Here is a 57671-nt window from a genome sequence, read left to right as displayed (position 1 = left end):
ATACAGTTTACCAGTTCGGCAGAAACCATTTACCTGCGTTTAGATACCATGAAATTTCTGCAGGTTATCAATAACCTCATCTCAAATGCATTAAAATTTACCGCCGACGATGGTTTTATTGGTTTACATGCCGAAGCCTATGAAAATACAGTGCTGATTAGTGTAACTGATAATGGTATCGGGATTCCGGAAGAACTTCAGGCAGGACTTTTTGATCATTTACCCCAAACCTTGCGGTCGGGTTTAAAGGGTGAAGAATCGGGTGGTTTTGGGATGGGCATAATTAAGGCCATCGTAGAATTACATCGGGGAAAAATCTGGTTTACCAGTAAAGTTGGTGTCGGAACCACCTTCTATATTGAGCTCCCGAAGTAGGCGTTTTTAATTTTAAAATACCGTAAGTTATATTTGAATTATGATTAACATTATTCTTGCGGATGATCACAATATTATCCGGGCTTCACTTAAAGCACTTATTGAAAAATATGAAGGCATCAAAGTTATAGCAGAAGTATCAGATGGTTCAGCCGTTTTGGATCTTCTTGAAAAGGGAATAAAAGCTGATATTATTTTATCAGATATTGTAATGCCAAAGCTCGACGGCATAGCACTAACCAGTACCATAAAAGAAAAAGGGTACCCGGTAAAAGTAGTGGTTTTGTCGATTTTAGATGATGAAAAATATGCTTCAAATGCCTTTATGTCAGGGGCTTTTGCTTACCTCTCCAAAGATATAGAGGAAGACGAACTTTTGTTTTGTTTACAACATGTAATGAAAGGAAAACGCTACCTTTCTTCTGATTTATGCATCTCTATTTTGGAACGTTTTAACAGTCAGTTAAACATGCTGGCTCAAAATATGAGCAACGGAATCAGCTTTTCTGAACGCGAAATTAACGTGTTAAAGCTCATTGCCGATGGGCTCACCAACCAGGAAATTGCTGATAAATTGTACTTGAGCAGGCGCACTGTAGAGAGCCAGAGAGAGGCGCTGATTAGTAAAACCGGCACCAAAAACTCGGCTTCACTGGTACGTTTTGCCATGCGAAACGGCTATGTTGCCTAGCAATTCCGGCCATTTTTGGGGCTGTTTTTTACCGTTTTAAATAAACCGTAAAAAATCGGGTATTTCTACAAATAACACAATGCTGCTGTATTTGTTCAGTACTTACACCATCCCAAAAAACAAGTATGGAAACCTTAAATTTCAATTGCGACATTTACCAATACAGGCAGCCACTTTTTGACCGTGCTTTGGCTTACACACGTGACGAAGATGATGCAGCAGATTTAGTTCAGGATACTTTTATGAAAGCTTTTCGCTTTTCGGAGAAGTTCGAACTGGGCAGTAATGTAAGAGCCTGGCTTTTTACCATTTTAAAAAATACTTTTCTTAATCACTATTATAAGGTGAAACGTAAAAATGAAATGATACAGCAGGAAGAAGATTTAACATCCGTACAACTTGCACCAAGTGCCTCAGCTAACGCTGGAAGTGCCAAGTTTATGATGGAAGATATTCAGCGATCGTTAAATGCCCTGCCCGAAGATTGCCGTTTCTGTTTTTGCAGGTATTTTGAAGGATATAAATACCATGAAATTGCTGCAGAACTGGATATACCTCTGGGTACCGTAAAAACCAAAATACATGTGGCCAGAGGACTCTTAAAAAAGATGCTCAAAAATTATAAGGCTGATATGGTTGCTTAAAGCGATTTGAGCGAAAAAAGCATGGTGAAGAAAAAAGGGACAGACTAATTAGTCTATCCCTATATCTAAACTCAAACATGCGCTCAAACATGAATGAATCAAACAACTAAACATTTCAGTTTAGTATTGGTTTTAAAATTCGGTTAAAATAAACCTCCTTTTTATTTTATTTTTTGTTTCAACTCTAATTTTAACTCCTTTACCTCTTCGCGGGCCTGTCTGTTTTCGAGATAAAAATATATAGCCCCGGCCAAAAATACCTTTCCTAAAATAAATACAGCAATAAAAATCCATTTCCAGGCTTTATTTACACGCATCTGATTCGACTCAGCTTCTACTTCAATGTATTTTTCTTCTTTGTCGGACCTGCCATTTTCTGATCCGGTGTTTGGAACTACAATCTTTTGCACCACCTGACTACGGCGCTGAATTTCGTTTATTTCGGTTTCAATTTTTTCAAGAGTACCTGGGGGAGGCATAATAGCCATTCCCTGTGCCAGAACTTCCATATCCATTTCCAGGTTTTCAAGTGCATCCTTAAACTCAGGATATTCTTTTTTCAGCAATAAAACTTGTTGAACCTCTTCTTCTGTGGCAATACCCATTACATAGGTTTCCATTAAACCACTTTCTATAATCCTTTTAATTTCCACGGCTCCTCCTCATTTTATCTATTGATCGCTTCAATTGATTGCGGATTTCATCCTCTTCGCTGCTAAAGGCGGTAGCCAGTTGCGAAATCGATTTTCCGTGATAATATACTGCACAAAAAATTTGTTTTTGTAAATCGTCTAACAAATCCAGGTTTCCATTGCTGTTTACATGAGCCGGAGTTAAGGAATGATGTTTTTCGGTAAGCACTGCCAGTTTGCTTTGTGCATATTGGCGCAGCTCCAGCCAAATACTCAGCTGGCTTTTTTCGGTTGTGCCAAATTCTGCTGTAAAAGCGGTGAGAATGGAAACCAGGTAATCTTCCGATTTTCGGTGATCCTGAACGATGCCATTAATATAACCAAGCAGCATGGCGGCATACTTGTCATAAAACCAACGGATATCCTTGGGTTCGGCAGACGGGACGTTTAAAACTGCTTTCGGCATAGGTATTGAGTGGTGTAATTTGAATTAACGCGCAAGATAAGCGCTAAAATTTAAATTACCTTTAATTATTTTAAATAAAAGTATTTAAAAAGGTTAAGGTTTTGAAACAAATTAAGCACACCGGTTCTATTTTTAAATTTTATTACAGAGATTTATAACATGAAGATAGCTACTTATAATGTAAACGGCGTAAATGGCCGTTTGCCTGTTTTATTGCGCTGGCTGGAAGAAACACAGCCTGATGTGGTTTGTTTGCAGGAATTAAAAGCACCTGAAGAAAAATTTCCGGAACAGGCCATTAAAGATGCAGGCTATAACGCCATCTGGCATGGGCAAAAAAGCTGGAATGGTGTAGCTATTTTGGCCAGGAATTTAGAAATAAAAGAATCAAGAAGAGGTTTAGATGGCGATCCGGAAGACTTACAAAGTCGCTATATCGAGGCTACTGTAAATGGCGTACTTATCGGTTGCCTTTATTTACCCAATGGCAACCCTGCACCAGGACCCAAGTTCGATTATAAATTACAGTGGTTTGAGCGTTTTGCAGCGCACGCAGCTAAGCTCTTAGCAAGTGGTACACCTGTAATTTTAGCAGGCGATTATAATGTGATCCCAACTGAGCTGGATGCCTATAAGCCTGAACGCTGGGTAGAAGACGCCTTATTCCGCCCGGAAACGCGCGAGGCTTTTAAGAATTTATTGGCTCAGGGTTGGACAGATGCGATCAGAAAGTTATATCCTGATGAAACCATTTATACCTTCTGGGATTATTTCCGTAATGCTTATGGCCGTAATGCAGGCTTAAGGATCGATCATTTTTTGCTGAGTCCAACGGCCAGCAATCGCTTAATTTCTGCAGGAGTTGACAGGGAGGTAAGAGGTTGGGAAAAAACCAGCGATCATGGCCCCGTTTGGATCACCTTAAAAGCAGAATAATTGATAAGAGAAGCACTATTTCTTCAGATCGGTTATATCTAATGTAGTGCCTACCAATTTTAAAGATTCGCCGTCGGGTTGCGACATGATCGCGTCTGCCCTGAGCCACCTGATTTCTCCATCCGGACGGCGGATTCTGTATATCGAATGAAAAATACCCTGCTCATTAGATACGGTAAGTTCGATATCATCCTGCACACGATCCAGGTCTTCGGGCAGGATTAAGCCCAATATGGTTTCGTAAGTTAAGACCCTATCAACAGGATAGCCAAAAATTTTTTTAAATGATGTGCTCGAGCGGAGTGTACATGTTGGCAAACTTAGCTCCCAAAAACCCAGTTCAAGCTGATTAAAAACCACATCCCAATGCCCGTCGCAAATCAGGGAAAGATCCAGTGTCCTATGGTTTAATCTCATAAAATTGAATAAACTATCTGATAAATATAATTAAAACAATGTAGAGATAATTTGGGCAATAATATAAAAAAGTGTAATCCTGTAAGTTTTAAGTCAATTGCCCTTAAAAGTTAGTTCAATTTCTTACTGCACAAAAAAAGGAGTTAAGTTTAAAACCTAACTCCTTGTAAATTTATTTCTTGAATCTGTTATTTAAATTCCCTGAAATCCTGACCATCGCTTATGTTTAATAAACTTTGGTAAATTAAGCTGATCACATTATCTACATCTTCCTTGTGCACCATTTCTACGGTTGTATGCATGTAGCGCAACGGTAAAGAGATTAATGCCGAAGGTACGCCACCATTCGAGTAGGCAAATGCATCGGTATCCGTTCCGGTTGAGCGTGATGAAGCCTGGCGCTGAAATGGGATATCGTTTTTCTCTGCAGTTTTGATCAATAATTTGTTCAGGTTGGTTTGTACTGCCGGTGCATAAGAAACCACTGGTCCTTTTCCTGCGGATAAATCGCCCTGGGTATTTTTATTGATCATTGGCGTGGTAGTATCGTGTGTTACGTCGGTAACAATGGCCACATTGGGTTTAATGCGTTGTGCAATCATTTCTGCCCCGCGTAAGCCAATTTCTTCCTGTACCGAGTTTACAATGTATAAACCGAATGGCAGTTTTTTCTTGTTTTCTTTTAATAAACGCGCTACTTCGGCAATCATAAAACCACCTACACGGTTATCAAGCGCACGACCAACATAATAACGGTCATTTAGCACCATAAATTCGTCTTCGTAGGTAATTACACAACCCACATGGATGCCCAGTTTTTCTACTTCTTCTTTTGAGGTACAGCCACAATCTAAGAAAATGTTTTTAAGCTCAGGGGCTTGTTCTTTTTCGCCATGGCGGGTATGAATAGCCGGCCAGCCAAAAACAGCCTTAACCAAACCTTTTTCGGTGTGGATATTTACCCTTTTTGATGGCGCAATCTGATGATCTGAGCCACCGTTGCGGATTACGTAAATTAAACCGTCAGCAGTAATATAGTTTACATACCACGAAATTTCATCGGCATGTGCCTCAATTACCACTTTGTAAGCAGCTTTCGGATTGATTACGCCTACTGCAGTACCATAATTATCAATAAAATGCTCATCGATATATGGTTTTAAATAATTTAACCAGATTTTCTGGCCTTCCCACTCGTAACCGGTAGGAGCAGGGTTATTGATGTATTCTTCTAAAAACTGTAACGATTTTTTAGTGACTACACTTACATGTTTTTTCTTGTCGTCGTCTTTTTTCTTAGCCATAGGATATTTGTTTTATAGCAAACTGCAAAGCGCATGGCGATATGCGTTTTGCTGTCTTTGTCAATTAATACGTGAATTCTTTTTCCATTATCACAAAATCATTTCCATCTTTTGAAAAGACTTTATCGGTTTCGTGGAAGCCAAATTTAAAATAAAATTCCTTAGCCTGTACACGGGCATTGCACCATAGTTTTGTCGCTTTTTGAATTTTACAAAAATCAATCATATAGGTCATCAATTGCGAGCCATAACCTAGTTTTTGTGCAGAGGGCAGTACCGCTAATTTTCTGAACTGATAAACATCACCTTCATAAAACAGCGAAACCACACCAGTTAACTTATGGTCGGCATACAACCCGAAATGGATACCCTCAAAGTCATCTTTTAGTTTAACAATGTCAAAAGGCTGATCAGGATACATGGCTTCGTGACGGATACGCCAGGTTAGCGATGGGAATACTTGCTCAATTTGAACCATTGGTAAACTTTCTTTGCCCATAAAATTTATAAATCAGGATATTGATTATGGTAATACCTGTCATGCCGTAGCAGAATAAAACCCAGCCGCCTTGCCCCCAGAGCCATAAACCTAAGGCCGAACCACAACTGGCACCTATAAAACTTACAGACATAAATATGGTATTCAACCTGTTTCTGGCTTCGGGTATTAAGGTGTAAATGCGGGTTTGGTTGGTTACGTGAATGGCCTGCTGCGCTATATCAATTAATATAATCCCGATGATAAATAAGTATAAATGACTGCCTGTGAAATAAAACAGGGCCATACTTACAAGCTGAAGGATAAAGCCAATCATCAGGTTTTTACGTGGATTGCCGCCATCACTTAATTTTCCTACCAGTGGAGCCGCTAAAGCACCTGCTGCCCCCGCAATACCGAACAAGCCAATTTGTAAGGTTTGAAAATTAAATGGTGGATTGGCCAGGAATAATACCATGGTGGTCCAAAAGGCGCTGATAATGGCGAAGGCTAAAAAGTTAATAGCGGAAGTTTCTCTTAAAGCAGGCTGGCTTTTAATGTAGCCAAACATAGAGCGCATTAATTCCCGGTAGGTACCTTTAAAGTTAGGGTAACTCTGAGGGAAACGCCTGGCCATAAGTATGATTAACAAAGCACAAATGGCTGCGGCAATGTAGTAAACTGCCCGCCAATCTAACCAATAGCCAATACTTCCGCTAACGGCCCTTGATGCCAGGATGCCCACCAGCAAACCGCTCATAATCATGCCAATGTTTGCGCCCCGGTTTTCGTCGCTACTCAGGTTTGCTGCCAAAGGTAAAATAAGCTGCGGTACAATAGAGCAGGCGCCGATGAGTACAGAAGCAATTTCCAACACAAAGAAAGTGTGCGAAACGGCAGCAAGTAACAGGGCAAAAATAGCAAGGCCAGTAATGAGGAGGATCTGTTTTTTTCGCTCAAACATATCGCCCAGCGGTACAAGTAGAAAAAGTCCTAAAGCGTAACCAATTTGGGTAAGATAAGTAATCCGGCCTGCCAGGGTTTCGCTAAGGTTAAAATCTTTGGCAATTAATACCACCAAAGGCTGGCAATAATAAATGTTAGCAACAATGAGGCCTGTACAAAAGGCCATCAGGATAATATCGGTTCTTGATAATTTTTGATTAATCTCCATTAGTCTTAAATCTTAAGCCCTGTGTCTTGAGCCTAAAGGATCTGTATGAATGTATTATCAGACGATGGACTTATGACTATGGACTATTTTACAAAGGTATATTTCCGTGTTTTTTCCTCGGATTATTGACTACCTTATTTTCTAACATTTTAAAAGCTTTTATCAACTTTATGCGGGTTTGGGCAGGTTCTATTACTTCATCAACAAAGCCACGCTCGGCCGCACGGTAAGGGTTGGCAAAAATATCGGAGTAAAGTTTTTCTTTCTCCAGCCATTTTTCTTCGGGGTTTTCTGCTGCGGTGATTTCTCTCTTGAAGATAATTTCTGCAGCACCTTTTGCACCCATTACAGCAATCTCGGCACTTGGCCATGCATAATTCATGTCTGCTCCAATATGTTTGCTGTTCATCACGTCGTAAGCACCTCCATAAGCTTTTCTGGTAATTACGGTAATGCGTGGAACGGTTGCTTCGCTAAAGGCGTACAATAACTTAGCTCCGTTGTTAATAATGCCATTCCATTCCTGATCGGTTCCCGGCAAAAAGCCTGGTACATCTTCAAATACCAGTAAGGGAATGTTAAAGCAATCGCAAAAGCGAACAAATCTGGCAGCTTTATTAGAAGAATTGCTATCCAATACCCCGGCTAAATAGGCGGGTTGATTGGCTACAATACCAATACTGCGACCAGCCAATCGGGCAAAACCCACTACAATATTTTCGGCATAGGCGGCATGTACTTCTAAAAAACTATCAGGATCAACCACGGTTGAAATGACTTCGCGCATATCATAAGGTTGCGAAGCATTCTCCGGCATAAAGTTATTGAGTTCCGGGCGGCTTTCATCAACAGGTTGATAGGGCATGTGACTGGCTATTTCCTCGCAGTTTTGAGGCATATAGCTGAGCAATTTTTTTACATGGTTAATGGCTTCAATTTCGTTGGCACAGGCAAAGTGCGTAACGCCTGATTTTGTTGCATGCGTACTTGCGCCGCCCAGTTCTTCAGAAGTTACTTCTTCATGTGTTACGGTTTTAACCACATTGGGGCCGGTAACAAACATGTAAGAGGTATTTTCGACCATCAAAATAAAATCGGTTATGGCAGGCGAATATACTGCACCACCTGCGCAGGGGCCCATAATGGCCGATAGTTGAGGAATTACCCCCGAGGCCTGAACATTTTTATAAAAAATATCGGCATAACCACCTAAAGAAACCACACCTTCCTGGATACGCGCACCACCACTATCATTTAAGCCGATTAAAGGCGCACCGTTTTTCATGGCCATATCCATCAGCTTGCAGATTTTCTCGGCATGCGTTTCAGATAAAGAACCGCCAAACACGGTGAAATCCTGAGAGAATACATAAGTTAAGCGTCCGTTTATAGTGCCATAGCCGGTAACCACACCGTCACCCAGGTATTTTTCGGCCTCCATACCAAAATCGGTACTTCGGTGGGTAACCAGCATACCAATTTCTTCAAAACTGCCTTCGTCTAATAAAAAGTGAATCCGCTCGCGGGCGGTAAGTTTACCTTTTTTATGCTGACTGTCTATTCTGGCTTGTCCGCCGCCAAGGTTTGCCTGTTTTATTTTATCCTGAAGTAATGCTATTTTTTTATCCATTGCCATACGATGAGATTTTAAATTTAAAAATTAACGCCGGTATTGCAAGGGTAGGAGTTTGTAATTTTATCGAAATGCCAGTGTTGTTTTGAACTGAAGAATAATTAAATCTTCAGGTTTTTAAAGTCTGTAAGGTTTAAGATTACGACAAAACAGCCGTCAATTTTTAGTATATTACATTTTTTTTACAGCTCAAAGCATTGAAAAACCAAATATCCGTTTATTTTTGTAACGTCACATTAGAATAAGATTAGAAATCAATCGATGTTTTTAAGGAAGTACAAATATTTAATCGTTGCCTCATTCATGTTTATCTTCATGGCGAAGATGGGCATTTCTGGCGCGCCGGTATTTTGTACAAGCATTGATAAGGAAATTATGAACGCAGTAATCATGCAAATTGAGTTAGAGCATGAGGGCGGAAAGGATTCCGCCAAAGACACTGCGAAATTTACCGATTTCAAACTTATCGAACTTAATCATCCTATTTTTGCTTACGAGTTCTCTTCAAGCCATTTCTTTTTGAAGAGCAGTTTTATAGAGCATTTTAAGCGGTATGTAGATCCATATCACCCTACTGTTCCTACACCTCCTCCTAACTTTATCTAGTTTTTCAGGATAAACCATTTTACATTATCTGATGCAGGCTGCATTTAGGTAGTGGTCAGGTTATGGCATTTTGGTTTTCCACACGATTTTATTCGTTAAAATTTACCAGATAATTTTATTGTTATGCAAAAGTTTAACCCGGCCTTTTCAGGTACGGATGTGAAGAAATATTTTCTTAAAAAGAATTTAAAGAAGGATTTACCCTCGAGTATTGTAGTTTTTTTGGTGGCTTTGCCGCTGTGTTTAGGTATTGCGCTTGCTTCAGGTGCGCCTTTGTTTGCCGGTTTAATTACCGGAATCATCGGCGGTATTGTGGTGGCATCCGTTAGTGGATCTCAATTAAGCGTAAGCGGACCTGCCGCAGGTTTAACCGTAATTGTTTTGGGGGCAATAACCTCTTTGGGCAGTTATCCAACCTTTTTACTGGCTGTTTTCCTTGCCGGGGCACTACAGGTTATTTTGGGTTTAATAAAAGCCGGAACAATTGGCAACTATTTCCCTTCGAGTGTTATTGAAGGGATGTTAGCTGCTATCGGTTTGATTCTGATCCTTAAACAATTACCACATGCTGTAGGTGTAGATTCTGACTTTAGTGGCGACGAGGGATTCTTACAGCAAGACCACGAAAATACTTTTTCGGCTATCACTGCTGCACTCAGCCATTTTAGTCTGGCCGCGGTAGTCATTAGTGTGGTATCTATTTCCATTCTGCTCTTTTGGCCAAAGTTTAAGAAACTTAGCATCATCCCTGCGCCTTTACTCGTGGTAGTTATGGGCGTAGTTGCAAGCCTTATTTTCTCTGGAACGGCCTATCAGTTAAGACCGGATCAGATTGTAAAAATCCCTGTAGTAAACGGTTTTTCTGAGTTCCTGGGTTTATTTACCACGCCCGATTTTTCTGCGCTGGCCAATAAGGAAGTTTACATTGTGGCTGTAACTATTGCAGTAGTGGCGAGTTTAGAAACTTTACTGAGTATAGAAGCGGTAGATAAGATCGATCCGATTAAACGTGTTTCGCCAACCAATCGCGAATTGGTTGCCCAGGGAGTGGGAAATATGACCAGCGGATTGCTGGGCGGTTTACCATTAACTGCAGTAATTGTAAGAAGTTCGGCCAATGTAAATGCGGGTGGAAGAACCAAAATGTCGGCGATATTCCATGGAACATGGTTGTTGCTTTCGGTATTGTTTATTCCGCAATTGATTAACATGATACCCTTATCTTGTTTGGCTGCGATTCTTTTAATGACCGGTTATAAATTAACCAGAATAAGCTTATTCAAGCACATGTACCACAAGGGATGGGATCAGTTCGTTCCGTTTGTAGTAACTATTTTAGCCGTGCTGTTTACCGATTTACTTAAAGGGGTGGCTATCGGTATGTTAATCTCGGTATTCTATTTATTACGTACCAATATGCGTAATCCGTTTTTCTACCGCGTTACCAACGAAGGCGACAAAAAGCATATCAGGATTAAACTGGCCGAAGAGGTTTCTTTTTTAAATAAAGCTGCCATACAGGTAGTTTTAACGAATATTCCGAAAGAAACAGATGTAATTATTGATGGGACCAATGCCCGTTTTATTGATCCGGATGTTTTGGAAACCATATTCAATTACAAGCATAATGCCTATACCAAAGGAATTATTGTAACCCTCGAAAACATAAAGAAGCATTACGCTGTTCCAAAATTAAATATTAAAGTAGAAGAAGATATAAATAAATTATAATTATGTGCGCTAAAACAATTGAAACACAAGATATAACATACGATAGCTTGTTACAGGGTAATAGAGACTGGGTTAAAGATATGATCGATAATGATCCTGCCTTTTTCGATAAACTTTCGGCAGGGCAGAGCCCACCGGTATTGTGGATTGGCTGCTCAGATAGCCGTGTGCCCGCAAACCAGATTACCAACACCAAACCGGGCGATGTTTTTGTACACCGCAATATTGCCAATGTGGTGGTGCATACCGACATGAATTTACTTTCGGTGCTGGATTATTCGATTAATGTTTTGAAGGTTAAACATGTAATTGTATGTGGCCATTATGGTTGTGGTGGCGTTAAAGCTGCCCTGGGCAACAAACAGGTAGGTATTATCGATAACTGGTTAAGAAACATCCGCGATGTTTACCGTACACACGAACGCGAAATGTCAACCATTAAAGATGAAGACCAACGTTTCGACCGTTTGGTAGAGTTAAATGCTATTGAGGGTGCATCAAACGTGATGAATACATCTATTGTACAAAGTGCATGGGCAAATGGTCAGGAATTGGCTGTTCATGCCTGGGTGTATAGCTTAAAAACAGGATTAATTAAAGATCTTAAAGTAACCAGCACAGGACTTGATGATGTGGCTGCTGCTTTTAAGGTAAGTTAAAACATCTTTTTGGATGTTATTTTTTAGTTGTTAGGAAAGCCCGGATTTTATCCGGGCTTTATTTTTTTGAAGTGTGAGGCATATTGCCGGCATCACCTTTATTGCCTTTTTCGGCATCAGTTCTGGCTTCTTCCGAACCAAAATCTCCCATTCCGAAATCGCGGCCCAGGTTACCTGCTTCGGTTTCTACCGTATTCTTTTTCTCCTTATCGTTGCTGCGATGGCGGGGTACCTGCTGATTGGGCATATTGCTTTTATCGGCCGTATTTTTGATATTTTTATCGCCGAGATTTTCGTTGTTTTCTTTTTGCTTTTCCATGATCTGTAGCTGAGGTGTTTATATAGAACAGTACAGCAGAAAGATTGGTTTTAGCTAAGTTGTTTACCCACACAAAAATTTATTGGCTTACTGGCATTATTTAAAACTGGTTGTAATTTGCTGGTTTGGCTTTAAATTATAAGTTAAAGTTTTGCCCTGGTATTTAAGCCGGCAATTTCCTCCTTTGTTTGCCTTAACAGTTGCTGATTCCAGTTGATGATTTTTCCATTTCAAGTCGATCACAAAACCACCCCGAGCTACCAGGCCTTTGATAGAGCCATCTTTCCATGCCCGAGGTAAAGCAGGCAATAAAGAGATGAAATCTTCATGGCTCTGCAAAAACATTTCGGCCATACCTGCTATGACGCCAAAATTTCCGTCTATCTGAAATGGAGGACAAGCATCAAAAAGATTGTAATAGCTACCAGCTCCATTATTGTATTTGGTGTCCATATCAAAAGTTGGTAAAAGCTGTTTGTTTAACAGGTCGAATGCTTTCTCACCGTCATTTAATCTGGCCCATAACGCAATTTTCCAGGCAACTGTCCAACCTACACCACCATCACCACGCGTTATTAATGATTTTTTTACTGCCTCTGCTAAATCCGGCGTTTTAGTTACCGTAATTTCATTTCCAGGATAAAATGCATATAAATGAGATAAATGGCGATGTTCAACTTCGAGTTCTTTAAACTCTTCTGCCCATTCCATTAATCTTCCATCCGAACCAATTTTAGGCCTGGCCAGGTTTTCTCTCGCATTGTTCAACTCTTTAATAAATGCTACATCATTTACCCCCAAAATGCTTGCTGCATTTAAGGTATTGCTAAACAATTCAAAAATCACTTCCTGATCGTGGGTAGGCCCCATACTAATCTGTACTTTGGAACCATCTGGTGCTAAAAACGAATTTTCAGGAGAAGGGGATGGGCCAGAGACCAGTTTGCCCGTTTTGGGATCTTTTACCAGCCAGTCTAAATAAAATTTACTGGCCTCTTTAAGGATGGGGAATACTTTGGCTAAATAGTTTTTATCTTTTGTAAACGCATAGTGTGCCCATAAATGCTGACAAATCCAACCGCCACCGCCAACATGCATCCCCCAGCTAGGGTGCTCGCCCGGTGAAGTGTAGCCCCAAACATTGGTGATGGGATGGAGTACCCAGCCATTCATCTGGTACTGTATTTTTGAAGTAAGTTTACCGGGTTCCTGAAGTGAAGTGACCAAATCAGTTAACTGATCATGACATTCTGAAAGATTGGTAACCTCTGCAGGCCAATAATTCATCTGAACATTGATGTCGGTATGATAGTCTCCATTCCATGGGGTTTGAATCTGATTGGCCCACATCCCTTGTAAATTGGCAGGTAAACTCCCTTTTCGTGATGATGATAATAATAAGTATCGGCCATATTGATAATAAAGGCTATACAACGCCGATTCATTTCGGGTTTTTACATTTTTTGCCATTAGCTCGTTAGTAGGCAAATTATTGCTGCTATGATTTAGTTGTAAACCTGATCTTTTCATAAATGATGAAAAATCGGCTACATGCCGTTGCCGCAAGACCTCATAATTTTTACTAATTGCTTTCTGTGTGATTGTTTTCAGTTCATTTTCGTAATTACTATTGAGATAGTCGGGATAATGTAACCGGTAGTTGGTAGCAGCCGTTAATACAATAGTAACCGAAGTTGCTTTGGAGATTTTTAACGAATTGCCACTTACTTTGATGCTCCCCCCTGTAAGTTGGGGCGTTGCATAAGTGAGGTATCGCATCCCATCGCCGTTTTTGCCGTTGTTTAAAACTCCGCTCATTACTAAACGGTTGTTCTGGGCTGCAGTATTAAATCTTTCGGGCCTATCCAGCGACATAGAAAATGAAATAGCATTTGCTTTATCTGCAGTTAGGCGAATAACTAAAGCCCGATCGGGAAAACTTGAAAAAACCTCCCGTTTAAATTTTATGCCATCTTGTTCATATCGTGTTAAGGCAATTCCTGTAATCAAATCGAGTTCCCGATAATAATTTTTAAAGTTCGATGTTTTACCAAAGTCTATTCTCAAATCGCCCAGGGTTTGATAACAACCAAAAGGCACATTGGCCCCATTTCCCTGCCCGCTTCCTTTGCCTTTACAAACCTGGGTTTTATTGGTTAACTCAGCAGCTTCTTTATACTTTCCTGCAAAAAGAAGCCCCCGTATTTGCGGAATATATTTAGCTGCATCAGGATTGTTGTTGTCATCTACACTGCCGCTCCATAACGATTTTTCATTGAGCTGTATGCGTTCCTGGTTTACATCGCCAAATACCATCGCCCCTAAAAAACCATTGCCGATGGGTAATGCTTTCAGCCATTCAGGATCACTTATCCAACCATTCGGATTATCTTTCGCGGTTGCATTTGCCGGCGAAGTATACCAGATTTTCTCGTTAACCGGCACTGATTGGGCGATGGCAACCTCGATTGTAATTATGGATATTAAGAAAGGTAGGATAAATTTTTTCATAATTGTTTTTTGTATTTCCATGTTGTAGTGCTATCCTTTTGCGTATATGGATAATGGTTAGATTATTGGCATTGCAAAAGCCGCTAAAATGGTGATTAAGACAACAAAGCTATGTGGTGGCACTTGTAATAATTGAGTTCCTGTTCACTAAAAATGGCAGTATATTAGCTTATTTTAACTAAACCTGGACATAAATTGCAAATGATATTCGAATGCAGCTGGTACAGCTGGTACAGAACTGCAGGTCTTTTTAATCCCCATAGTTAATTAACAAATGCATATAAGCCTTTTTGATTTGAAAAAGGATTCCCTAAACAACCACATTACCTGAACTTAAGGTAATGTGGTTAAGGTCTGATACTATTAATATCCTGTATTTTGTACCAGTTTTTTATTGATATCTAATTCTCCCTGAGCAAATGGAAGCACATTGTTTTTTTCTCCAAATTTTAATTGAACGCCGCCAGGGTTTTTTAGCGGAGCCAATTTAACCGCCATTAAATTCCTTCTTTTCAGGTCGTAATAGCGATTGCCTTCCAGTGCCAGTTCAATTCTTCTTTCATGCAGTATAAAGTCTCTCAATTTATCTTTAGTATTGTATACTGTCTGATCAACAGGAGGCATATTTACACTGGTTCTTAATCTGATATCATTTATGGCTTTATAAATAGTGGCATCTGGACCGCTTACTTCGTTTTTTGCTTCGGCATACATTAACAAAACGTCGGCATAGCGCATATGAATAATATTCTGATCTGTTAAAGGTGTTTTAGTCCTGTCGAAAGGTAATTTAGACAGATCGATGTACTTCTTTTGCGAATAGGTAGTTAACAGGGGATCTGATTCATTAAATACGGAGCCATCCGGATTGATGTATTTTTCGGTAGGCACCTTTATCGTGAATTTCAGTCGTGGGTCTCTATTGCTGTAAGGGTCTGCAGCATTATAACCAGATCCCGCCTCGCCAATTTGTTTCCCGTTGGTCATTTCGTACTCATCAACCAGATTTTGGTAGGGAGCAATAGCGCCGTACCAGCCCAGTTCTACCAGTACCCCCTCGCCATCCTGTGGGTTATTGGGCGATAAGAATTTTGTGGAAAAGATAATCTCCGGATTATTTTGTTGTGTTGCTGTGAAGAATAATTTATCGTAACCGCCCTGATACAATTGAAATTTACCACCAGTAATGATATCATTGGCTAATTTTGCGGCCTCTGCCCAATTTTGTTCAAAGAGATAAACTTTAGCTTTTAAGGCCTGCGCACTTCCTTTTACCGCATGTCCGGCGTAAGCAGCGTCGGGTAGATTGGCAATAGCAAAATCCAGTTCCTGATGCACAAATGCTAAAACCTCTTCTTTGGTACTTTTGGCAATTTTGCCTTCATCTACTGTTTTTGGCGCAGTTTTATACAATACCACCCCGCCATATGCCTGCACCAGATCGAAGTAAAACATGGCCCTTAAAAATCGAACTTCTGCTTTATATCCGTTTTTAGCGGTTTCGCTGGTGGGAACCTTATCTACATTATCTAAAAAGAAATTACATGATGCTATTCCACTGTAAGGTGTATTATAAAAAGCCGAAGGTATGTTGGTTGGGTTTACAATACCCTGAGTTAAATTACCAAAGCCAAAAAAACTATGTCTGTCTAAAGCATTATCAGAATAAGTATCTAACCACAATTTACCCCGCCCGTAAAAGCCTGCCTGCAGGCGTCGGTAAACGCCTGTAAGTGCCATTTGCGCATCGGCATCACTTTTCCAGAAAGTTTCACTTGAGATAGCTGCAGTAGGGTTTTTATCTAAAAAATCTTTTTTACAAGAGGTAAACATCCCCGTTATCAATAAGATAACAAAGGCTATATTGCTATATGTTGTTTTCATTTTTATATTTTTAAAACGACTTAATATTTAACTTTCAGGCCGATGGTGTAGATCTTAATTTGTGGGAATTGGGCAAATCTGCCTGAGCCGGCTCTCTCCGGGTCATTTCCTTCATATTTTGTCCAGGTGATTAAATTATCTCCTGAAGCATAAATGGTTATTCCTTTTGAAGCAATTTTATTCGATATATTTTCTGGTAAATTATAAGAAAGGTATAAGTTCTTTAAGCGCAGATAAGATGCATCCTGAAGAAAATAAGTCGAATTATAACCAGATACACCTTGATAACCTGTTAGGTATACCGCTGGAATAGTATTACTTGGATTGGTTGGTGTCCATGCATTTAAAAATTTGGTTGGTGGAGCCGAACCTTGCATAAAAGGCTCGTAACCCCACTGGCTTACACTTACTTTTTGGCCTTCTACCCCTTGAAAAAATGCACTTAGGTTAAAGCCTTTCCAGCCTGCATTTAAACTGAACGAATAAGTATAGCCCGGAAAACTACTAATTCTAATCCTATCTTCAGGGCCAACAGTACCATTGCCATCAACATCTCTTATTTTCAGGTCGCCAGGTTTTAAAACACCTGAACTTGGTTGTTTGGGTGAAGCATCAATCTCCGCCTGACTTTGAAAAATACCGATCCAATCGTATACAAAGAAGTTATTAATGGGTTGCCCAATTTCAAAGGTTCCCAGTGTTTCTGCCAAAGCACTTGTTAATTTATTCCTGTAACGGTGAAAGATAAAATTGGCGCCATAAGTAAACTCACCAATGCGATTTTGGTGCCTTAATTCTATTTCAATACCCTTATTAACCAATGATCCTGCATTTACAGTAGGTGCAGATAAACCTATACTTGCAGGCACATCTCTTCTTCCTTCTATGATATCGGTTGTGTTTTTGTAGTAATAACTCACAGTAGCACCAAAAAGGCCTTTAAATAGGTCAACGTCCAAACCAAAATCGGTAATGGCAGTTTTTTCCCAGCGTAAATCTTTTGCGGTTAGCCTGTTTAATTGTACTCCTGAATTTAAGCTGGTGCCATATGGGTAGGTGGTAAGTGAAAGAATATCCTGATAAGGATAATTTCCAATTTCCTGATTACCCAGTACACCGTAAGAAGTTCTTAATTTTAAGTTATCAATCCAGGTAAAGTTATCTTTAATGAAACTTTCTTCAGATACTTTCCAGGCTGCCGATCCACCGCCAAAAGTACCATACCTATAATCGGGGCTAACCCGCGAAGTACCATCGTACCTGATATTACCTTCTAAAATATACTTTTCTTTGAAGTTGTAACCTATTCTTCCAAATAGCGATCTTAAAGCCCACTCAGATGAGTTTCCGCCTAACGATTGGTTGAGGGGAGAACTTCCGTCTAATTCCATGATGGTATTATTTGGAAAATCATACCTGTTACCGCTCAGGTTGGTACTTCTATTATCTTGTTGTTCGTATCCAAACAGCGCACTAAAATTATGATCATTAGCAAACTTGGTATTATAATTAAGTGTACTGTAAAAAATTTTGGTAATGTTTCTGGCCGAACTTTGCTGTAAGCCTACAAAATTTGAATTACCGTTACCTACCTCCTGGTATACGCCACTGGCGTTAGGTTGATAGGCGAAAGACGGGGTTCTGAATTGACGGTTTCTAAAATCCTGGTTAAAAAAAGTAACTGCTGCTTTCGAATACCATTGCAGGCCTTTAACAATATTAACATCTATAAAGCCCTGTGCATTTACATTATAGTTTTTGGTAAACTGCGAACCTGTATTGTATACTTCTTCGGGGGTACGGTTTGTTCCGCCACTGCTTACATAATCTCTGGTAGCAATCCTGCCACTGCCATCAGGCAAATAAGGCATAAAAGTTGGCGCTGCAGCATAAGCCAGTAAGAGTAAATCGTCATTTACTAACCAGGGTGCCTTAAGATCCTGGTAAGAGAAATTAATGTTGGCACCTACTTTTACTCTTTTATTGAGCTGATTGGAAAAATCTAACAAACCATTGTATCGTTTATACAAATATCCTTTGGTAATGCTGTTCTGATCGAGGTAATTTAAAGAGATATTGTACGTACTTTTTGCTGTTCCGCCCGAAAAACCCAGGCTGTGGTTATGAATAGGGCCTGTACCTAAAATATAATCTAACCAGTTAAAATTAGGGTACTGATCGCTATTGGGATTGTTTTTATAAGCATCAATCTGTGCCTGTGTGTATTGTGCCGGCTGTCCACTTCTGGCTTTTGCCTGGTTGTACATTTCCATGTAGGTTACCGAGTTGGTAATCAATTCGGGTACTCTTGTGGCCTCACTAATCCCGTAGCTGCCATTGTATTCAATAATATCCGTACCGGCTTTACCTTTTTTGGTGGTAACTAAAATTACGCCATTTGCCGCTCTGGCGCCATATATAGAAGCTGAAGAAGCATCTTTCAAAACGGTTACATTTTCAATATCTTGCGGCGAAAGATTGTTTATGGAGCCAATAACCCCATCAACCAATATTAACGGAGCAGATGATGAACCGTACGATCCCTGTCCGCGCAGCCTGAAGCTACCATTGTCGCGGCCCGGTTCTCCGGTTGGCTGTACTACATCGAGGCCACTGATACGGCCCTGAAGTAAATTGGTAAGATTGGGTACCGGACGCTCGGTTATCGTTTTGCCCGAAACGGTTGATACTGAGCCAGAAAGATTTATTTTCTTTTGCGTGCCATAACCCACTACCACAAATTCATCCAGTTTAGCAGTCATTTCTTTAAGAACGATGTTAATTGTGGTACGGTTGTTTACCGCTATGGTTTGCGTTTCGAAACCTACAGCTGAGACAACAATCTCATTTTCTCCGCTGGCCAGCGTAATGGAAAAATTTCCCTGGGTATCTGTAGATACTCCTTTTTTGGTGCCTTTTATAGAAACGTTAACGTTAGGAATACCTTTTCCACTCTCATCCGACACTTTTCCCTTAAGGTCAATTTGCTGTATTTTTTCAGCAACCGGCTCAATATCAATCTTGTGCTTGCTTAAAATAATTGATTTTTGTTTGATTTCAAAATCAAGCTCCTGGTTTTGAAGAATGATTTTCAACGCTTCATTTAACGGAACTTTATCCAAAGCTACGGTTACCAGGGCGGTTCGATTTACGATAGAAGACTCGTAAAGAACCAGATAACCCGTTTGTTTCCTGATCTCTTTAAATATACTGCGTAAGTTCTTATTGTTCTCTTTAAGTGTTACATACTGCGCAAAGGTTGAAGCATGTATTTGCACAATAAATGCAACCATAATAACGGTAATCAATTTCATAATGCGCAACAGTTGTTTAAATGCGATGTTTGAGACATCACATTTAAATAGATGATTAAATTTCATAAATTTGGTTGTTTTGGTTGGTTTGCGAAGGCCTTCTCATCGTCGAAAATTTGCAGGTCAGCGCGCTTTAAACTATAAAATAATTCTATTGAGAATTGTTGATCAAAACATTCTGATCAATCCCGATGGCCATTGGGATTGATTTTTTTCTTTAAAGGTTTTCGTGTTCTGATCAGTCGGTTAAGGTTGTAGTTTATTTTAGTACCATAATTTTCCTCCCTTCAATTTTAAAATGAATGTTTTTTGTTGATTCCAGGATTTCTAAAACTGTCGATACATCGTCGTACCTGGAAACTCCGCCACCATATAATTTATGCTTATCTACGTCTTTTGCATAGTCTACTTCTACATCGTACCACCTGGAAACCCTGAGCATGATGTTCTCTAATGTTTCATCTTCAAAAATGAAATAGCCATCTTTCCAGGCAACAACATCATCGGTATTTACTTCCCTGATCTCAACATTCCCGTCTTTGCGTTGTAAGGCTTGCTGATTGGGTTTTAAGAGACGACTAAATTTTGCTGTGCTGATTTTAACGCTACCCTCAAGCAATGTGGTAGCAGTTACCGCTTCGTCTGCATAACTATTAATATTGAAATGGGTGCCCAATACCTCTACACGCTGATTATCGGTGTTTACTATAAACGGATGCCTTTTGTCTTTAAAGACTTCGAAATAAGCTTCTCCCTGTAGCTGTACCTGGCGTACACCTTTACTATCAACAAGATTTGTTGAATAGGTAATGCTGGAGGCTGCATTTAACCAAACTTTAGAATGATCAGGTAGAACCAGGATGTAAGTTTCGCCCCGGCCGGTGGAGAGTGTATTGACTGCGTTTTTTGTTGCCCCTTTTTTAGAAGATGATTTGAACTGGTACATTAACTGACCATTCTGCATCTTCGTTACACTTACGCCTACTTCATTGGCTATTTCACCATTCACCGCATCGCTTAGTTTTATCTTTTTTCCGTTGGCTAGTGTTAATGTTGCACCAACTTTTCCAGGGATAATGTTTTTTGCAATCGAAGCTTTTGGTACGTTCTTGTTGCTGGTTTGCGTATAATGCCATAAAGTTGCGCCAATAACTGCGATAGCCAGTGCAGCGGCGATACTGATGCGTTTCCATAAATGCGTTTCTTTGTGGAGCGGCAGCGCATTAGACAGGGAGCCGAGTTCTTCTTTTAACTCTTCCTCTGTGATCTCAAACTCAGGGAATTCGCCAAATGTGATCCAATTTTCAACCAGTTCTTGCTCATGAGGTTGACAAGTTCCAGATCTGTACTTTTTAAGCAGTTCTTTTGCGTATTGCTGATCCATCTACTAGATATTTGGTTATTTAGTAGTTAGTCAGTTATAGAGGGGATTAGGGTTAGTCGGTAATTAAATTTTTCTATAAAATAAAAAGTAGCGTCAGCATAGAGCCTAATCTTACTTTTAATTTCTTAAGGGCCTGATACATTTGTGCTTTAACCGTTTCTTCCGAAAGGTTAAGCAATTCGGCAATTTGCTTTCGGCTGTAGCCTGCTTTACGGCTTAACTCAAATACTTCCCGCATCTTTACCGGAAGTGCTTTTATTTCAGCTTCAATTAATTTTTCAAGCTCTTTTTGCCTTACAAGATGATCAGTATATTCGTGCTCAACAGCAAGATAAGTGCTAAAGCTATCCAAATAGCGCGCACAAATTTGTTTATGGCTAATGATGTTAGCCACCTTGTTTCTTACAGCGGTATGCAAATAGGTAGATAAGGTATACGTAATGGCTAAGTTTTCGTGATTTAACCATAACGAAAGAAACACTTCATGCACAGCATCCCAAACTTCTTCCTTTTCTCCAAGCCTTTTAAAAGCAAAGAGATATAATAAACGTTTATAACGGTTGTAGATCTCGGTATAGGCTATGCTATCTCCTTCAGTTAATAGCTGGATTAATTGTTGATCGGTATGTTTGTTATACTTGGTCATTAATCTATTTGAAGGATAGGGGATAGCTATTAGGTAGATTTGGGATTGTAATCGGTAATGGCACGTAAAAGCTTAACGAAACGCAGTTATTTTAAAGATATAAACCATAACCTCGGAATTTAAAATCCTGGTACGTTTAGCTTAAATTTCAGTTAAGTGTAAAGTATATTTGGTTACAAGTTGCTCTATTACAGTTAAGTGCCTCTAACTATGTTGTGGCTGTTTTGTAATGAGATTGTTGCAATAACGGAATAATAGCGCTATTGTAATTCATCTTAATTGGCAAATTATTATGCGATATCGGCATTAATGGATCCTGACCTCGCTTGTTTTGAACGCAATAAGTGATTCCAGGAGTTAAAGGATAAGTATAAGGTACAAAATAACGCCAGTGCATTTTTTAATACATTTTTCATGTTAGTTAAATATTTGATTAATGCTTAACTAATTTATGCAAGATGGGCTACAATGAATGAGTTGGTATTTGCTAAAATTGATGCAATTTTAGCGCATTTTATTGCTTTTGTTTTAAAATTGATCAGTAATTAACCAGGTGTGTTAATTATCAGAATTATCAATCAATAGCAATGCAGAGAAGAATGGATTTTAATGCTTGGTAATCGAGTAGATCAGTAATCCTAACAACAGCGTACAGCCTGTAAAAGTAATTACCCCTAAAAGATAACCACCCAATGCTTTCAGGTAATTGATGTATTTGCCCTTTTCGAAAAACTGCCCTACAGCCCATGAAAAGTAAACCATAAAAAGCATAGCCGAATATTGCAAAAGGTGAATATGAGTGAGCCCTTCAAGCACCGCAAAAATGGCAAATATGAGCATGCCCATTCCCTGTAAAAAGCACAAAAGAATCAGTAACTCGAAGAAATTATAGTCATATTTTCTGAAAAAGAGTTTCAGCCATAAGGCCATAAATATGCCCATAAGCATATTGGCATAACCATAATGGCTCTGCACCCACTCATTAATCGGGTTTATTGCTGCGGTTGTGGTTTTGTCGAAATTAAAGTAACCTTCTTCAATATGGAAAAAGTGATTAATCAGCGTATAAATTAAAGAGGTTACAATAACAAATACAACCGGTTTCACCAATCTGCTTCTGTCATTGGAAATAAAATTGTGGATCGTTATCCCGGGCCTGACCAATAATTCTTTAACGGTATAAAATATTCCCTTTTCTAAATGCAGCACGTGTTCTATTTCATGCTGGATATAATGCCGGTCAATTCTTTTTAGTTTAGCTGGTTCACCGCATTTGCTACAGTAATTTTCGGGTATGTCCTGCTGGCAGCTGGTACAAATCGCTATCATGGCCAATTAGTTTTGAATATGTGATTTAATTTCTTTATTAATCTGGGACATGCTGTTTATTGCCGGTAAAAATGTAAGCGGTACAGCAATAAGGATAGGTAAAAATGGAATAGCCGATTTAGGTTTATATACGAACAGATATATTGCTGCAAATAGCAAAAATAGCCAGACAATTGTACCTGCCATGAGTATTGCCTTTAATTTTGCTTTGTTTTTACTGAGTTCGGTAAGGGTTAGTTTAGTTGGTTCTTCTGTTGTCATAATGAGATTGTAATAAACACAAAATTCAGCAATGTAAACTGATTCGAGACTACACTTTAGTGTAATTTTGTTACTTTAGAAGTTCCATGAAAGCCGATAACCGCAGAGGACTACTGACTAAAAATAAAATAGAAAAGGTAAGCTACGAAGATAAGCTCCAGCTGAAGAACTATCTGGAAGCCATTAGTGCATTCGAAAAGCTAACTTACCAAAGCGTATATGTTATCGATTATGCGGAAATGAAATTCGAATATGTATCGGGTAATCCGCTTTTTCTGTGTGGCCATACCGTAGCCGAAGTAATGGAAATGGGTTATGGTTTTTATTTTAACAACGTGCCTGAAAAAGATCTGCAGCTGCTTGACCTGATTAACGAAACCGGATTCGATTTTTTTGAGAAAGTACCTGTAAGCGAGAAAAAACAATATAGTATAACCTACGATTTTCATTTGCTGAATAAAAACGGTAAAGCCACATTGATCAATCATAAACTTACGCCGCTTTTTCTCAATGCAGAAGGGAAAATGTGGAAAGCAGTTTGTGTAGTCTCCATTTCTGCTAATAAAACAGCAGGCAACGCGGCGATCCATAAACAGGGCTCCGATCAGATCTGGCATTTAGACTTAAACAGCCAGCTGTGGAAAAAGCAGGTAAAACCGCAGCTTACCGAGCGCGAGCTGGAGGTTTTACGTTTGTACGCACAGGGATTAACCATTAATCAGATTGCTGATAAAATATTTGTATCACCCGATACCGTTAAGTATTACCGGAGGCGGATATTTGAGAATTTTGGGGTTAGTAATATTGTAGAAGCGCTTTCTTACGCGGTAAATAATAAGGTGATTTGATTTTTAACCAGAAGCTTGCTTTATGCATTTACACCCTGCTAGGCCAAAGTACAGTACCTCCGTTCTACTTTAATCCGGCCTAATAAATTTTTCAGGCTCCATTGTTCCAGCCATACCACTGGCTTCAAAAGAAAACGGCGCAGCCCTCATGAATGCAGCTGAAAAGCTAAAAAACAAATGAATAAATTTTCAGCCGGCATTTTTTGTTTCTTTTTGATGCCAAAAAGAAAGAGCCCTTCGGCGGCGGCGAGCCGAGGCAAGGATGTGAAGCGGGTTAAATTCAGCTTAATTAATATTCAAAAGGCTATTAAATGTAAATAAAATCCTTCGACAAGCTCAGAATGACACTTTAATAAAAAGAAAAACCCCCGGGATTTCCGGAGGTTTTGATATACTATATTTTTTGGCTGGATTAATCTTCAGCTAAGAATGGATAACGGTAATCAGTTGGCGATTCGAAAACCTCTTTAATGGTACGTGGAGAAACCCAACGTAATAAATTGATCATCGATCCTGCTTTATCGTTAGTACCCGAACCTCTGGCTCCACCAAAAGGCTGCTGACCAACTACTGCACCAGTGCATTTATCGTTAATGTAGAAGTTACCAGCTGAGTTGCGTAATGCATGGCTTGCTTTATCAATCGCATAACGGTCTTGCGCAATTAAGGCACCTGTTAAAGCGTATGGAGAAGTGGTATCAATTACCTCTAAAATCGAGTCGAAATCCTGATCGGCATAAACATAAACCGTTAATACCGGGCCAAACAACTCTTCGCACATGGTGGTATATTTTGGATCTTCAACCACAAGGATAGTTGGCTCAACAAAATAACCTTTGCTCTTATCGTAGTTACCACCGGCAATAATTTCGACACCTTTATCTTTTTTAGCCTGATCGATGTATTTGGCTAATTTATCAAAAGAGCGTTCATCAATTACCGCATTAATAAAGTTGGTGAAATCTTCGGTACCACCCATTTTAAAGGTAGCTAAGTCAGCTAACATTTGTTCTTTAATTTCAGGCCAAAGGCTTTTTGCAATATAAACACGACTAGCTGCCGAGCATTTTTGTCCCTGGTATTCAAAAGCACCACGTACAATAGCCGTGCTGGCCACTTTAGTTTGTGCTGATGGGTGAACCAGGATAAAATCTTTACCACCTGTTTCGCCTACAATGCGTGGGTACGATCTGTATTTATGAATGTTGGTACCAATGGTTTTCCAGATTTCCTGAAATACTTTGGTAGAACCTGTAAAGTGAATACCTGCAAAATCAGGGTGGTTAAAAATTACATCACCGGTTTCTGGTCCGTCGGCATAAACCAAATTTACAACACCATCAGGTAAGCCTGCTTCGCGGAAAATTTCCATTAACAGGTTGGCTGCATATACTTGTGTATCGGCAGGTTTCCATACCACTACGTTACCCATCATGGCTGCAGACGCAGGTAAATTAGCTGCAATTGCAGTAAAGTTGAAAGGGGTAAGGGCAAATACGAAACCTTCTAAAGGGCGTTGTTCAACACGGTTCCAGCTTCCGCGTGGCGAAACCGGAGGTTGTTGCTTGTAAATATCGGCCATGTAGCTTACGTTAAAACGTAAGAAATCAATCAGCTCGCAAGCGGCATCAATTTCTGCCTGATAAGCATTTTTGCTTTGGCCAAGCATAGTTGCTGCATTTAATTTATAACGGTATTTACCGGCAATTAAATCGGCAGCTTTTAAAAAGATTGCAGCTCTGTGCTCCCAGGCCAGGTTTTCCCAGTCTTGTTTTGCAGCTAAAGCCGCATCGATAGCTTGTGCAATGTGCGCTTTATCGCCAATGCTGTATTGGGCTAAAATATGTTGATGATCGTGAGGTGGAACAACTTTACCTTTTTTGGTAGTATGAACCTGCTTACCACCAATATACATCGGAATGTCTTGCTGGTGTGCGCGGGCTTCGGCCAATGCTTCTTTTAAAAGAGCACGCTCTTTACTGCCTGGTCCGTAGTTTAAAATGGGTTCGTTTACCGGGGTAGGTACGTTAAAAAATCCTTTAAGCATAGTGTATTTTTTATGAGTTGGGCAAAGATACTGCTTTTTAACATAGGCCATTCCATTATTCTGTAAAGAAAATAGGGCAAACGTTTGAGTAGAGGAGGTGGATTATGAGCGGGTTAATTTCATAAGAGTTTTGGTTAAGATTTAGTTAATGGTGTAATCGTGTGTCGGATTCAGTATTTGATGGCTTAAATATTTCAACGGACTCTTTCTTAAATAAAAATAATTCTTAAATAATTTCATTTTATTAACAGTGTTAATTATGTTTGCACTGTAATTGTTTTATCATGGGAATAAAAGAGCGTAAAGAGAAGCACAAGGAAGATTTACGTCAGCGGATTTTGGATGCGGCGAAGGAACTTTTTTTAAAGGATGGCTACGAGGCCACCTCAATCAGGAAGATTGCGGAGAAAATAGAATTCAGCCCGACTACCATTTACCTGTACTATAAAGACAAGGCCGATATCATGTATGCCCTGCACCAGGAAGGCTTTAAATTATTGGGTTCGCAGTTTGGCGTTTTGCAGCATGTAAGTGAGCCTTTTGAGCGTTTAAAGGCCATGGGTCGTGTTTATATGAGCTTTGCGCTAAACAATCCCGACTTTTACGAACTCATGTTTATCATGAAAGAACCCATCGAATTTGTTAAGGCGCACTGCCATGACGAAGAATGGGAAGAGGGGGAACAAGCCTTTACCGCTTTAATTATGACGGTTGATCAATGCAAGGATGCCGGTTACTTTACCAGTTTCGATACCACCACTTTTGCGCTTAATGTATGGTCATTAATGCATGGTTTGTGCAGTTTAAAGTTGCAGGGTCACCTCGATCACATGGCTACAACTAAAGCACACATCCTGGAGGAGGGTGACTGGCTGGAGAAAACTTTTGATGGCTTTATCGCCATGTTGAATAGTTTAAAATAACATTAAATTAACACTGTTAATTATGAGAACGAAGTTATTTAGTTTGCTGCTTTTCTCGGTTATAGTTTGGGTTTCGAAGGCTAATGCACAGCAGTTGCTGGATGGTTATGTTGCCGAAGCTTTTAAGAGCAACATTGTTTTACAGCAGAAAAACATTTCGCTGGATAAGGCCCAGCTGGCGTTAAAAACAGCCAGGAGTTTATATCTGCCAACTGTTGCTTTTTCTACCACATGGTCTACCGCTGATGGTGGTCGTAACATCCCCTTGCCATTGGGCGATTTGTTAAATCCCGTTTATACTACGCTGAATCAATTAACCAAAACAAATAATTTTCGGCTATTGGAAAACCAGAGCATCAACTTCTTACCCAAGAATTATTATGATGCCAAAGTGCGCACAACCGTGCCTATTATTAATACTGATTTGGGTTATAATAAACAAATTTCAGAACAGCAAGTGAGCTTGCAGGAATTTGAAGTGCAGATTTATAAACGCGATTTGGTACGCAGCATTAAAACGGCCTACTACAATTATCAGAATGCCCTGCAAGCGGTTGATATTTATAAATCGGGTTTACAACTGGCCAACGAAGGGTTGCGGGTAAACGAAAAATTACTCGATGGCGGGAAGGGTTTACCGGCCTATGTTTTGCGTTCAAAAAGCGAAGTAGAAAATGTAAATGCCCAACTGGTTTCGGCCGAGCAGCAGGTAATCAATGCCCGCATGTATTTTAATTTCCTCTTAAACCGCGAAGCCAACGAAAAGATTGATGCAAATTTTGATAACCAGGCAGATTTGAACAAAGCCACAGCACTCATTGCCGATTTATCGGTAACCGGTGGAAGAGAAGAATTAAAGGCTTTAGATCAGCTCATCAGCATCAACAAAACAGCGCTTAAAATGAACCGGCAGTTTGCAGTACCGAAATTGGGTGGTTTTGTTGATTTGGGTTCACAATCGGAAGGTTTTCATTTTAACGATAATACCCGTTATTATATGATTGGCTTGCAGCTTGATATTCCGATTTTTACCGGAAACCGCAATAATTTTAAAATCAGGCAAAGCAATCTCGATCTTAAAAATGCCGAGTTAAATGCCAGTTTAGTTGCACAACAGCTAAATCTTGCGGCTAAAACAGCACAAAATAATTTAAAAGCAGCCTATCAAACCTATCAGTCTTCGCTCAAACAGTTCGAAGCGGCTTCCAGTTATCAGCGCCTCATTGAAAAAGGATATAAAGCGGGTACCAATTCGTTTATCGAAACCATCGATGCCCGTAACCAATACACAGCGGCCCAATTATTAGTTAATATAAACCGGTATAAAGTTTTGTCGGCCATGGCCGATGTGGAACGCGAAACCGCAACCTATTCAATAAATTAATTTTATGAAGAAGATATTTATTTACTCAGCCCTGCTTGCTGCGGTTTTCACCATAAGTGCCTGCGGCAACCATAAAACCGATACTGCCGGTATTGGTAATCAGGATACTGTTCCTGTAAAAGTTATGCCGCTTCAGGTAGAAGATGCCAGTCATGCCATTGCGGCCTCGGGGCAATTTACCACCAACGATGAAACTTTCCTGTCATTTAAAAACGGAGGCATCATTAACCGGATTCTGGTAAAAGAAGGCGATGCAGTGCATCAGGGGCAGTTGCTGGCAACAGTAAACCAGACGGAAATTTCGGCACAGGTGCAGCAGGTTAACCTGGCTTACCAAAAAGCCGAACGCGATTACAGCCGTGCAAGCAAATTGTATAAAGATAGTGTAGCCACTTTAGAGCAAATGCAAAATGCCAAAACTGCGCTACAGGTAGCTAAACAACAACTGGATGCCGTAAAATTTAATCAGAACTATTCCGAAATCAGGGCTACCAGCAGTGGTTATGTGCTTAAAAAACTGGCTAATGATGGACAGGTTGTAGGACCGGGAACCCCGGTTTTGCAGATAAACGGTGCAAAACAAAGCAAGTGGATTTTAAAAGTTGGTTTAAGCGATGTGCAGTGGGCAGCTTTAAAAACAGGCGATGATGCCATCATTACGACCGATGCTTTGCCTAACCAGACACTAAGTGCAAAAGTAAGTCGTAAAGCCGAAGGTATTGACCCACAAAGCGGAACTTTTGGCGTAGAGCTGAGTTTAAGCGATGCAAAAATTCAGGGGCTTGCCGCAGGTTTGTTCGGTAAGGCTACCATTATACCAAGTAAAACCAGCAACGGTTATACTATCCCTTACGATGCCCTTTTAGATGGTGGCGAAAATGAAGGTTATGTTTTTATTACCAACGATAACAAAACGGCCCAAAAAGTAAAGGTTCAGTTAGGGGCTATCCAGAACAATAAAATCAGTATTACCGGAGGTTTAGAAAATGCAGCGGGCTTAATTGTTTCGGGCAGTGCTTATTTAACCGATGGCTCGAAGATTAAGGTGGTAAAATAAGCTGAAAGACTAAAGACCAAAGCTTAAAGCAGATTGCCGCTGAAAATCGGTGTAATCACTCAAATCTGTGAAATCACCCTTCCGAAGGAAAAGAAATATAAACCATAGCTAAGCAGATGAAAATATCAGAATACGCTGTAAAAAATTACCAGTTTACACTCATCATGGTGCTCATGGTGTTGGCGCTGGGTATTACCACTATATTCAACATGCCCCGGTCGGAAGACCCTGATATGAATGCACCAAACTATCCTGTGGTGGTGGTGTACCCTGGGGCAAGTCCGAAGGATATGGAAGAGCTGGTGGTAAAGCCGTTAGAGAAAACCATTTACGGGCTGGATGATATCAAGAACATTAAAACTACTATCCGCGACGGCTTGGCTGTACTTTTTGTAGAGTATAAATATGCTGTAAATGTCGACGATAAATATCAGGAACTGGTACGTGAGGTAAACAGCGAGCGTGCTAATCTTCCTCAGGAAATTTACAGCATGGAAGTGCAAAAAGTTTCACCTTCTGATGTAAATGTATTACAGATTGCTCTGGTATCTGAAAATGCCTCGCGCGATAAACTGAAAGCAAAAGCCGAAGATTTGCAGTCGGAGCTCGAGAAAATCCCGTTCTTGAAAAATGTAGAAATTATGGGTTTGCCAGATCAGTTGGTTCGGGTAGATTTAAACCTCGAAAAACTGGCGCAGTTGCACATTCCGGTTACTTTTATTGCCAGTGCCATTCAGAGTGAAGTGGCCAATATCCCCGGTGGAAGTGTAAATGCTGGAAACAAATCGTTCAACATTAAAACCAGCGGTAATTACCAAAATATTGATGAAATTAAAAATACCATTGTTTTTAGTGGCAACGGTAAAAACACGGCTTTAAAAGATGTAGCCAATGTGTATTTCGATTATTCGCAGGAAAAAGACATTACCCGCTTAAACGGACATCGTTGTGTTTTTGTGGTAGCTGCACAAAAATCTGGCGGAAACATTACCGCGGCCCAAAAAGCCTATTTGCCGGTAATTGAGAAATTCAGGAAAACTTTGCCCACCAATATCGATCAGCAGTTAATGTTCGATCAGGCTGATAATGTAAACAGCCGTTTGGGTGGTTTAGGTACCGATTTTATGATTGCCATTTTATTGGTTTTGGTTACACTTTTACCTTTGGGTACCAGAGCTTCGATTGTGGTAATGGTTTCTATTCCGCTTTCTTTAGCCATCGGTGTGGTTTTGTTGAGTGTTTTAGGGTTTAGTTTAAACCAGTTGAGCATTGTTGGTCTGGTGGTATCGTTGGGTTTGCTCGTTGATGATAGTATTGTGGTGGTCGAAAATATCGAACGCTGGATGCGCGACGGGCATAGCCGGCTGGATGCTACGCTGAAAGCCACCAAACAGATTGGTATGGCCGTAATGGGGTGTACCGCCACGCTCATTATCGCTTTTATGCCTTTGATGTTTTTACCCGAAGCTTCGGGCGAATTTATCAGGAGTTTACCTGTTGCCGTAATCTGCTCGGTTATTGCTTCTATGCTGGTAGCTCTAACCGTGGTACCTTTTTTATCGAGCAAACTGTTAAAACCTCATGCCGATGCCAATGGCAATATTTTTCTGCGCACTTTACAGAAAATCATCCACGGCTCTTATTCCAAATTGCTCGATAAGGCACTTGCTAAACCTGTTTTAACCATTGTAATTGCGGTAGCCATTTTTGCAGGTTCTATTATGCTTATCCCCGTTATTGGTTTCAGCTTATTTCCGGCATCAGAAAAACCACAGTTTTTGATCAATATTTCTACTCCTTTGCAATCGAACCTGAATTATACCGATTCGGTTACCAAAGCCATTGAAAAGGAATTGAAAAAGATTCCTGAAGTCAGGTATTTTGCGTCTAATGTGGGGAAAGGTAATCCACGGATTTATTATAACGTATTGCCTCAGAATGAAAGGACAGACTTTGCCGAACTTTTTGTGCTGCTGCAACCCGACATTAAATCAGACCGTAAAATTGAGATAATCGAAATGCTACGCAAAAAATGGACGCCTTACCCGGGTGCAAAAGTAGAAGTTAAAGATTTTGAGCAGGGACAGCCCATTATTTCGCCAGTTGAAGTACGTTTGCTGGGCGATAATTTAGATACTTTAAGAAGCCTTGGCGGCCGGGTAGAAAATATGTTGCTTAAAACTGCCGGAACGATTTATGTAAATAATCCGCTTAAAAATTTAAAATCGGATATTAAAGTCGATATCAATAAAGATAAGGCACAGGCACTGGGCATTCCTACCGTTAATATCGACCGTACCGTTCGGATGGCAGTAGCCGGTTTGGAAGTAGGTAAATTTATCAATCCTAAATCTAACGGCGACGATTACAATATCCTGCTTACCACCAATCGTCCATCATACCCTGATTTAACTGTTTTCAATAACCTGTATATCAATAACAACCAGGGCACATCCATTCCGTTATTGCAGGTGGCTTCGTTAAAGCTCGAAACTTCGCCTTTAAGCATTAACCATTACAATAAAACCCGTACCATTTCGGTAAATGCTTTTGTGCAGAAAGGCTTTTTAAATGATAAAGTAATTCAGGATGTAGAGGCGCAGATGAAAAAGCTGAAACTCCCTGAAGGTTATACTTTTGAGATGGGTGGCGAAATAGAAAGCCGGAACCAATCTTTTGGTGGTTTCGGTAGCATATTGCTGGTAACGCTTTTCCTTTTTATTGCCGTGCTGGTGCTCGAGTTTAAAACTTTTAAAAGTACGCTTATTGTACTTTCTGTTATTCCGTTGGGTATTGTAGGGGCTGTACTGGCACTAATGGTTACGGGCAATTCCTTGTCGTTTGTGGCAACCATTGGTATTGTGGCTTTGGCGGGTATTGAAGTAAAAAACACCATTCTCCTGGTCGATTTTACCAACCAGTTACGCGCCGAAGGAATGCCTTTGAACCAGGCCATTGAAGAAGCTGGAGAGATCAGGTTCCTGCCCATCATCTTAACTACCTTTACAGCTATCGGAGGTTTGTTGCCTATCGCACTTTCCAGTAACCCGCTTATTTCGCCACTGGCCATTGTAATGATTGGTGGTTTAATCAGTTCTACCTTACTATCGCGGATTGTAACGCCTGTGGTTTATAAATTAATGCCGCCAAGGGTAGAGGCGAATGAGGAGGTTTAGATCTTTGGATCAACTGATCTGCTCAGCGGTCGGTGAGACACCGACCGCTAATCATATCGCTAGTGGTTGGTGTCCTCACCAACCACATTAATCATACAATAAGCTTATCTATCACTCCGTTCTTCCATATTCAAATCGGTATCGAAAGGGCTTTTGGTAAAAGGATAAATGGTTTGCTTCACAAATCCTTTCGGGTAGGCCGCTTCATGTACACCTGTTCCGGCTGGCCATTCTTTTCCGGGTAAATAATAGGTGCCAAAAATCATATCAATAAATGGAAATATCGAAGCGAAGTTATGCCCATAATATTTGGGGTCTTCGCAATGATGCCAGTGGTGGTATTGCGGTGTGGTGAAGATGTATTTGAGCGGTCCGAAATTAATGCGCGTGTTGGCATGGATTAAAACCGCGTGAATGGCAATGAAAATGATGTAAACATTAAACACTGTTGACGAAAAACCCAGTATATACAAAGGGATGAAAGTCATGGCACGGGTAAAAAAGATATCGATAAAGTGCGTGCGGCTTCCAGCAAGCCAATCCATGTTTTGGGTAGAGTGGTGAATGGAATGAAAACGCCACAGTGCTACTTTGGTATGGAAAAAACGATGTGCCCAATACTGGAAAAGATCTGTACTGAAGAAAGCCAGAAACAGCGCCACAACAAATGGCAGGCTTTGCACCCAGGTATGAATTTTATCTAAACCCATCCAGCCGAAAAAGAGTATTGCAGGCTTTTGGGTTACAATGCCAAAAAACTGGATAAATAAATGGCTGATCACAAAATAGGTTAAATCGGTGCGCCACTCTTCGTGAAACTTAGTCTGGTTGTTGTTTTTTGGGAAAAATAACTCTAACGGTACAAAAATGGCCACCATCAGCAATAAGTCCAAAATCATCCAGTCTAGGCCAAAATGCCAGTTTGATTTGGCAACATCGCGACCTTCAACACTTAAAGCCCCCAATAAAACGGCTAAAGCTGCCAGTAAGAAACCTGGCCAGGCCCATTTTAATTTTTTGCTTAAAATAATACTCAGTGCCGAAAAGAAGAATGCAGCAATAACACCACCCAGCATAAGCACTTCCATGCTGTCTTTCGTGTACACCTCGCGGAACTCCGGCGTGGTTAGTTTTTCAGGATAATGGAAACAAAGGATGCCAAGTAAGGCTAAAACAGCTAAAAATATAGAAATGTAGCCACTAATCTGACCTTGACCAACTACTAAGCGTTTATTTGGAGACATGCGTTTACGTTTTTGATAGAACAACAAGTATATAAAGAAAATTTAGTCTTGTCAATTTAAATCACACTCGTGTTCAGTCTGGATAAGATTACGCAAACATTTTTAAGTGGCAAAGGTTCATTTAAAGGGCATTGCCAAAAGCGATGCCGTTCTTTTTTAAATAATCAGTATTTTTGAAAACACGACACTATGCTAGTTAATTATTTACGTCTTCTGCTGCTTCCTTTTTCATGGGTTTATGCTATGGCCGTTGTACTCCGGAAAAAACTTTACGATTGGGGGATCATGCGCAGCGTATCGTTCGATTTGCCAATAATTTGCGTAGGCAACCTTGCCGTTGGTGGTTCCGGAAAAACGCCAACAACCGAATATTTAGTCAGGCTGCTGGATGGTTATAAAGTGGCCATTTTAAGCAGGGGCTATGGGCGTAAAACGAAAGGTTTTATTCTGGCTGATCACCGCGCTACAGCTGAAACTATCGGTGATGAACCATTACAATATTACCAAAAATTTAAGCAGGTTACCGTAGCGGTATGCGAAGACCGCGTGGCAGGAGTGAGGCAATTGCAAAACAACCACGATGTAATTATTCTGGATGATGCTTTTCAGCATCGTGCCATTAAAGCAGGTTTTAATATTTTGCTTTTTGAGTTCAGGAAACTGGGTACCCTACAGTTTTTATTGCCTGCAGGAAATTTAAGGGATGTTTTTGCCTCGCGCAAAAGAGCCGATGTGCTTTTGGTTACCAAATCGCCGGTGCCCTTATTACATGTTGCACAGCAGGCATCGATAAATGAACTACAGCCCAACAATAACCAACCTGTGCTGCATGCTTATTTAAAATATGGCCAGTTACAGCACCTGTATAAGGAAGATAGCCTTCCGCTTCAATCCATTAAAGATTTTGAAGTTTTTTTGCTTACCGGTATTGCCAATCCGGCACCTTTAATTGAAGAACTGCAAAAATATACGCAGAGCATTAAACATGAGGCCTTTCGCGATCATTACGCTTTTAAAACGGCCGATATCAGTAAGTTAAAATCAGCTTTTGAAGCCGGAACAAAAAAAGAAAAAATCATTATCACAACAGAAAAGGATAGCAAGCGTTTAAGAGCTACCGGATTTGAGGATTTACTGGTAAATTTACCCGTATATTATTTACCCATCGAGGTTGAATTATTTGAAGAAGATAAGATTACCTTTGACGAACTCATTTTAGATTATGTTAAGAGCAATAGAAGAAACCGTTGAATATATAAAACGTAAAACAGAGAACTTTAAACCCGAAATTGGCATTGTTTTAGGTACTGGTTTAGGTGGATTGGTAAAAGATATTGAGGTGGAGCATCAGCTTATGTATTCCAATATCCCCAATTTCCCGATTTCTACTTTAGAATTTCACAGTGGCAAACTCATTTTTGGTACCTTAAACGGGAAGAAAATTGTAGCCATGCAAGGTCGCCTGCATTATTACGAAGGTTACAGTATGCAGCAAATTACTTTTCCTGTGCGTGTAATGAAAGGTTTGGGAATCGAAAACCTGATTGTTTCTAACGCTGCGGGCTCTTTAAACCCCGAGTTTAAAAAGGGCGATTTGATGATTATTGAAGATCACATTAACCTGCAGCCAGATAACCCGCTAAGGGGTTTGATCGAAAGCGAACTGGGGCCACGTTTTCCAGACATGAGCCAACCCTATAAGCGCGCCATCATTGCCAAAGCTTTAGAAATAGCCAAAGATGTAGATGTAAAATGCCATAAAGGTGTTTATGTAGCCGTTTCTGGTCCTAATTTAGAAACCAAGGCCGAATATAAGTACCTGCGTTTAATTGGTGCCGATGCCGTAGGGATGAGTACTGTGCCCGAGGTAATCGTGGCCAACCACGCCGGCTTACCTGTATTTGCTATTTCGGTATTAACCGACGAAGGTTTCCCTGAAGATTTACAACCTTTTAACTTAGACGAAATTTTAGAGGCTGCAGCTAAGGCCGAGCCTAAAATGACCGAAATTTTAACCCGCTTAATTGCCGAACTGTAAAATGCGTAATATTGTTCAGATCTGTTTTTTGATTGCAGTGCTTTTGGGCATCAATAAAGCTTTTGCACAAGATTTAAAAACGAGCGTAGGCACCAATAAAGAACTCGATTCGGTTAGGAAAAAGTTGGATGGGGGTAAAGATACGGTAGTTTTTACAGCGAAATATATTCGTTTTACCAAGCTTTCTTTAACTAAAGATAGCATTGTGCTGTTGCCATTGGATACATCAACGGTTAACATCCAGAATTATAGTCCGCTTTTACAGCCCACCCACCCAACCATTAGTAATGGTAATATGGGGCTTGCTGCCCGACCGCTGCTTTTTGAGCCCAGCAAACGCATAGGTTTCGATGCAGGTTTCCATTCGCTCGATTACTACGCCTTAACGCCCGAAGATATCATCTACTATCAGGCCCGGACGCCCTTTACCAGCCTGTATTTTGTAAGTGCCGGACAGAAAGAACAGCTTTTCAGGGCTATTCATACCCAAAATATTAAGCGCAACTGGAATGTGGGCGTAAACTTTAACCGCGCCGATTCGAAAGGGTTTTATGCCAGGCAACGGGGCGATAACTTAAATGTGGCCGTATTCTCCTGGTACCAATCGCCAAGCAAACGCTATAACATGTGGGCTTCGGCAATTTTTAATAACATGCGTGCTTATGAAAACGGATCGGTAGCCTCTGCCGACTCAATATTTAATGCTAATTATGCAACAATCAGCAGGGAGGCCGAGCCGGTAAATCTTTCAGCATCCCGAAATATTTACAAGAAAAACACCTTGTTTTTAAAGCAGACCTATTATGTTGGCAGGATTGATACCTCTGCCAATGCCAATAATGCTGTTTTACCCACCAATAAGGTTACTTACACTTTTGAGTACAATAACAATACCTACGATTTTTTAAAAAATGAAAGCGATGTAAGAAATGTGTTGCCGCCGGGAATTGCCAGCACTACTTTTACCAACGATTCGACCCGTGTGCTGCACATTAAAAATGAGTTTATTTACAGCTTCTTTTTAAGGCCTAAAAACTCATCGGTAATTAAAAACGAGCTAAAGGTTGATGCGGGGATCAGGCACGAATATTTCAAACATGAATTTTTGGGTCTTAAACTGGATGGTACCAGTTATGAGCAAAGCCGTGCCTACTATCAGAACATTACCGTTTTGGGTGCTGCGGGCTATCGTTTCTCAACCAATGTCGATTTTAATTTAGATTTACAGCAAATTTTGCAGGGCGAAAATGCCGGCGATTATCTGTATGAAGCCAAAAGTAAAATCCTTTTGGGTAAAACCATTGGCCGCATTGAGCTGGGGGCATACGCACAAAACCAAAGCCCGGCTGCGATTTACGATTATTACCACGGAAACCACTACAAATGGACGAATAACGATTTTAAAAATACTAAAATCCTGAACCTGTCTTTCAACTACATTAACGATAAATACGACCTTACTGCCGGTGCAAAATATTTCTTAACCAGTAATTACCTCTATTTTGGTGCCGATCACAGTAATGGAACAACCGCTATCCTGCCTAAACAGGCTACTGCAGATATCAGTTTAATCAGAATTGATGTATTAAAGAAATGGCGTTTTGGTAAGTTCGCATTAGAAAATTATGTAGCCTACCAAAAAACAGATAAAAACGCCGTTTTAAGAACCCCTGAAATTTACACCTACAACAGTATTTATTTCAATAATACCTTTTTTAAAGTGCTGAAAGCAAATATTGGTTTTGATGTGCGGTACAATTCTGAGTATGCCAACTATTTATATTCGCCGGCTACCGCGCAATTTTACATTGATGAAGCTAACCCGGTTAATTTACCATCCAAGCCAATTGTAGATGTCTTTTTTAAGGCCAATTTAAGGCGGGCTAATATTTTTGTTAAATACGATTTCGTAAACCAGGGCCTTTTCCAAAAGGGATACTTTACTGTAAACCGTTATCCCATGCAAGATGCTTTGCTGAAATTTGGTGTAAGCTGGAACTTTTACGATTAGGCAGTTTAACTAAAGCGCATAAAAAAACCTTCCCGATATTACACCGGGAAGGTTTTTGTTTTTCATAGGTATTTTTTATTGCTTAGAAAGAATAACCTACCGTAAATCCAAGCACACGGTTGGTAAATTTATTGCTGTTAGCTTGTCTGTCTTTTGGAGTCAGATCAGATAAACCTAAACCATAGTTAGCACCTACCAAGAAACCTGATGAAGTACGATAAGCTAAACCAAAGTTTGCTCCGAAATCTGTAGTGGTCTGATCTTTATCATTTGCGCTACCGAAACTTAAATCCCTGTCATTACTGCTGGTACTGGTTACACTCGAATTGGTGTTGTTATTTACCGTAGTAGTGGTGGTATTTCCTTTGTTTTTACCAGAAATGTTAAATCCGATATACGGACCGGCACTGATTTGCACTGCACCAGCATCGCCGGTTGGAATGTTAAATACCGCATTAACCGGTACTTCAATTGCCATTACATTTGTTTTTACTGATGAAGTAGTAGTTGTAGTAGTAGATCCTACAGTTGCACTACTGGTGCCTTCAAATTTAACCCCTTTGTTTTGCAACGAAATTCCAGGCTGAATAAAGAAGTTATTGGCCACGCCAAAATCACCGAAAGCAGTAACATTATAGCCAACATTGTTTTTAGCATTGTCATTGTAGAGAGATTCGTTATCTCCACTTGAATGAATTTTAGCTAAGTTAACGCCGGCTTTAATACCAAATCTGGAAGTAGTACCTGTAGTTGATTGTGCGAAAGCACCTGTTGCCAATAAAATAACCGATGCACTTAATAATAACTTTTTCATAATATTTTTCTTTTAGAAAGATCTTGTTTAAAAAATCAGGCTTTTTACCTGTTGTTAATTAATCCCTCTTTTCCAAAAGCTGTGCCAAAGTATCAAGTGTGTTACAAATCGGTTTGTAAGGCGTTGGTTTACAGTATGGTATTCCTGGTTATTTGGTATGATTACGGTGCTGCGTTGCGCAATAGATTTTTGTTCCCTATTGTATACAGAATAGGAATACAGCATTAAAATCAAGTAATGTAAGGCAAAAAATGTATAGTGCCAGAATTGATTGGTACAGAAATTATGTTTTTTGCGGTTTCTTTTTGGCTGCAGGAAAAAGTACGTTGTTTAAGATCAGGCGGTAGCCAGGCGAGTTGGGGTGCAGGCTTAGATCCGTTGGCGGATCACCTACAGCGTGCTGGTAATCTTCCGGATCGTGACCACCGTAAAAAGTAAACTGACCTTTGCCAATTTCGCCATGCAGGTAGCGCACTTCTGCAGCACCTTTATTTTCGCCCAACACGGTTACACTTGTTTTAACCAGACTTTTCTTAAAAGCAGTGGTTTGACCCATAAACCCTTTAATTACCTTATCGTGGTCCTGGGTAAGCATGGTAGGTACCAAATCCCATTTGGCCGAAAAATCGAAAAGCGTAAAGTAATCATTCGTCTGGTTCAGCGTGCGCGTTTGCGTAACATCTATATCCGAAAACTCGTAGTTCATGGGATTGTTATCCAATGTAAAATTTTGAAAAGCCAATGCCTTGTTAAAATCAAGCTTCGATTGCGCATTCGGGTCGACGGCATCACCATCAAACATCTGGGCACAAATATCTACCCCTTCGGCGGCCAGTGCAATATCAAAACTATCGGTACCCGAGCACATGGCAAAAAGGAAACCACCGCCTGCACAATACTCTTTAATGTGTTTGGCTACGGCCAGTTTCATTTGAGATACCTTTTTATAACCCATGCGTTTGGCCAAAGCTTCCTGATTTTTTACATCTTCCTGGTACCAGGTGGCATATCTGAAATTAGCCCAAAAACGGCCATATTGACCAGTAAAATCTTCATGATGCAGGTGGAGCCAATCGTATTTACTCAGTTTATCCTGCAAAATATCATCGTCGTATATTACATCGTAAGGAATTTCCGCATAAGTTAAAACCAGCGTAACAGCATCATCCCAGGGTAATTTACTTTTGGGCGAGTAAACGGCAATTTTGGGTGTTTTTTCCAGTTTTACCATTTCCATGTTAACTGATGGATCGCTGATTTCGTTTAACAGGTTCACTACTTTACCATCGGCCATTACCTCGTAAGATACACCTCTGATTTTCAGTTCGTCTTCTACGGCTTTATTGTATTTGATCAGAAAACTGCCTCCGCGGTAGTTTAAAAGCCAGTCTACCTCAACTTGTTTGCTAATGGTCCAATAAGCTATACCATACGCTTTAAGGTGGTTCTTCTGGTCTTCATCCATATAAATTAATAATGATGAAGCCTTAAGTCCCATAGCACAGAGCATACAGATGAGGAGGATATAATATTTCTTTGCCACAGCCGATTTACTTAAAATACTAAAATACCTCATTTATACTGGATAGAAAAATTTAATGGTGTTATAAGTTATACAATTTTGTTATTTTTGCCCTCTACTTAAAAAACTTCGTGCTTTTAAGTGGACAGATTTATAAAAATTAGTACCGATATTAAGATGAGTAAAGCAATAATAAAAACAGAAAAAGGCGAAATGACCGTAGAATTCTACGATAACGATGCGCCAAAAGCCGTTGCAAACTTTAAAAAATTAGCTAAAGAAGGCTTTTATGATGGAGTAACTTTTCACCGTGTAATTCCAAACTTTGTGGTTCAGGGTGGCTGTCCGAATTCAAAAGACCCTGCTACTGCACACTTAGCTGGTACTGGTGGTCCGGGTTACAAAATTGATTGTGAATTAGATGGCGATAACCAATATCACGATCGTGGTGTTTTATCAATGGCACACGCTGGCCGCAACACCGGTGGTTCGCAGTTTTTTATCTGTCACAGCAGAACAAATACAGCACACTTAGACCGTAACCACACTTGTTTTGGTAAAGTTATCGAAAATGTAGACCTTGTTGATGATATCCGTCAGGGCGATAAGATTGTAAACATTGAAGTTTTAGAAGATTAAGAAAGCAAAGCGCCAAGTGCTTTGAGCATAGCGCTCTCCGCACTTCGCACCAAGCAAAATATTAACGCGTTAAGCGTTTGGCCTGACGTTTTGTAACGCTACACGCCAACCGCTGGCCGCTTAACACATACACATATGAACTTAAGAGGAATTGTTGCCGTATCTGGCAGACCAGGTCTATTTAAACTGGTTGGACAAAATAAAGTAGGTTACATTTTAGAAAGCTTAGATGCTCAAAAAACTAAAATTGTAGCCAACATCACCAACACCAAATTAGCTTCGTTAGAAGATATTACGGTTTATGGTGAAGAAGAAGAAATTAAACTGGCTGATATTTTTGCCAAAATTTCGGCTAAAGGAAGCACACCTGATTTAAAAGGCGATTTACGTGCTTATTTTCTTGAAGTAGCCCCAGGCCACGATCAGGAGAAAGTTTATGCTTCGGATATGAAGAAAATTATTACCTGGTATAACTTGCTTAAAGATCTTCCTTTGTTTACAGAAGAAGCTCCTGAAACACCAGGAACAGCTGCAGAGGTTAAATTAGCTGAAGAAAAAACAGCTGATAAAAAAGTAAAAGCTACCGGTGCTAAGGCATCTGCCAGTGCAAAAGCAACTACTAAAACTTCGGCCCCGGCTAAAAAAGCAAATATGACCAGCAAAAAAGGCGTTTAAGCTTTTTATTGCAAAAGGATAAGAAACACCAGGCATTTTGTCTGGTGTTTTTTTATGCGCTTACCCGAAATACCAGATTAAACCACCGATAATCAGCGAAATAATAATGCTGATCCATAAGTATTTGTTGCTGCCGCCCTGGTTACTTTTGTACCTGTATTCCCGTTTATATTTATCTAGTAACATCGTTTCTTTTATTTAATGATGATTTTTATTTCCTTTTTCCATATTCACCCACCTTTTTCATCTTCCTTTAAGCGTGATGATAAGGCTCGCCCTTCAAAATACTAAATCCGCGGTAAAGTTGCTCTACAAAAAACAACCTGATCATCTGGTGCGAGAAAGTCATATCAGACAACGAAATTAAACTGTTTGCCCGCTTGTAAATACTTTCGTCGAATCCGTAAGGTCCGCCAATAATAAAGATTAAATGCTGAACACTGCCAATCATCTGTTTGTTTAAATAATTGGAAAACTCAACGGACGAGTATTTCTTTCCTTTCTCATCCAGCAAAATTACCATATCGCCATTGTTAATCTGTTTGTGCAGCAACTCTGCCTCTTTGGCTTTTTGTTGCGCCTCGCTAAGGTTTTTTACATTTTTTACATCAGGTATGGCCAAAAAACTGAAGTTAATATAATGTTTTAAGCGGTTAATGTATTTATCAATCCCCTCTATTAAATATTTATCTTCGGTTTTGCCAATGGCGATGAGTGTAATCTTCATTTAATATTTTCCCTATCTTTAGAATTTCGAGATTCAAATATAATGTTAAAATTACAAGCACAGATCATATCAGGTTACAGCGAAAAAATTAAGGCGGTTACTGATGGTATCAATCAGACTAAAAAATTAATTGATAAACTGTCTTTGGTAAGGGTAGGTTTGTTCCTGGTCGAGATTTTATTTTTTGTTTTACTGGTACGTTCTGCTGATGATGGCTTTCGTACCCTGATACAAATTGCCCTGTTGTTACCTGTAATTGCTTTTGCTTATGTGGTACGTAAGCAAAGTAAGCTCGATCTCGAAATTGATTACAAAAAACAGTTGTTGTGGGTGTACCAGAACGAATGGAATGTTTTAAACGGTATAGAGAATGGTTACGACCATGGCACCGCATTCGAATCTGAAACTCACCCTTACACTTCCGATCTCGATATTTTTGGGAAAGCCTCTTTATTTGCCCTTTTGAATCGCTGCAGTACCAAAAACGGTAACGATGTGCTGGCGAAAAAGCTGGCCAATAAATCGGCACGCGATATCATTTTAAGCCGCCAGGAAGCGGTAAAAGAAATAATCACTAAAATTGAGGAGACCTACAGTTTCAGGGCCAATTTGCACGGTTACGATCCCGATAAAATAGAGCAAATTAAACTGCAGTTAAAACTGCAGCTGGGGGCACAACTGGAATTTGTGAAAGGTAAATTTTTGCGCTTTTATGTTAAGCTGGTACCCTTTGTTACTTTTGGTTTAATTCTGGTTGCCATTATCATCAGCAGTGCTTTTTGGAAACTGCTGGCATTGGTGTTTGTCATCCACACCGGCTGGAATGTATTGCTTAGCGCTAAAATTAATAAGGTATTTTATAGTTTCGGTGGCAGTTCGGGTTTGCTAAATGGCTATGCCAGTGCGATCTTATGGACAGAAAATCAAAACTGGAAGAGTGCTTACATTTTAGGCTTATTCGATTCGCGTATTCCGGTAAGCCAGGAAATTAAAAGTCTGTCTAAAATTATCCAGAACTTTGATGCCCGTCTCAATATCCTGGTAGGAGGTATACTGAATGCACTTTTGCTGTGGGATTTAAAATGTTGTGTAAATCTCGATATCTGGTACAAATCTTCATCAAAAGATGTGATTGCGGCGTTGAATCACCTGGGCGATTTTGAAGAACTGATTTCGCTGGCTACTACCGCTTATAACCAGCCAGATTGGATTTTCCCTGAAGTAATGGAGCAGTTTGCGTTAAAAACCGAACAAATCGGTCATCCGCTTATCCGTCGAGAGCTCAGAGTAGATAATGATTTTCATGTAAACCAAAACCCAACGGTTGATATTGTAACCGGCTCCAATATGGCAGGTAAAAGTACTTTCCTGCGTACGCTGGGGATTAATATGGTTTTGGCCTATTCGGGTGCACCTGTTTGTGCCAGCAACCTCCAATTATCTGTTTTTTCGATTAACACCTACATGCGGATTAAAGACTCGCTGAACGAAAGTACTTCGACATTTAAAGCAGAGCTAAACCGCCTGAAAATGATTTTAGAAAACGTAGTGCGCGATAAAGATACTTTGGTATTGATTGATGAAATGCTGCGCGGAACCAACAGCCGCGATAAATATCTGGGTTCGAAAGTATTTGTTGAAAAGCTGATTGCCGAAAAAACACCAGCACTCTTTGCTACGCACGATTTACAGCTGGCAGATCTGATTAACGATTATCCAACTGAAGTACGAAATTTCCATTTCGATATCCAGATTAGCCACGGCGAAATGAAATTTGACTACCTGCTGAAACAAGGGCCATGCAAAACCTTTAATGCGGCCATTTTACTCAAACAGATTGGGCTGACTTTAGATTAACGTGGTGTAAGCTGTTACCAGCTTACACTTTAGGTTCTGCAGAGTATTTCAATTCAACATGAAAAATTTTAAATATTCATGTAACTTTAAGTTTTATGAAACAAGCGCTCCTTTATTCCGCTAAAGTAACCATAACCACATTGGTACTTTGCCTCCCGGTAACCTTTGCCGTAATGATGGCTTATATTAGATCGATTCCACTGATAAGTGGTAACTACAACTTTCAATTTAACTTCAATATAAGTGATGGCGCTGTGTTTGTGGTAATGGCATTTACCGCGCTTTTATTTTATAGCAAGAAGATGGCTGAGGCAAATGCCGGAATCTATAATAAACATAAAATTACCAATAGGGCGTTTCTAACTTCAGTAATTGTTTTTATTGTTTACCTGTTGGTCTTTGGTAAATTGGACGGTTATCCGTTCAGTGGTTTTCTGGTTACTTATGGGCCATCTTTTTTAATCATGTTTATTTGTATGAAGGCTTTTCCACTTCGCAATGATCTGTTAATAACGGGCGGAGTAGAAAAAGTATAAATCGCTAACAGCATAATCAGCTAAACCTGTTATCACGGTATTGCTTGGGCGAAATTCCCATCACGTTTGAAAAAAGCCGGCTAAAGTAGTAGGGATCATTAATACCGATTTTCTGTGCAATTTCATTAATCCTCAGGTTGGTAAAAAGCAGGTATTGTGTTGTTTTCTGGATTTTTAGCTGATTAAAATAATCAATAGGCGAGGTGCCTGTTTTCTTTTTAAATATAGCCGATAAGTGTGAAGGGGAGAGGCAAACCGCCAGTGCCATTTCCTTCAAACTCATCATCTTTTCAATATTATTGCGCATCAAATCGATGGTTTCTTCCACTTTATCCGGTACAAGCTCTCTATCGTTTGCAAGGTGTTTGTCGGCATAAATAAACTCGCCGATGTACTGATGAAAGCACAAATTGGCATAAATCATATTCTCACGGCTAAAGCCTCTTTCCAAACGGCTGTAAATGGTATTGAAAAGGGTATTCCTTTCTTCGCTAAAACCGCCATAAGCTTTAGGGTTTTGCATCTGACTTACCAGCAGATCGGCCCCCGGACCTGAAAAGTGAAACCAGTAAATTGTCCATGGTAAAACAGGATCGGCTTCGTAAACATGTTCCTTTTTTTTCGGAATAACGATAAAATTACCGGCTTCAACCGGATAATTAACCTGCTCCAGGCAAACGTTTCCCTTGCCTTCAAAACAATAAATCAAAATGTGCTGTTCGGCCCCGTTAATTCTTTTGCGGTAATGGTTCTGTGCTTTGGGGTAATAACCAATGTTGGTAATATAAAGATTATTGATGATCTCGTTACCAATACATTGCTTAGCTAACACATTTCGCGGAACAATAATTGATCTTTGATCCTCAAAACCATCTTTTTTTCTAATCATTTGTTTTTTCATCAGGTATTTGAAGGCATTGATTTGGCTTTACAAAAGTAATATAATCCATCTTTTGCGCAAGTTAATGCATTTTTGTATTTTATATTTATATTGACCTTTGATTTAAAAGGGATTAGGCCCTTATTTATTTTAACCAGATATAAGTTCCCATAGTAATTTCAGCTATTTAAACGGCAGGCTTTACCGCGGATAAGTTTCTGTATTAAATACACACACACAAATGTTATTGAAGAGGAAAATACTATTTGCATCAGCTTTTACGCTAATTGTGATCGGTTTAATTGCTTTTTCACTTTTTTCTGCTGAGAAAGCAATCGATTTTAATTCGCAGGTTAAGCCCATTCTCAATAAAAAGTGCATAGCCTGCCATGGTGGCGTTAAGCAACAAGGAGGTTTTAGCGTACTGTTCAGGGAAGAGGCTTTGGCCAAAACCAAAAGCGGTAAACCCGCCATTATCCCCGGTAATCCGGAAGACAGCGAATTTATTAAACGCCTGAAATCTAACGATCCGGAAGAAAGGATGCCTTATAAACACCCTGCTTTAAATAACGATGAAATCGAAATATTAAGTGATTGGGTTAAACAAGGTGCTAAGTGGGGTAATCACTGGGCTTATATTAGTGTAAAGCCAACTGAAGTGCCCGATGTAGATAATGATTGGGTACGCAACGATCTGGATAAATTTATTTTTGCCAAACTCGAAGAAAACAAGCTGAAACCAGCCAAAACAGCTGATAAGGCTACTTTACTCCGTAGGGTAAGTTTAGATCTGATTGGTACCTATCCGTCGGATAAACTGGCCAAATTTTACCTGAACAGCAAAGATGAAGAAAAAGCTTACAATATTTTGGTCGACAGCTTACTGGCTTCGCCCAAATTTGGCGAACGCTGGGCTTCTATGTGGCTCGATGTAGCCCGTTATGCCGATACCAAAGGTTACGAAAGCGATCCAAACCGGAATATCTGGAGCTATCGCGATTGGGTAATTAAAGCATACAATGCAGATATGCCTTACGATAGGTTTATTACCGATCAGATTGCCGGCGATTTGTTTGCTAACCCCACCGATGCGCAATACATAGCTACCGCATTTAGCCGCAATACCCCAACTAATGATGAAGGAGGAACCAATAACGAAGAATTTAGAACGGCTGCAGTGTTGGACCGGGTAAATGCTACCTGGGAAGGATTGATGAGTACCACTTTTTCTTGCGTACAATGCCACAGCCATCCATACGATCCTTTTAAACATGATGAGTATTATAAATTCATGTCGTACTTTAACAATACCAGGGATGAAGATGTATCGGCAGAATACCCTTTGCTTAAAAATTTTAACGACAGTCTGAAAAATGAACTCAATCAGCTAACCAGTTGGGTAAAAACGGTAGCCGGTAAAGAAAGGGCCGCTGAGGTTGAGTTGTTTTTAAAAACCGGTCAGCCAGCCATTAACTCTACCACCGCCGATGAGCTGATGAATTCGGTAATTGGTAATCATAACATTGCGTTGTTCTTTAAAAACAGTTCTTCGGCCAGGTTAAAATCGGTTAACCTCGAAGGTGTTGATGAACTGATATTGCGCTACAACTGCAGCAAGCCAGATGGTACCATGAGTCTGCATTTGGGTTCACCTAATGGACCTGAGCTTAAATCGTGGAAAGTGCCGCAAAGCCAGGGCTACCAAAATGTAACTGTCGATTTTCCTAAGCAAAGTGGCGTACACGATGTATATCTGAAATACAGCAATGCTTCGGTAAAAAATCCCGATGAATTTATGGTGTACTTCGATTGGTTTTATTTTACCAAACAGTTCCCTGGAAAAGATAAACCAGAATATTTAGCCAGAAAGAAAACCTTTACCGATTTGATGGATGCACAGGTGCCCACAACTCCTGTTATGGTCGAAAATCCACTAAGCATGAAGCGTAAAAACTATGTGTTTGAGCGTGGTGCCTGGACTTCGAAAGGCAAAGAGGTAAAAGTAGGGGTACCCAATTCGCTGGCTTTTGCCATGCCTAAAAATGCACCTGATAACAGAATGGGCCTTGCCATGTGGCTTACCGATAAACGAAATCCGCTGGTATCAAGAACCATGGTAAACCGCTTATGGGAACAGCTTTACGGCGCGGGTTTGGTAGAAACCTTAGAAGATATGGGTACACAGGGTATGGCACCCACCCATCAGGAATTGCTCGATTTTATGGCTTATCAGTTTATGCACCAATACCACTGGAGTGTTAAAAAGATGCTCAAAGAAATGGTGATGATGGCTACCTATCGCCAGGATAGTAAGGTAACTGAAGAACTAAAAGAAAAAGACCTTTTTAATAAATTTTATGCCCGTGGTTCGCGGGTGAGGTTGAGTGCCGAACAGATCAGGGATCAGAGTCTGGCCGTTTGTGGGGTGTTAAGCAATAAAATGTATGGTCCGCCGGTAATGCCATGGCAACCCGAAGGGATATGGTTTTCGCCATACAACGGTGCAAAATGGCGCACCAGTGGAGGTGAAGATCAGTACCGCAGAGGCATATATACTTATTGGAAACGTACCGCACCATATCCATCAGCTATTGCTTTCGATGGCGCATCGAGAGTGGTTTGCAGCCCAAGGCGTATTCGCACCAATACGCCGTTGCAGGCTCTGGTAACCCTAAACGATAGCGTTTATATCGATATGGCCAGAAAACTAGCCTTGCGAATGGAAAAAATAGGCGGAAATACCAATGCGGCCAAAATTTCGAAAGGATATGAATTGATGTTGTATAAAACCATTCCGCAAAACAGGTTAAAAGTATTTGAAGAATTGTATGCAAAAGCTCTTCAGGCATTTAAAAAGAATGCAACAGATGCGTCGGCATTTATGGGCGATAAGCAGAAGAAATTTAAACCAGAAGAAGCTGCGATGGTTTTAGTGGCCAATGCCATGTTAAACCTGGATGAGGTAGTTACCAAAAATTAAGGGACCGGTTATGACAAGAGACGAGTTAAACGCACACAGATTACTTAAGGAAGCACAGGAGGCCAATGCGCGCCTGCATTCGAGACGACATTTTTTAAAAGAAAGCGCAATGGGTTTAGGGGCTTTGGCTATGGGCTCGCTGCTGGGTAGTTGTGGTAATCTTTTTTCCAGTCCGCAAACTAAAATTGCTTACGATCCCGCGCATCCGCTGTTGCCAAAATCGCCACCCATGATGGGCAAGGCCAAAAGTGTAATTTACCTGCACATGGCTGGCGCACCTTCGCAGTTAGAGTTATTCGATTTTAAACCCGAACTGATGAAAATGGATGGCCAGGATTGCCCGCCATCGTTATTAGCAGGAAAGAAATTTGCTTTTATTACCGGTGTGCCTAAAATGCTTGGGCCACAAGCCAACTTTGCCAAGCATGGTCAGTCTGGTGCTTTGGTGAGCGATAACCTGCCGCATTTTTCTACAATGGTTGATGATGTTAGCTTTTTAAAAGCGGTAAAAACCGATCAGTTTAACCATGCGCCCGCGCAACTACTGGTACATACCGGAACGCCACGTTTGGGCAGGCCGAGTATTGGTAGCTGGGTAACCTATGGTTTAGGTTCTGAAAATCAGAATTTGCCCGGTTATGTGGTGCTTACCAGTGGTGGCAGTTTCCCCGATGCCGGAAAAAGCGTTTGGGGCAGTGGATTCTTGCCTTCCGTTTATCAGGGCGTACAATGCAGGAGCGAGGGCGATCCGGTACTGTTTATTAAAGATCCTGATGGCATGAACCGCGATTTGCGGAAGGCTTCAATAGATGCCATTAATCAAGCCAACGAACAGCAATACCAGGAGTATAACGATCCTGAAATTTTATCGCGGATTGCTCAATATGAAATGGCTTACCGTATGCAGATTTCGGCACCGGAAGTGATGAATATTAACGATGAACCAGCTTACATTCACGAAATGTATGGTACACAGCCCGGAAAATCTTGTTTTGCCAATAACGTATTACTTGCACGTAAACTGGTAGAAAAAGGCGTACGCTACATTCAGCTGTTCGATTGGGGTTGGGATGCGCATGGCGATAATCCAAACAACTCGCTCAACATCGGACTTAAAAATAAATGCAGAAGTATCGACAGGCCGATTACAGCTTTGCTACTCGATTTAAAACAACGCGGTCTTTTAGAAGAAACGCTGGTGGTTTGGGGCGGCGAATTCGGTCGTACGCCAATGATGGAAAACCGTAACGGCATACAAAATCCGTTTAAAGGTAGAGATCACCATACCGAAGCCTTTACCATCTGGATGGCCGGTGGCGGTATAAAAAAAGGCTTTACGCACGGCGAAACTGATGAAATTGGTTACAGTGCGATCAGTGGTAAGGTAGATGCTTTTGACATCCAGGCTACCATTTTAAACCAGCTGGGCTTTAACCACGAGCAATTTACCTATCCATTCCAGGGGCGCCCGTTCAGGCTAACCGATGTAGGGGGTAAAGTGATTTCGGAGATTGTGGCCTAGCGCGTAACCAGTTAACAATTTACAGTTAACGGTTTGCAGTTAACAACTACCAATAACCAATATTCAATAACCAATACTCAATAGGGCGATAACGAATGAACCAATGACTAATGAACTAGTGAACGAATAAAAGATTGCTTCACATTACGCACATACTTCAACCCTTCAGTTCGCAATGACGATGGGAGGGCTAATGATCAATAAGCAATTTGTAGTTACCAGTTTTCAGTTGGCAATTAACAGTTTGTAAGTACCAATTATCAATAAGCAATTTGCAGTTGGCAATTTGCAATGACTAATGAACTAATGACAAATGAACTAGTGAACGAATAAAAAGTGAACTAATGAACAACTAAACAAATGAACCAATAAAATATGTCTCAAACCCGAAGAAAATTTTTACAAAATACAGCAGTTGTAACGGCAGCCTCGTTTTTGGCTCCAATTAATAACCTGCAAGCAAGTGAAGCTACCCGTGTAAAGGCAAAAGCAGGATATGAATTATTGTTTATGCAAACCGATTGGGGCTTTGCAGGTACGAGAGATGAATTTTGTGCTGCAGCCAAAAAAGAAGGTTATGATGGTATTGAGGTTTGGTGGCCAGGCGAAGCCAATGCTGTAAAAGAACTTTTCGATGCCGTAAAAAAACATAAATTAGAAATAGGTTTTTTATGTGCCGGATCGCAAGCAAATATTAAAGAACATCTAGCCTCATTTAAAAGTAGTTTAGATGCCATTTGTGCAAACACCTATCAAAAGCCGGTATATATCAATTGCCATTCGGGTAAAGATTATTTCAGTTACGAAGAAAATAAACAAATTATTGATTATGTAACCGCCAAAAGAAAATCTACGGGTCTTCCCATTTACCACGAAACGCACCGTGGTCGGATGATGTTTGCAGCGCCTATTGCTAGAAATTTTGCAGAAAAAAATCCGGAAGTAAGATTTACTTTAGATATTTCGCACTGGTGTAACGTACACGAAAGTTTACTGAGCGATCAGAAAGAAACTATCGACTTTATTTTAGAGAAAACAGATCATATCCACTCCCGCGTAGGGCATCCCGAAGGGCCACAGGTTAACGATCCGCGGGCACCCGAATGGACTAAAGTACTGGAAGCCCATTTGGCCTGGTGGGATAAAGTAATTGCACGTAAAAAACAAAATGGAGAGCGTATGACCATACTAACTGAGTTTGGTCCGGCCGACTATATGCCTACCCTGCCTTATACCCGCCAACCGGTTGCCGATCAGTGGGCAATTAATGTGCACATGATGAATTTATTAAGAAAGAGATACCAATAATTAAAAGATGCTAGAGTTTTTCGGTCGCTTTCACCCGGTTTTTGTACACCTTCCAATCGGGATCTTACTGCTTGCCTGTATTTGTATCATTTTGTCATTTAAGACGAAATTCGCCGGTTTAAAGCCGGCACTTCCCGTCATGCTCCTGTTGGGCATGCTTAGCGCTGTTGTTTCCTGTCTTACCGGATATTTTTTGGCCAATGGTGGAGATTACGATGGCAAGCTGGTGAGTAATCACCAATGGATGGGCATTAGTGTGGCCGTTTTATCGCTCATTTTGCTAATTATTTACCAGAAAGTTAAATCTAATGTGGTATTGGGGAGCATTAGCTGCATTTTAATCATCCTGATTTCTATTACCGGGCATTTGGGTGGTTCATTAACGCATGGAGCTGATTATTTAACCGCTCCATTAAAAGGAGACGGTGCTAAGGCAGGGGCAGCAATTCCACCAATTGCCAATGTGCAGGAAGCTTTGGTTTATCAGCATGCCATTCAGCCACTTTTTAAAAGCCGTTGTTACAGCTGCCATGGAAGCGAAAAACAAAAAGGGAAATTAAGGCTTGATGAAGAAGCATTTATTTTAAAAGGAGGTGAAGACGGAAATACCATAATAAAAGGCAAAGCCGATGAAAGCGAGCTGATTAAAAGGTTACTGCTGCCACTGACAGATGAAGACCACATGGCACCAAAAGAGAAACCACAACTTACGCCCAACGAAATTACCTTATTAAAATGGTGGATTGATAATGGGGCAGATTTTAAAAAGAAATTTAAAGAATTGCCACAACCCGAAATGATAAAACCTGTTTTGGCCGCATTGCAAAAGGGTGAAACTGAAAATGGCGAAGTTAAAGCAAGTGAAATTCCGGTTGAAGAAGTGGATGCCGTTGATAACAAAGTATTACAGCAATTTACCAATTTGGGCATTTCGGTCTTTCCCGTTGCACAAAATACCAATTACCTGTCTGCCAACTTTATCAATGCTACTTCGATGGGTAAAGAGGTTCAGGATTTAATTAAATCGATAAAAAAGCAGTTAACCTGGCTTAAATTAGAAAATGGAAAGGTTACCGATCAAACACTCGAAGTAATTAAAGATTGTAAAAACTTAACCCGGCTGAGCTTAAACTATACCGCCGTTACCGATGCGGGATTAGCGCAGCTTAAAGATTTAGATCAGCTGCAATCACTCAGTCTGGTAGGTACAAAGGTTACTTTAAGTGGCATTAATCAACTTAAAAAGCTTAAAAACCTGAAATTCCTTTACGTGTACCAAACCAATATAAACAGGGCCGATTTATTGAAAATAAAGCAACTATTGCCAAAAGTAAGTTTGGATACAGGCAATTATAAAGTACCCGTGCTGGCGCAAGATACGGCTGTAATTAAGGCTCCATAGTTTTTTGATAACCTCGCCGGTTGAAAACCGGCAAAAAAAGGTAGCTCCGAGGTATTAAAAGGTGGGTCTATTCAATAAACTGTGTCATTGATTAAATCTGATTACCTGATCAGCGTTACCGAACCCGAATATTTAACACTATTATTGGCGATGTTTGTACCAAATATTACGTAATAATACACGCCAACAGGCAGCGGATTGCCTTTAAAAGTACCATTCCAGTTTTCAAATATGTTATCGGTAAAGAAAACCTGGTTACCCAGACGGTTATAAATTTGAACACGATATTTCTTGAGGTTGGTTATGCCAATAATCAATTCATCGTTAATCCCATCGCCATTTGGAGAGAAAGCGTTTGGAACAAATGTAGATGCATTTTTTTTGATAGTTAAATCTCCCTGAGTAACTGAATTTGAGCAGCCATTTTTAGAAAATGTAGTCAAAGTAATGCTAAATACCCCTTCACTTTGAAATATATGTGTAGGGCTTTGTTCTGTTGAAATAAGGCCATCGCCAAAATTCCATTCAAAAAAATCGCCATAAAGCGATGTATTGGTAAATGTTATGGGGATGGGAGCCGCAAATTTGGTGTTAAAGGTGGGGTCGGTATAAAAATTAGCAACCGGAATTTTAGCAATAGGTGGAACAATAATACTGGCAGGGTCGGAGCTACAGGTTCCTGAGGTTAATACAACCTCATATCTTCCTGCCTGATTAAAGTCTGTAATGGGAATCTCTATCGCATTTGTGGTTGCGCTATAATTGTTTGGTCCGCTCCAGGCATAAGTTATACCAGCCTGTTCGGGTACCGATAACCTGATCACATCTTTAATGCAAAATAAAGGTTGATTCATACTAATCTCAGGTTTTTCGGGCTTTATTTCAACCAAAATATCCTTGCTAATCGTAGAAATACAGCCATTATTGGTTTCAACCGTTAAAGTGATTGTTTTAAGCCCGGTTGATGCAAAAGTTAATATTTTACTGTCGTTAGCGGTGGCCAGCTGGCTTTTTACGTCCGGGCCAAAATCCCAGGTGAGTTTCGTATAATTTTTAGAAGTGTTAACAAACGAAAAGGTCTGATCTGGCTCGCATTTATTGTTAACAACAATTGAAAATTCGGCTTCAGGCTTTAAATCGACAGATAAAATATCGACAGAATTTACCTCACTCACACAATCCCCAACCTGAACGTAAAGCCTATACGTGCCAATTATTTCCGGTCCCGTAGCCGGAATTTCGGGGTTTTGAACTTCAGAAGTATAACCATTTGGCCCCGACCAGTGATAGGTAGCTAAATTTAAAAACGGCGTTGATAACTTCAACACATCTCCCTGGCATAAATTAACCTTTGAAGCAGTTATCGCTGGTTTAGCAGGCGTATTTGCAACAATAAAAGTTTGGGTAGTTACTACGTTACAGCCATTTGTACCCTTAGCCTCTAAAACTACAACCTTCTCTCCCGGGGTATTATAAGTGATGGTAAAAGGACCGGTGGTGTTAGCCGATGCCAAACTTGCCCCCTCACCAAACGACCATTTTAACGACGCAAAGTTAGTAGACTTACTTTCAAAAATATATGCCTGACTATCCGTACAGGGATTTATTTTCTGAACATCAATTTCGGCAGTTGGGCCTGCGAAATCAGCGGTACCATCAAATTCTAAGGTAAAACCATTGTTTCCCGAAGAAAAGTTATCAATAAGTATGGCATAAACATGGTCTTGCTCGAGCTCGACATATTTTACAAAACCATTTTGACCGGGAGGGCAGCCAGATGATTCTGTTAAATCGGTTTCTGTCATACTCAATCCGGTTTTATAATAAGAAGGGCTACAAGTTACGCCACTACCCGATGCACAACGTATGGCAGTTGCGGCACTTATTTTACTACAATCGCCATTCACTCCTAAATCATAAAAAATCCAGTCAATGTCGTTTGTGGTAACTGTTGGCGTTATTACGAAAGTAAAATCGCCGGGTTTGGCGGCCTTAAACATATACCAGGCCGAGTTAGATTCTGTACCCAGGCAAGTTCCGGCTGATTCGTGATTATTTGCTCCCGTACCACTAACATTTAACTGTGTAAAGGTTTCTTTTGTACACAGTACCGAAAACGTTCCGCAATCCTGCCCTGGTTTTATGGGTGGGAAATAATTATCGATACAAAGTTTAAAAGTACCGGTAGCATCATTAGCCGCACTTACCCTTACATAATAAACTTGTCCAACGCTTAAAGCACCTTTGTATAACGAACTGACATTATTTGAGGTGGCCACCGTGCCGGGAAGCTCGCTTATAGAACCTGTTGTAGCATCAAACGAGTAGAGGGCAACCAGGGGATTAACTAAAGTATTTGCATCGTTGGTATTGATTTTTCCGGTAACAGAAATATTTACATCGAATTTAGATGCCGTAAACTTAAACCAAACATCTTTGCCAACGGCAGGCCAGCTTAAAGCTTTATTATAGTTACTTGAAGTGGCTTCTAAATTGTTAAATTCGGCATCACCGCTACAATAGGCACTTGTATTGGTAATATTGATGGCGTTTATCAGTTCATCATTAACAGGGGGTGCAAACTTTCCAAAGACAGAAAGGTTCAGTGATACAAAAAACGTGAGAAATAATGAAAAGCGCATATCGTAAAAATATTAAAAATTGCATTCATTTCGAATCATTTTGATTGTTAATGATTTGTTAATATTAAACTTGCAACTTATGGCAACTAATGCATAGCAAATGATTAAGGCAAGCGATTTTGGTCCGAAATTTACCTGGGGTGTGGCTGCAGCTGCGGTACAAATAGAAGGCGCAGCCAGTCAATATGGCAAAGGCCCTTCTATATGGGATACATTCGCGGCAAAAAGCGGTAAAATAAAACGAAATCATAAATTAGATCCGGCCTGCGATTTCTATCACCGCTATGTGGAGGATATTGCACTGGTAAAGTTGCTGGGCTTTAAGGTGTTCAGGTTCTCTATTGCCTGGTCGAGGATTTTACCACAGGGAAGGGGGGAAGTTAATCAGGAAGGCATCCGCTTTTACCATAACCTGATTGATGAATGCCTTACTCAGGGCATTATTCCTTATGTTACGCTTTACCATTGGGATTTACCTCAGGCGCTTGAAGATGAAGGGGGCTGGACCAGCTTTAGCATAAACGCAGTCTTTAATGCTTTTGTAAGCATTTGTGCGCTTGAATATGGCGATAAAGTAAAAAACTGGATTGTACTCAACGAACCTTTTGGTTACACCTCTTTGGGTTACATGCTGGGGGTACATGCACCAGGTAAAACAGGCTTAAGTAACTTCTTTCCGGCAGTTTTACATACTGCCTTGGCACAGGCCGAAGGGGGTAAAATTTTACGTGCTGAGGTAGCCAAAGTCAATATTGGTACAACCTATTCCTGCTCCGAAATACTGCCCTATACCCAGAGTGATAACGATATACTGGCTGCCAAACGGGTAGATTGTTTAATGAACCGTTTATTTGTTGAGCCTGCCCAGGGCATGGGCTTTCCAACTGCCGATTGGGATGTACTCGAAAAATTCCAGATGGAATACGGCACCTGGCGACTGCAGGACAGGATGAAGTTTGACTTCGATTTTATCGGCCTGCAAAATTATTTTCCTTTAACCGTAAAATACAATGCCTTTATCCCGGTAATACAAGCCTGGGAGGTGAAAGCTAAAGGCCGCAAAAAACCACATACGGCTATGGGCTGGGAAATTAATGCTGATAGTTTTTACAATATTGTTAAGCAGTTTGCCAGCTATCCTCATGTTAAAAACATCATGATTACCGAGAATGGTGCGGCCTATCACGATAAGCTGAGCAATGGAAATGTTGTAGATGCTGAGCGCATCGATTATTTTAAACTTTACCTGGCCGCACTGCTAAAGGCTAAAAACGAGGGTATCAATATTACCGGTTATATGGCCTGGACATTGATGGATAATTTTGAATGGGCGGAGGGTTTTAATGCACGCTTTGGTTTGGTTTATACCGATTTTCATACCTTAAAAAGAACAATAAAATATTCGGGATATTGGTGGCAGGAGTTTTTAAAAGCTTAGATCCTTTGGGAAAGCTACATAGATTATTACTAAGTTGTTGGTAACAAATGCTGAAAATCTTTATCTTAACAGAGACTTAAAATTTTCGCTAATCATAAAACTCACCCATGAACGACCGTACCCTGGTTTACAGTACCTATTACAACCCCATCGAAGCCAATATTATCAAAGCCAGATTAGAAGATAGCGGGTTTGCCTGTTTTCTGGCCGATGAAAATGTTTCTACCATTCAGCCGCTTTATAACCAGGCCATAGGTGGTGTTAAACTGATTGTTTTTGAGCGTGATGTAGAAGCCATTAATGCTTTGCTGGCCGAAGATCACAGCGACATGGTTTACGAATATGCAGATGAAGCTGATAAAACGGAAGAAGAAGTAAGCGCTGTTTCCTGCATCAATTGCGGATCTAAGAATGTGGGTTATGGAATGGCTACCGATAAAAAACACAGTGTATGGGCAACCATATTGGCTTTTTTAACTCTTACTACACCTATTCAGGCTAATAAATGTTACCACTGTTATGATTGTGGTTATGAATTTGAAAGGAGTTAATCTAGTTATCTATCCCGTCATTGCGAGAAGGCTTTTTCAGCCGACGAAGCAATCTT

Annotated in this window: 48 protein-coding genes (1 of these 48 running past the window's edge); 25 read left to right on the top strand and 23 right to left on the bottom strand. The window is 40.3% G+C overall.

Features of this window, described 5'->3' with window-relative positions; translation table 11 throughout:
* From OC25_RS09860 to OC25_RS09850, 3 genes are all read left to right on the top strand, one after another.
* Positions 1-375, top strand: the end of a protein-coding gene (locus OC25_RS09860; RefSeq protein WP_039475107.1) for a PAS domain-containing sensor histidine kinase. The gene continues 702 nt to the left of window position 1, outside the view; 375 of the gene's 1077 nt are visible here — the last part of the coding sequence; the start codon falls outside the window, past its left edge; its stop codon occupies positions 373-375.
* A 40-nt stretch (positions 376-415) separates the two neighbouring features.
* The gene (locus OC25_RS09855; protein WP_039475104.1) at positions 416-1066 is read left to right on the top strand and encodes a response regulator transcription factor; all 651 of its coding nucleotides are present in this window, start codon (positions 416-418) and stop codon (positions 1064-1066) included.
* 125 nt (positions 1067-1191) lie between these two features.
* On the top strand, positions 1192-1710 hold the full coding sequence (locus OC25_RS09850; RefSeq protein ID WP_039475102.1) for an RNA polymerase sigma factor: 519 nt from the start codon (positions 1192-1194) through the stop codon (positions 1708-1710).
* A 161-nt stretch (positions 1711-1871) separates the two neighbouring features.
* Here the strand turns inward: OC25_RS09850 and OC25_RS09845 are convergent, their stop codons facing one another.
* Positions 1872-2363, bottom strand: coding sequence for a hypothetical protein (locus tag OC25_RS09845; protein ID WP_039475100.1), 492 nt, complete (start codon positions 2361-2363; stop codon positions 1872-1874).
* On the bottom strand, positions 2353-2808 hold the full coding sequence (locus tag OC25_RS09840; protein WP_039475098.1) for a sigma-70 RNA polymerase sigma factor region 4 domain-containing protein: 456 nt from the start codon (positions 2806-2808) through the stop codon (positions 2353-2355). The genes OC25_RS09845 and OC25_RS09840 overlap by 11 nt, the downstream gene beginning before the upstream one ends.
* 159 nt (positions 2809-2967) lie before the next feature.
* On the opposite strand from OC25_RS09840, the gene xth reads away from it, so the two are divergent.
* A complete protein-coding gene (gene xth / locus OC25_RS09835) occupies positions 2968-3744 on the top strand; it encodes an exodeoxyribonuclease III (protein ID WP_039475095.1) in 777 nt (258 codons plus the stop codon).
* A gap of 15 nt (positions 3745-3759) precedes the next feature.
* On the opposite strand, the gene OC25_RS09830 is transcribed toward xth, so the two are convergent.
* The 5 genes from OC25_RS09830 to OC25_RS09810 all read right to left on the bottom strand — a co-directional run bounded on the left by OC25_RS09830 (position 3760) and on the right by OC25_RS09810 (position 8747).
* Positions 3760-4161 (bottom strand): PAS domain-containing protein, encoded by a 402-nt coding sequence (locus OC25_RS09830; protein WP_039475092.1) that lies wholly within the window; start codon positions 4159-4161, stop codon positions 3760-3762.
* A gap of 188 nt (positions 4162-4349) precedes the next feature.
* Complete coding sequence (locus OC25_RS09825) at positions 4350-5465, bottom strand: M42 family metallopeptidase (protein ID WP_039475090.1); 1116 nt, start codon at positions 5463-5465, stop codon at positions 4350-4352.
* A gap of 64 nt (positions 5466-5529) precedes the next feature.
* Positions 5530-5964 carry a GNAT family N-acetyltransferase gene (locus OC25_RS09820; protein ID WP_052266101.1) on the bottom strand — a complete coding sequence of 145 codons (435 nt, stop codon included), beginning with the start codon at positions 5962-5964 and terminating at the stop codon, positions 5530-5532.
* Entirely contained in the window at positions 5930-7117 is a 1188-nt protein-coding gene (locus tag OC25_RS09815) for an MFS transporter (RefSeq protein WP_039475087.1), read from the bottom strand. The genes OC25_RS09820 and OC25_RS09815 overlap by 35 nt, the downstream gene beginning before the upstream one ends.
* An 88-nt stretch (positions 7118-7205) precedes the next feature.
* The gene (locus OC25_RS09810) at positions 7206-8747 is read right to left on the bottom strand and encodes an acyl-CoA carboxylase subunit beta (RefSeq protein WP_039475084.1); all 1542 of its coding nucleotides are present in this window, start codon (positions 8745-8747) and stop codon (positions 7206-7208) included.
* 306 nt (positions 8748-9053) lie between these two features.
* Between OC25_RS09810 and OC25_RS09805 the strand changes: the two genes are divergently transcribed.
* From OC25_RS09805 to can, 3 genes are all read left to right on the top strand, one after another.
* Positions 9054-9356, top strand: a complete 303-nt coding sequence (locus OC25_RS09805) for a hypothetical protein (RefSeq protein WP_245221953.1) — start codon at positions 9054-9056, stop codon at positions 9354-9356.
* Positions 9357-9479: 123 nt separating this feature from the next.
* Positions 9480-11087, top strand: coding sequence for a SulP family inorganic anion transporter (locus OC25_RS09800; protein ID WP_052266100.1), 1608 nt, complete (start codon positions 9480-9482; stop codon positions 11085-11087).
* A gap of 2 nt (positions 11088-11089) precedes the next feature.
* A complete protein-coding gene (can, locus tag OC25_RS09795; RefSeq protein WP_039475077.1) occupies positions 11090-11746 on the top strand; it encodes a carbonate dehydratase in 657 nt (218 codons plus the stop codon).
* 58 nt (positions 11747-11804) lie between these two features.
* Here can and OC25_RS09790 read toward each other — a convergent pair whose 3' ends face one another.
* From OC25_RS09790 to OC25_RS27880, 8 genes are all read right to left on the bottom strand, one after another.
* Positions 11805-12065 (bottom strand): hypothetical protein, encoded by a 261-nt coding sequence (locus OC25_RS09790; protein WP_039475076.1) that lies wholly within the window; start codon positions 12063-12065, stop codon positions 11805-11807.
* Positions 12066-12161: 96 nt separating this feature from the next.
* A complete protein-coding gene (locus tag OC25_RS09785; protein ID WP_039475415.1) occupies positions 12162-14576 on the bottom strand; it encodes a glycoside hydrolase family 95 protein in 2415 nt (804 codons plus the stop codon).
* Between the two features lie 363 nt (positions 14577-14939).
* Positions 14940-16460, bottom strand: coding sequence for a RagB/SusD family nutrient uptake outer membrane protein (locus OC25_RS09780; protein ID WP_209435585.1), 1521 nt, complete (start codon positions 16458-16460; stop codon positions 14940-14942).
* 20 nt (positions 16461-16480) lie between these two features.
* Positions 16481-19774, bottom strand: a complete 3294-nt coding sequence (locus OC25_RS09775; RefSeq protein WP_052266099.1) for a TonB-dependent receptor — start codon at positions 19772-19774, stop codon at positions 16481-16483.
* A 259-nt stretch (positions 19775-20033) separates the two neighbouring features.
* The gene (locus tag OC25_RS09770; RefSeq protein WP_039475068.1) at positions 20034-21158 is read right to left on the bottom strand and encodes a FecR family protein; all 1125 of its coding nucleotides are present in this window, start codon (positions 21156-21158) and stop codon (positions 20034-20036) included.
* Positions 21159-21231: 73 nt separating this feature from the next.
* Entirely contained in the window at positions 21232-21804 is a 573-nt protein-coding gene (locus OC25_RS09765; RefSeq protein ID WP_039475066.1) for an RNA polymerase sigma factor, read from the bottom strand.
* 606 nt (positions 21805-22410) lie between these two features.
* Positions 22411-23133 carry a DUF3667 domain-containing protein gene (locus OC25_RS09760; RefSeq protein ID WP_039475064.1) on the bottom strand — a complete coding sequence of 241 codons (723 nt, stop codon included), beginning with the start codon at positions 23131-23133 and terminating at the stop codon, positions 22411-22413.
* Between the two features lie 6 nt (positions 23134-23139).
* Positions 23140-23394, bottom strand: coding sequence for a hypothetical protein (locus OC25_RS27880; protein WP_156131441.1), 255 nt, complete (start codon positions 23392-23394; stop codon positions 23140-23142).
* An 86-nt stretch (positions 23395-23480) separates the two neighbouring features.
* On the opposite strand from OC25_RS27880, the gene OC25_RS09750 reads away from it, so the two are divergent.
* Positions 23481-24242 carry a response regulator transcription factor gene (locus OC25_RS09750; protein ID WP_039475058.1) on the top strand — a complete coding sequence of 254 codons (762 nt, stop codon included), beginning with the start codon at positions 23481-23483 and terminating at the stop codon, positions 24240-24242.
* Between the two features lie 412 nt (positions 24243-24654).
* On the opposite strand, the gene pruA is transcribed toward OC25_RS09750, so the two are convergent.
* Positions 24655-26289 carry an L-glutamate gamma-semialdehyde dehydrogenase gene (gene pruA / locus OC25_RS09745; protein WP_039475055.1) on the bottom strand — a complete coding sequence of 545 codons (1635 nt, stop codon included), beginning with the start codon at positions 26287-26289 and terminating at the stop codon, positions 24655-24657.
* 284 nt (positions 26290-26573) lie between these two features.
* Here pruA and OC25_RS09740 point away from each other — a divergent pair, with 284 nt between their 5' ends.
* The 4 genes from OC25_RS09740 (at position 26574) to OC25_RS09725 (ending at position 32829) form a co-directional block, all read left to right on the top strand.
* Positions 26574-27212, top strand: a complete 639-nt coding sequence (locus OC25_RS09740; RefSeq protein WP_039475051.1) for a TetR/AcrR family transcriptional regulator — start codon at positions 26574-26576, stop codon at positions 27210-27212.
* A 22-nt stretch (positions 27213-27234) separates the two neighbouring features.
* A complete protein-coding gene (locus OC25_RS09735; RefSeq protein WP_039475047.1) occupies positions 27235-28596 on the top strand; it encodes a TolC family protein in 1362 nt (453 codons plus the stop codon).
* A gap of 4 nt (positions 28597-28600) precedes the next feature.
* Positions 28601-29653, top strand: coding sequence for an efflux RND transporter periplasmic adaptor subunit (locus OC25_RS09730; protein WP_039475043.1), 1053 nt, complete (start codon positions 28601-28603; stop codon positions 29651-29653).
* 116 nt (positions 29654-29769) lie between these two features.
* On the top strand, positions 29770-32829 hold the full coding sequence (locus OC25_RS09725; RefSeq protein ID WP_039475039.1) for an efflux RND transporter permease subunit: 3060 nt from the start codon (positions 29770-29772) through the stop codon (positions 32827-32829).
* A 104-nt stretch (positions 32830-32933) separates the two neighbouring features.
* On the opposite strand, the gene OC25_RS09720 is transcribed toward OC25_RS09725, so the two are convergent.
* The gene (locus OC25_RS09720; protein ID WP_039475036.1) at positions 32934-34073 is read right to left on the bottom strand and encodes a sterol desaturase family protein; all 1140 of its coding nucleotides are present in this window, start codon (positions 34071-34073) and stop codon (positions 32934-32936) included.
* 189 nt (positions 34074-34262) lie between these two features.
* Here OC25_RS09720 and lpxK point away from each other — a divergent pair, with 189 nt between their 5' ends.
* The 3 genes from lpxK to OC25_RS09705 are packed head-to-tail and all read left to right on the top strand — an operon-like array spanning position 34263 to position 38122.
* Positions 34263-35324: a tetraacyldisaccharide 4'-kinase gene (gene lpxK / locus OC25_RS09715; RefSeq protein WP_039475033.1), complete on the top strand. Its 1062-nt coding sequence runs from the start codon at positions 34263-34265 to the stop codon at positions 35322-35324.
* Positions 35296-36111: a purine-nucleoside phosphorylase gene (locus tag OC25_RS09710; RefSeq protein ID WP_039475029.1), complete on the top strand. Its 816-nt coding sequence runs from the start codon at positions 35296-35298 to the stop codon at positions 36109-36111. Before lpxK ends, OC25_RS09710 begins: the two co-directional genes overlap by 29 nt.
* 1 nt (position 36112) lies before the next feature.
* The gene (locus OC25_RS09705; protein ID WP_039475026.1) at positions 36113-38122 is read left to right on the top strand and encodes a putative porin; all 2010 of its coding nucleotides are present in this window, start codon (positions 36113-36115) and stop codon (positions 38120-38122) included.
* An 82-nt stretch (positions 38123-38204) separates the two neighbouring features.
* Here OC25_RS09705 and OC25_RS09700 read toward each other — a convergent pair whose 3' ends face one another.
* A complete protein-coding gene (locus tag OC25_RS09700; protein ID WP_039475022.1) occupies positions 38205-38936 on the bottom strand; it encodes a porin family protein in 732 nt (243 codons plus the stop codon).
* A gap of 283 nt (positions 38937-39219) precedes the next feature.
* A complete protein-coding gene (locus tag OC25_RS09695; RefSeq protein ID WP_039475412.1) occupies positions 39220-40401 on the bottom strand; it encodes a hypothetical protein in 1182 nt (393 codons plus the stop codon).
* Positions 40402-40635: 234 nt separating this feature from the next.
* Here OC25_RS09695 and OC25_RS09690 point away from each other — a divergent pair, with 234 nt between their 5' ends.
* Positions 40636-41097: a peptidylprolyl isomerase gene (locus OC25_RS09690; RefSeq protein ID WP_039475018.1), complete on the top strand. Its 462-nt coding sequence runs from the start codon at positions 40636-40638 to the stop codon at positions 41095-41097.
* A 135-nt stretch (positions 41098-41232) separates the two neighbouring features.
* Complete coding sequence (locus OC25_RS09685; RefSeq protein WP_039475015.1) at positions 41233-41772, top strand: DUF5606 family protein; 540 nt, start codon at positions 41233-41235, stop codon at positions 41770-41772.
* Between the two features lie 60 nt (positions 41773-41832).
* Here OC25_RS09685 and OC25_RS28450 read toward each other — a convergent pair whose 3' ends face one another.
* Positions 41833-41958 (bottom strand): hypothetical protein, encoded by a 126-nt coding sequence (locus OC25_RS28450; protein WP_279615730.1) that lies wholly within the window; start codon positions 41956-41958, stop codon positions 41833-41835.
* A 67-nt stretch (positions 41959-42025) separates the two neighbouring features.
* A complete protein-coding gene (gene rlmH, locus OC25_RS09680; protein WP_039475012.1) occupies positions 42026-42499 on the bottom strand; it encodes a 23S rRNA (pseudouridine(1915)-N(3))-methyltransferase RlmH in 474 nt (157 codons plus the stop codon).
* A gap of 42 nt (positions 42500-42541) precedes the next feature.
* On the opposite strand from rlmH, the gene OC25_RS09675 reads away from it, so the two are divergent.
* The gene (locus OC25_RS09675) at positions 42542-44356 is read left to right on the top strand and encodes a MutS-related protein (protein WP_039475009.1); all 1815 of its coding nucleotides are present in this window, start codon (positions 42542-42544) and stop codon (positions 44354-44356) included.
* Between the two features lie 95 nt (positions 44357-44451).
* A complete protein-coding gene (locus tag OC25_RS09670; RefSeq protein WP_039475006.1) occupies positions 44452-44892 on the top strand; it encodes a hypothetical protein in 441 nt (146 codons plus the stop codon).
* A 16-nt stretch (positions 44893-44908) separates the two neighbouring features.
* On the opposite strand, the gene OC25_RS09665 is transcribed toward OC25_RS09670, so the two are convergent.
* Positions 44909-45781 (bottom strand): AraC family transcriptional regulator, encoded by an 873-nt coding sequence (locus OC25_RS09665; protein ID WP_039475409.1) that lies wholly within the window; start codon positions 45779-45781, stop codon positions 44909-44911.
* 238 nt (positions 45782-46019) lie between these two features.
* Here OC25_RS09665 and OC25_RS09660 point away from each other — a divergent pair, with 238 nt between their 5' ends.
* The 4 genes from OC25_RS09660 to OC25_RS09645 all read left to right on the top strand — a co-directional run bounded on the left by OC25_RS09660 (position 46020) and on the right by OC25_RS09645 (position 52984).
* Positions 46020-48752, top strand: coding sequence for a DUF1553 domain-containing protein (locus OC25_RS09660; RefSeq protein WP_425339064.1), 2733 nt, complete (start codon positions 46020-46022; stop codon positions 48750-48752).
* Between the two features lie 10 nt (positions 48753-48762).
* Positions 48763-50274: a DUF1501 domain-containing protein gene (locus OC25_RS09655; RefSeq protein WP_039474997.1), complete on the top strand. Its 1512-nt coding sequence runs from the start codon at positions 48763-48765 to the stop codon at positions 50272-50274.
* A gap of 375 nt (positions 50275-50649) precedes the next feature.
* The gene (locus OC25_RS09650; protein WP_039474993.1) at positions 50650-51582 is read left to right on the top strand and encodes a sugar phosphate isomerase/epimerase family protein; all 933 of its coding nucleotides are present in this window, start codon (positions 50650-50652) and stop codon (positions 51580-51582) included.
* 7 nt (positions 51583-51589) lie between these two features.
* The gene (locus OC25_RS09645) at positions 51590-52984 is read left to right on the top strand and encodes a c-type cytochrome domain-containing protein (RefSeq protein ID WP_039474991.1); all 1395 of its coding nucleotides are present in this window, start codon (positions 51590-51592) and stop codon (positions 52982-52984) included.
* A 101-nt stretch (positions 52985-53085) separates the two neighbouring features.
* On the opposite strand, the gene OC25_RS09640 is transcribed toward OC25_RS09645, so the two are convergent.
* Positions 53086-55626 (bottom strand): T9SS C-terminal target domain-containing protein, encoded by a 2541-nt coding sequence (locus tag OC25_RS09640; protein ID WP_039474986.1) that lies wholly within the window; start codon positions 55624-55626, stop codon positions 53086-53088.
* 100 nt (positions 55627-55726) lie between these two features.
* Here OC25_RS09640 and OC25_RS09635 point away from each other — a divergent pair, with 100 nt between their 5' ends.
* Entirely contained in the window at positions 55727-57064 is a 1338-nt protein-coding gene (locus OC25_RS09635; RefSeq protein WP_039474984.1) for a GH1 family beta-glucosidase, read from the top strand.
* A 107-nt stretch (positions 57065-57171) separates the two neighbouring features.
* On the top strand, positions 57172-57615 hold the full coding sequence (locus tag OC25_RS09630) for a putative signal transducing protein (protein WP_039474981.1): 444 nt from the start codon (positions 57172-57174) through the stop codon (positions 57613-57615).
* Positions 57616-57671: the final 56 nt, after the last annotated feature.

It is taken from the genome of Pedobacter kyungheensis (assembly GCF_000812965.1).
GTDB classification, from domain to species: Bacteria; Bacteroidota; Bacteroidia; order Sphingobacteriales; family Sphingobacteriaceae; genus Pedobacter; species Pedobacter kyungheensis.
The sequence above is the reverse complement of the archived record's forward strand: the minus strand, read 5'-3'. Positions and strand labels throughout refer to the sequence as shown.

Excerpts from the sequence above, each read along its gene's own strand:
- OC25_RS09700 (WP_039475022.1), bottom strand. The coding sequence starts at position 38,936 with ATGAAAAAGTTATTATTAAGTGCATCGGTTATTTTATTGGCAACAGGT.
- OC25_RS09840 (WP_039475098.1), bottom strand. The coding sequence starts at position 2,808 with ATGCCGAAAGCAGTTTTAAACGTCCCGTCTGCCGAACCCAAGGATATC.
- OC25_RS09725 (WP_039475039.1), top strand. The coding sequence starts at position 29,770 with ATGAAAATATCAGAATACGCTGTAAAAAATTACCAGTTTACACTCATC.
- OC25_RS09685 (WP_039475015.1), top strand. The coding sequence starts at position 41,233 with ATGAACTTAAGAGGAATTGTTGCCGTATCTGGCAGACCAGGTCTATTT.
- OC25_RS09670 (WP_039475006.1), top strand. The coding sequence starts at position 44,452 with ATGAAACAAGCGCTCCTTTATTCCGCTAAAGTAACCATAACCACATTG.
- lpxK (WP_039475033.1), top strand. The coding sequence starts at position 34,263 with ATGCTAGTTAATTATTTACGTCTTCTGCTGCTTCCTTTTTCATGGGTT.
- xth (WP_039475095.1), top strand. The coding sequence starts at position 2,968 with ATGAAGATAGCTACTTATAATGTAAACGGCGTAAATGGCCGTTTGCCT.
- OC25_RS09690 (WP_039475018.1), top strand. The coding sequence starts at position 40,636 with ATGAGTAAAGCAATAATAAAAACAGAAAAAGGCGAAATGACCGTAGAA.
- OC25_RS09815 (WP_039475087.1), bottom strand. The coding sequence starts at position 7,117 with ATGGAGATTAATCAAAAATTATCAAGAACCGATATTATCCTGATGGCC.
- OC25_RS09830 (WP_039475092.1), bottom strand. The coding sequence starts at position 4,161 with ATGAGATTAAACCATAGGACACTGGATCTTTCCCTGATTTGCGACGGG.
- OC25_RS09810 (WP_039475084.1), bottom strand. The coding sequence starts at position 8,747 with ATGGATAAAAAAATAGCATTACTTCAGGATAAAATAAAACAGGCAAAC.
- OC25_RS09760 (WP_039475064.1), bottom strand. The coding sequence starts at position 23,133 with ATGATAGCGATTTGTACCAGCTGCCAGCAGGACATACCCGAAAATTAC.
- OC25_RS09775 (WP_052266099.1), bottom strand. The coding sequence starts at position 19,774 with ATGAAATTGATTACCGTTATTATGGTTGCATTTATTGTGCAAATACAT.
- can (WP_039475077.1), top strand. The coding sequence starts at position 11,090 with ATGTGCGCTAAAACAATTGAAACACAAGATATAACATACGATAGCTTG.
- OC25_RS09740 (WP_039475051.1), top strand. The coding sequence starts at position 26,574 with ATGGGAATAAAAGAGCGTAAAGAGAAGCACAAGGAAGATTTACGTCAG.
- OC25_RS09705 (WP_039475026.1), top strand. The coding sequence starts at position 36,113 with ATGCGTAATATTGTTCAGATCTGTTTTTTGATTGCAGTGCTTTTGGGC.
- OC25_RS09825 (WP_039475090.1), bottom strand. The coding sequence starts at position 5,465 with ATGGCTAAGAAAAAAGACGACGACAAGAAAAAACATGTAAGTGTAGTC.
- OC25_RS09635 (WP_039474984.1), top strand. The coding sequence starts at position 55,727 with ATGATTAAGGCAAGCGATTTTGGTCCGAAATTTACCTGGGGTGTGGCT.
- OC25_RS09645 (WP_039474991.1), top strand. The coding sequence starts at position 51,590 with ATGCTAGAGTTTTTCGGTCGCTTTCACCCGGTTTTTGTACACCTTCCA.
- OC25_RS09780 (WP_209435585.1), bottom strand. The coding sequence starts at position 16,460 with ATGAAAACAACATATAGCAATATAGCCTTTGTTATCTTATTGATAACG.
- OC25_RS09675 (WP_039475009.1), top strand. The coding sequence starts at position 42,542 with ATGTTAAAATTACAAGCACAGATCATATCAGGTTACAGCGAAAAAATT.
- OC25_RS09640 (WP_039474986.1), bottom strand. The coding sequence starts at position 55,626 with ATGCGCTTTTCATTATTTCTCACGTTTTTTGTATCACTGAACCTTTCT.
- OC25_RS27880 (WP_156131441.1), bottom strand. The coding sequence starts at position 23,394 with ATGACAACAGAAGAACCAACTAAACTAACCCTTACCGAACTCAGTAAA.
- OC25_RS09855 (WP_039475104.1), top strand. The coding sequence starts at position 416 with ATGATTAACATTATTCTTGCGGATGATCACAATATTATCCGGGCTTCA.
- OC25_RS09820 (WP_052266101.1), bottom strand. The coding sequence starts at position 5,964 with ATGGGCAAAGAAAGTTTACCAATGGTTCAAATTGAGCAAGTATTCCCA.
- OC25_RS09785 (WP_039475415.1), bottom strand. The coding sequence starts at position 14,576 with ATGAAAAAATTTATCCTACCTTTCTTAATATCCATAATTACAATCGAG.
- OC25_RS09655 (WP_039474997.1), top strand. The coding sequence starts at position 48,763 with ATGACAAGAGACGAGTTAAACGCACACAGATTACTTAAGGAAGCACAG.
- OC25_RS09730 (WP_039475043.1), top strand. The coding sequence starts at position 28,601 with ATGAAGAAGATATTTATTTACTCAGCCCTGCTTGCTGCGGTTTTCACC.
- pruA (WP_039475055.1), bottom strand. The coding sequence starts at position 26,289 with ATGCTTAAAGGATTTTTTAACGTACCTACCCCGGTAAACGAACCCATT.
- OC25_RS09750 (WP_039475058.1), top strand. The coding sequence starts at position 23,481 with ATGAAAGCCGATAACCGCAGAGGACTACTGACTAAAAATAAAATAGAA.
- OC25_RS09850 (WP_039475102.1), top strand. The coding sequence starts at position 1,192 with ATGGAAACCTTAAATTTCAATTGCGACATTTACCAATACAGGCAGCCA.
- OC25_RS09630 (WP_039474981.1), top strand. The coding sequence starts at position 57,172 with ATGAACGACCGTACCCTGGTTTACAGTACCTATTACAACCCCATCGAA.
- OC25_RS09650 (WP_039474993.1), top strand. The coding sequence starts at position 50,650 with ATGTCTCAAACCCGAAGAAAATTTTTACAAAATACAGCAGTTGTAACG.
- OC25_RS09695 (WP_039475412.1), bottom strand. The coding sequence starts at position 40,401 with ATGGATGAAGACCAGAAGAACCACCTTAAAGCGTATGGTATAGCTTAT.
- OC25_RS09790 (WP_039475076.1), bottom strand. The coding sequence starts at position 12,065 with ATGGAAAAGCAAAAAGAAAACAACGAAAATCTCGGCGATAAAAATATC.
- rlmH (WP_039475012.1), bottom strand. The coding sequence starts at position 42,499 with ATGAAGATTACACTCATCGCCATTGGCAAAACCGAAGATAAATATTTA.
- OC25_RS28450 (WP_279615730.1), bottom strand. The coding sequence starts at position 41,958 with ATGTTACTAGATAAATATAAACGGGAATACAGGTACAAAAGTAACCAG.
- OC25_RS09735 (WP_039475047.1), top strand. The coding sequence starts at position 27,235 with ATGAGAACGAAGTTATTTAGTTTGCTGCTTTTCTCGGTTATAGTTTGG.
- OC25_RS09800 (WP_052266100.1), top strand. The coding sequence starts at position 9,480 with ATGCAAAAGTTTAACCCGGCCTTTTCAGGTACGGATGTGAAGAAATAT.
- OC25_RS09770 (WP_039475068.1), bottom strand. The coding sequence starts at position 21,158 with ATGGATCAGCAATACGCAAAAGAACTGCTTAAAAAGTACAGATCTGGA.
- OC25_RS09805 (WP_245221953.1), top strand. The coding sequence starts at position 9,054 with ATGTTTATCTTCATGGCGAAGATGGGCATTTCTGGCGCGCCGGTATTT.
- OC25_RS09710 (WP_039475029.1), top strand. The coding sequence starts at position 35,296 with ATGTTAAGAGCAATAGAAGAAACCGTTGAATATATAAAACGTAAAACA.
- OC25_RS09665 (WP_039475409.1), bottom strand. The coding sequence starts at position 45,781 with ATGATTAGAAAAAAAGATGGTTTTGAGGATCAAAGATCAATTATTGTT.
- OC25_RS09720 (WP_039475036.1), bottom strand. The coding sequence starts at position 34,073 with ATGTCTCCAAATAAACGCTTAGTAGTTGGTCAAGGTCAGATTAGTGGC.
- OC25_RS09765 (WP_039475066.1), bottom strand. The coding sequence starts at position 21,804 with ATGACCAAGTATAACAAACATACCGATCAACAATTAATCCAGCTATTA.